This window comes from Novipirellula artificiosorum (assembly GCF_007860135.1).
GTDB lineage: Bacteria > Planctomycetota > Planctomycetia > Pirellulales > Pirellulaceae > Novipirellula_A > Novipirellula_A artificiosorum.
Genome location: NZ_SJPV01000010.1, coordinates 289,347 through 331,509, shown reverse-complemented (window position 1 = coordinate 331,509; position 42,163 = coordinate 289,347). Strand labels below are relative to the sequence as shown.

Annotated in this window: 30 protein-coding genes (1 of these 30 running past the window's edge); 15 read left to right on the top strand and 15 right to left on the bottom strand. The window is 54.3% G+C overall.

The genetic code is table 11. The features are described from left to right. Nucleotides 1–613: 613 nt before the first annotated feature. Entirely contained in the window at nt 614–1,996 is a 1,383-nt protein-coding gene (locus tag Poly41_RS24410; RefSeq protein ID WP_146529813.1) for an SGNH/GDSL hydrolase family protein, read from the bottom strand. Between the two features lie 234 nt (nt 1,997–2,230). Between Poly41_RS24410 and Poly41_RS24405 the strand changes: the two genes are divergently transcribed. The 3 genes from Poly41_RS24405 to Poly41_RS24395 all read left to right on the top strand — a co-directional run bounded on the left by Poly41_RS24405 (nt 2,231) and on the right by Poly41_RS24395 (nt 4,951). After that, nucleotides 2,231–3,517, top strand: a complete 1,287-nt coding sequence (locus tag Poly41_RS24405) for an MgtC/SapB family protein (protein WP_146529811.1) — start codon at nt 2,231–2,233, stop codon at nt 3,515–3,517. A 163-nt stretch (nt 3,518–3,680) separates the two neighbouring features. After that, nucleotides 3,681–4,580 carry a DMT family transporter gene (locus Poly41_RS24400; protein ID WP_146529810.1) on the top strand — a complete coding sequence of 300 codons (900 nt, stop codon included), beginning with the start codon at nt 3,681–3,683 and terminating at the stop codon, nt 4,578–4,580. Continuing rightward, a complete protein-coding gene (locus tag Poly41_RS24395) occupies nt 4,577–4,951 on the top strand; it encodes a (2Fe-2S) ferredoxin domain-containing protein (protein WP_146529808.1) in 375 nt (124 codons plus the stop codon). Before Poly41_RS24400 ends, Poly41_RS24395 begins: the two co-directional genes overlap by 4 nt. A 188-nt stretch (nt 4,952–5,139) precedes the next feature. On the opposite strand, the gene Poly41_RS34345 is transcribed toward Poly41_RS24395, so the two are convergent. Next, nucleotides 5,140–5,286, bottom strand: coding sequence for a hypothetical protein (locus Poly41_RS34345; protein WP_197231596.1), 147 nt, complete (start codon nt 5,284–5,286; stop codon nt 5,140–5,142). Between the two features lie 162 nt (nt 5,287–5,448). Between Poly41_RS34345 and Poly41_RS24390 the strand changes: the two genes are divergently transcribed. Then, a complete protein-coding gene (locus tag Poly41_RS24390; protein WP_146529806.1) occupies nt 5,449–6,732 on the top strand; it encodes a hypothetical protein in 1,284 nt (427 codons plus the stop codon). Here Poly41_RS24390 and Poly41_RS24385 read toward each other — a convergent pair. Next, on the bottom strand, nt 6,729–7,838 hold the full coding sequence (locus Poly41_RS24385; protein ID WP_146529804.1) for a DUF1207 domain-containing protein: 1,110 nt from the start codon (nt 7,836–7,838) through the stop codon (nt 6,729–6,731). The two genes, Poly41_RS24390 and Poly41_RS24385, sit on opposite strands and share 4 nt — an antisense overlap. A 517-nt stretch (nt 7,839–8,355) precedes the next feature. Here Poly41_RS24385 and mgtE point away from each other — a divergent pair. Next, the gene (gene mgtE, locus Poly41_RS24380) at nt 8,356–9,693 is read left to right on the top strand and encodes a magnesium transporter (RefSeq protein WP_146529802.1); all 1,338 of its coding nucleotides are present in this window, start codon (nt 8,356–8,358) and stop codon (nt 9,691–9,693) included. Here mgtE and Poly41_RS24375 read toward each other — a convergent pair. Beyond that, a complete protein-coding gene (locus Poly41_RS24375) occupies nt 9,674–11,014 on the bottom strand; it encodes a replication-associated recombination protein A (RefSeq protein WP_146529800.1) in 1,341 nt (446 codons plus the stop codon). The two genes, mgtE and Poly41_RS24375, sit on opposite strands and share 20 nt — an antisense overlap. A gap of 29 nt (nt 11,015–11,043) precedes the next feature. Here Poly41_RS24375 and Poly41_RS24370 point away from each other — a divergent pair, with 29 nt between their 5' ends. The 5 genes from Poly41_RS24370 to Poly41_RS24350 all read left to right on the top strand — a co-directional run bounded on the left by Poly41_RS24370 (nt 11,044) and on the right by Poly41_RS24350 (nt 17,199). Beyond that, entirely contained in the window at nt 11,044–11,514 is a 471-nt protein-coding gene (locus Poly41_RS24370) for a DUF1499 domain-containing protein (protein WP_231615892.1), read from the top strand. A gap of 39 nt (nt 11,515–11,553) precedes the next feature. After that, complete coding sequence (locus tag Poly41_RS24365) at nt 11,554–13,092, top strand: glycosyltransferase family protein (RefSeq protein ID WP_146529797.1); 1,539 nt, start codon at nt 11,554–11,556, stop codon at nt 13,090–13,092. Then, nucleotides 13,092–13,994, top strand: a complete 903-nt coding sequence (locus Poly41_RS24360; protein WP_146529796.1) for an HAD family hydrolase — start codon at nt 13,092–13,094, stop codon at nt 13,992–13,994. The genes Poly41_RS24365 and Poly41_RS24360 overlap by 1 nt, the downstream gene beginning before the upstream one ends. Before the next feature lie 189 nt (nt 13,995–14,183). Next, nucleotides 14,184–15,449 (top strand): glycosyltransferase family 4 protein, encoded by a 1,266-nt coding sequence (locus Poly41_RS24355; protein ID WP_146529789.1) that lies wholly within the window; start codon nt 14,184–14,186, stop codon nt 15,447–15,449. Nucleotides 15,450–15,453: 4 nt separating this feature from the next. Continuing rightward, nucleotides 15,454–17,199 (top strand): alpha-amylase family glycosyl hydrolase, encoded by a 1,746-nt coding sequence (locus Poly41_RS24350; protein ID WP_146529787.1) that lies wholly within the window; start codon nt 15,454–15,456, stop codon nt 17,197–17,199. An 8-nt stretch (nt 17,200–17,207) separates the two neighbouring features. On the opposite strand, the gene Poly41_RS24345 is transcribed toward Poly41_RS24350, so the two are convergent. Continuing rightward, on the bottom strand, nt 17,208–19,100 hold the full coding sequence (locus Poly41_RS24345) for an adenylate/guanylate cyclase domain-containing protein (RefSeq protein ID WP_146529785.1): 1,893 nt from the start codon (nt 19,098–19,100) through the stop codon (nt 17,208–17,210). A 153-nt stretch (nt 19,101–19,253) separates the two neighbouring features. On the opposite strand from Poly41_RS24345, the gene glgX reads away from it, so the two are divergent. Continuing rightward, the gene (glgX, locus tag Poly41_RS24340) at nt 19,254–21,332 is read left to right on the top strand and encodes a glycogen debranching protein GlgX (RefSeq protein WP_146529783.1); all 2,079 of its coding nucleotides are present in this window, start codon (nt 19,254–19,256) and stop codon (nt 21,330–21,332) included. 11 nt (nt 21,333–21,343) lie between these two features. On the opposite strand, the gene Poly41_RS24335 is transcribed toward glgX, so the two are convergent. Genes Poly41_RS24335 through ppc form a run of 4 tightly spaced genes read right to left on the bottom strand, consistent with a single transcriptional unit; the run spans nt 21,344 to nt 29,423 of the window. Beyond that, nucleotides 21,344–23,086, bottom strand: coding sequence for a TolC family protein (locus Poly41_RS24335; protein WP_146529781.1), 1,743 nt, complete (start codon nt 23,084–23,086; stop codon nt 21,344–21,346). Continuing rightward, nucleotides 23,086–24,435, bottom strand: coding sequence for an HlyD family secretion protein (locus tag Poly41_RS24330; RefSeq protein WP_146529779.1), 1,350 nt, complete (start codon nt 24,433–24,435; stop codon nt 23,086–23,088). The genes Poly41_RS24335 and Poly41_RS24330 overlap by 1 nt, the downstream gene beginning before the upstream one ends. Before the next feature lie 7 nt (nt 24,436–24,442). After that, nucleotides 24,443–26,575, bottom strand: a complete 2,133-nt coding sequence (locus Poly41_RS24325) for an ATP-binding cassette domain-containing protein (protein ID WP_146529777.1) — start codon at nt 26,573–26,575, stop codon at nt 24,443–24,445. Between the two features lie 46 nt (nt 26,576–26,621). Continuing rightward, on the bottom strand, nt 26,622–29,423 hold the full coding sequence (ppc, locus tag Poly41_RS24320) for a phosphoenolpyruvate carboxylase (protein ID WP_197231595.1): 2,802 nt from the start codon (nt 29,421–29,423) through the stop codon (nt 26,622–26,624). Nucleotides 29,424–29,807: 384 nt separating this feature from the next. On the opposite strand from ppc, the gene Poly41_RS24315 reads away from it, so the two are divergent. Next, nucleotides 29,808–30,233, top strand: a complete 426-nt coding sequence (locus Poly41_RS24315) for an FKBP-type peptidyl-prolyl cis-trans isomerase (protein WP_146529773.1) — start codon at nt 29,808–29,810, stop codon at nt 30,231–30,233. Nucleotides 30,234–30,692: 459 nt separating this feature from the next. On the opposite strand, the gene Poly41_RS24310 is transcribed toward Poly41_RS24315, so the two are convergent. From Poly41_RS24310 to Poly41_RS24300, 3 genes are all read right to left on the bottom strand, one after another. Continuing rightward, nucleotides 30,693–32,537 (bottom strand): DEAD/DEAH box helicase, encoded by a 1,845-nt coding sequence (locus Poly41_RS24310; RefSeq protein WP_146529771.1) that lies wholly within the window; start codon nt 32,535–32,537, stop codon nt 30,693–30,695. A 309-nt stretch (nt 32,538–32,846) separates the two neighbouring features. After that, nucleotides 32,847–33,770: a hypothetical protein gene (locus Poly41_RS35090; protein WP_231615891.1), complete on the bottom strand. Its 924-nt coding sequence runs from the start codon at nt 33,768–33,770 to the stop codon at nt 32,847–32,849. A 333-nt stretch (nt 33,771–34,103) separates the two neighbouring features. Further along, entirely contained in the window at nt 34,104–35,735 is a 1,632-nt protein-coding gene (locus tag Poly41_RS24300; RefSeq protein ID WP_146529769.1) for a glycosyltransferase family 4 protein, read from the bottom strand. A gap of 368 nt (nt 35,736–36,103) precedes the next feature. Between Poly41_RS24300 and Poly41_RS24295 the strand changes: the two genes are divergently transcribed. Together Poly41_RS24295 and Poly41_RS24290 are read left to right on the top strand one after the other, a co-directional pair. Then, nucleotides 36,104–37,168 (top strand): hypothetical protein, encoded by a 1,065-nt coding sequence (locus Poly41_RS24295; RefSeq protein WP_146529767.1) that lies wholly within the window; start codon nt 36,104–36,106, stop codon nt 37,166–37,168. 217 nt (nt 37,169–37,385) lie between these two features. Further along, nucleotides 37,386–38,648, top strand: a complete 1,263-nt coding sequence (locus Poly41_RS24290; RefSeq protein WP_231615900.1) for a polysaccharide biosynthesis/export family protein — start codon at nt 37,386–37,388, stop codon at nt 38,646–38,648. 74 nt (nt 38,649–38,722) lie between these two features. Here Poly41_RS24290 and Poly41_RS24285 read toward each other — a convergent pair whose 3' ends face one another. The 3 genes from Poly41_RS24285 to Poly41_RS24275 all read right to left on the bottom strand — a co-directional run bounded on the left by Poly41_RS24285 (nt 38,723) and on the right by Poly41_RS24275 (nt 41,805). Beyond that, the gene (locus Poly41_RS24285; RefSeq protein ID WP_146529763.1) at nt 38,723–39,976 is read right to left on the bottom strand and encodes an amidohydrolase family protein; all 1,254 of its coding nucleotides are present in this window, start codon (nt 39,974–39,976) and stop codon (nt 38,723–38,725) included. Between the two features lie 15 nt (nt 39,977–39,991). Then, nucleotides 39,992–40,891 (bottom strand): CHAD domain-containing protein, encoded by a 900-nt coding sequence (locus Poly41_RS24280; RefSeq protein ID WP_146529761.1) that lies wholly within the window; start codon nt 40,889–40,891, stop codon nt 39,992–39,994. A 101-nt stretch (nt 40,892–40,992) separates the two neighbouring features. Next, on the bottom strand, nt 40,993–41,805 hold the full coding sequence (locus Poly41_RS24275) for an MBL fold metallo-hydrolase (RefSeq protein WP_146529759.1): 813 nt from the start codon (nt 41,803–41,805) through the stop codon (nt 40,993–40,995). A 315-nt stretch (nt 41,806–42,120) separates the two neighbouring features. Here Poly41_RS24275 and Poly41_RS24270 point away from each other — a divergent pair, with 315 nt between their 5' ends. Continuing rightward, on the top strand, nt 42,121–42,163 hold the 5' end (the start) of the coding sequence (locus Poly41_RS24270; protein WP_146529757.1) for a TIM barrel protein. The gene runs 875 nt beyond the window's last position; the window shows 43 of its 918 coding nt (coding positions 1–43); the start codon lies at nt 42,121–42,123; its stop codon lies off the right edge, out of view.

Genomic DNA, 42,163 nt, shown 5'->3' with positions numbered 1-42,163 from the left:
GTAGCACCCTTGGCGCACCGTCGACCGGGATATCCCTTGTCAAGTTGCACCTCTGCAGAGCTCGACTCCGTTTCTACCGGCAACGGCACGATAACAAGTGAAAATAGCTCCTGCCAGCAATCATGGGACACCGGAGAGATGCCTCGAAAACCTCCTGCGCACGCTTCCGCCGGATGAGCCAAAAAACCTAGGTGCGCAAGAGCCTCAGCAAGCTTACACCTTCGCAAAAATCGGACAAGCGACGAGGACCTTGTGGATCGGAATGCAACGATGCCACGACCTGTCCAACGCATGGAACACATTCGGACCAGGAGCCAAAAAAATATCACCGGATTAGGATGTGGGGTACAACGAGCTCTGCGCGGGCAGGGGTGGTTGGATACCGAAACACTGTATTCGTCACAACTTAAAAACCGGACGACCTCGTAACGGGGGGGACGTTACTCGATTGCGGCATATCTGCCTGATCCCCTGGCTTGTTTGGTCACCCCCGGTGATCGGCTGACCCCGTTTCCTTGTGCGCGAGAACCTACGTCCTTCGTAAAAATGCTCTAGCGAATGCCGGAATGAAGCTGGCTTCGGCGTACCGTACGATCGATGCAATCACCGTGGATTAGCCCGCAATGCGGGTGATCTTGATCGTATGCGTGACGGGCACGACTGCGTCGGCGACGGCCTGGGCCAAGGGGGCTCGTTCGGCTTCGGTCTCCAAAACCGCTTTCTCGAAGTCGGCTTTGCCCGGGGCTCCATGGAAAATGGCTTTGACTTGCTTGGTTTCAAAGGCTTGTTTTTCGGCCACCGCACCGTCAACACGATCGAAGGCCTCGCAGAACGGATTCTCTGGAAACTCGACGGGCAAATGAATCCCCGCTGCCAACTCCTGGTCGGAGAACGTTTTGGATTGATCGCCCCATCGCACTTCGTATTGCCCTGGTTTCGCGCCAACCCCTTTCAAGACAAAGCGATTCAAGTCTTCGGTGAAGGGCACCAATGTCGTTCCCGAGCGGATACTCGCGTCGCTGTGAAGATCACCGCGGGCACAGAAAGGGTATCGTTGGCTCGTGATGGTCGCGACGCCCCCCAAATAGCTATCGATTTGATGGCCTTCACTCGCGGCTGCGGCTTGCTTGTCCAAATCAATCGTGATCGTACCGATGTCGCCATTGAGGCCGAGCGATCGCAACAGCGACCATGCCATGATGACATGACCGGCCCAATTAGGATGCACTCCATCGCTCCCCGCTACGTCGTAGGGCTTTTCGGACGTGGCGTTATGTTGCCCCGGTGCGAAGACTTGCGCCTGATACATGGGCCAAAAGATATCTGCGAAACGCACGTTCTCTTTTTCCGCCACGTCAATCGCAATGTCGCGTAGGGCGCAGAGATTCAAATTTTGTTCATCCAGCGTACCGCTTCGTGTCTTGACCCAGTGCGGAACCTTGCCCGTACAGCCAGGCGATCCTACAACAACGCGCACATCGGCTTGTTTGAAGCGGCGGACAATGGCGGTGTAGTGGTCCTCGTACCATTGACCATTGGTCACATCAAACGGGCGATAACGACAATCGTTCATCCCGTAGACCAACGTGGCCACGGTCGGTTGGAAGCTCAGGCAATCCTTGTCCATTCGGTTGTAAAAACCATCGGTTTTCTCGCCGCTCCATCCATATTGGCGGCAAGTGACCTTCAGCTGTGGAACACAAACGGTCAAGTAAGTCTCCATGATCCGTGAGTACCGTTTTTGCTCGGTAATCGAATCACCACAGATCGCAAGTCGGTCACCAGTCTTTAACAGCAAAGGCCCGATTTGCGGTGCACGGCGAGGATGGAATATCTCAAACGCCTCGTGATCGGGTTTCACCTCGTAATCATACGGACCGAAGGTTACGGGCTTGACGGATGGCGATACATCGTTCCGCTCCGAAACCGTTTGACCCATTGCAACCGACGCAGCCCAGGTGGCGGTGAAGAGGATCAAGAGTGCGCTGTATCTCATGGGGAATGTTCTTGGTGGGATGGAAAGGACGCGGTCCAAATGGACCGTTGTTTAAGGAGGTCGCATTGTAGCAAAAGTAAATCGCGATTGCTTGAGGCCACTTCGCTGTGTCGCCACCCCCATTTGTGACTATCATGGAGTGGTCTGGCTGGTAGCAGCGAGTTGCCTCACGGAGACGTGATTGCCGTCAGACAGCGAGAAGTGTCGATTTGCCCGATCCTTGATCTAGGACCCATGCCGAACTCCGAATCCTATCTGGCGATTGCGCTGTCGGTTGGCCTTGGGCTGCTGGTGGGCCTGCAACGACAATGGAAAGCATCCGAAGTCGCGGGGATTCGGACATTTCCGTTGATCACGATGCTTGGGGCAATCATGGCGTTGGTTTCGGGGGGACAGTCTCAATGGCCGATTGGCGCGGGTTTGCTCGGCGTCGCGTCGCTGTTGGTCATGGCGAATCTGATCAAAGTGAACGCCGGCAAGGTCGATCCAGGGATTACCACCGAATCGGCTGCTTTGTTGATGTTTGGGGTGGGTGTTGCATTGGGCTACGGCATGAATGGTCCCGCCATTGTCGTAACGGGCGTCGTTTCCGTGTTGCTTCAATGGAAGCGACTTTTGCACGACTGGGTTTCACGAATCGGTGAAAACGACCTGCGCGGGATCACCAACTTGGTTTTGATCTCGCTGGTGATTCTTCCCCTTTTACCCGATCAGACGTATGGCCCCTATCAAGTGCTGAATCCCTACAAGATCTGGCTGATGGTCGTCCTGATCGTCGGCATCAGCATGGTCGCGTATGTCTTGTACAAGGTCCTCGGGGCGGGGGTGGGTGCCATTCTGGGTGGCATCTTGGGCGGGCTCATTTCCAGCACCGCGACAACGGTCAGTTACGCAAGGCAGACCAAGAGCAATCCATCGATCAGTTCCATCGCAGCCCTTGTCATTGTGATTGCGTCGACCATCGTCAATGTTCGAGTGATAGGCGAGATCGCGTTGGTTGCGCCGAAGTTGCTGCAAGCGGCGCTGCCACCGATTGCAATCGTGTTGGCCGTCATGGTTCTCGAATGCATCGTGCTGCTCTTGTTGCTTCGTCGAACCGACACGCAATTGCCCGATCATGAAAATCCGTCGCAGCTGAAACCCGCGATCGTGTTCGGAGCACTTTATGCGGTCGTTCTTTTCATTGTTGCCGCCGCCAAACATCACTTTGGCAATGAAGCATTGTACGTCATTGCCATGATCTCAGGGTTGACCGACGTGGATGCGATCACGCTTTCGACGGCCAAGATGTTCCAAGATGGCAATCTCGACGAGACCATCGCCTGGCGGGTGATTTTGATCGCGACGATGTCGAACCTCGTTTTCAAAGCGGTCGCGGTCGCGATCCTGGGCAGTCGTCGTTTGTTTGTTTACGTGCTGATCCTTTTTGCGATCGCCTTCCTTGCCGCAACGGCACTGCTCGCTTATTGGCCCGACACGTTGCTGCCGTCAAGCTACGCCAGCGTATTTTCGAACCCTTGACCGGTTCAACGGCGGTTTGTCTCTGATTGATTTCCCGTCGATTTTCCGGTCAGACGCAAAGGATGAAAACCGAGTCGATGCAATCGCGTAGCATGTAATCCTAGCCAGTCGACCGCTACAATTGCGGCCTCCACGACGACTCGCTCTCCCGCTCGTTGCATCAATGAATCATCCTGACGCGTCGACCCGCGATTACCTGAAACTCCACTTCATCATCTTGATGTGGGGTTTTACTGGCGTGCTAGGCGAACTGATCGATCTGCCCGCGATCGAATTGGTTTGGTTTCGCTGTGTTCTCGCGGCGTGCACCCTGGCAATGATCCTGCGTTCTCAGATTCGAATCGAACGCCGCGATGCACTTCGTCTGGGGTGCGTTGGGGCGATGATTGGGTTGCACTGGGTTTTGTTTTTCCTGGCGGTCAAGATTTCCAATGTCTCCGTCTGCATGGTCGGCATGGCCACCACGTCGCTATGGACCGCGATCCTCGAACCCTTGATGTTACCCGCGGCCAAATTTCGACGAGGCGATCTTGTTTTTGGTTTCCTAATTATTTTGGCCGTCGCTGGGATTGTCCGCAGCGAGCTTGATCATTCTCTCGGCTTTGCGGTCGCGATCGCTTCGGCCATCGTTGCAGCGATCTTTTCGATCTTGAACAGCCCCTTTGCAAAACGACTGGACCATCGCGTGATTGCATTTTACGAGATGATCGGAGCGGCACTGTTTTGCGGCCTTTGTTTCCCCGTCTCTGCGTACTGGCTCAGCGAAGGACGCGGCCTCGACCTCCGTCCCGGCTTGTTCGACTCGATCTACTTGGTTGTGCTCGCAGTCGTTTGCACGGTTTACGCGTTCAGCCAGTATGTCGAGCTCTTGAAGCGAATGAGTGTTTTCACGATCAATTTCGCGAACAATTTGGAACCGGTTTATGGGATGTTGATGGGGGCACTTTTGTTTGCGGATTATCAATCCCTGGGCGTCGGTTTCTATGCGGGCGCGGTCGCGATTGCTATTCTTGTATTATTGCATACGAAGCTATCACGACGAAAACCCATGGCAGTCAATTGAGCACTCTAAAACCCGCACTCAAATCCGCTCAGCGGCAATGCGAGAAGCTTGGCCTTGGCGGTGACCAGAAGATGATCCTCGTTTGCATGGATCAAAGAACCGAAAAGTGCGCGAGTTCGAAGCAGATGGTCGAGTCGTGGAAGTATCTGAAGCGACGCCTGAAAGAACTCAAATTGGAGAAACGGGGTGGCGTCGTCCGAGTCAAAATCAGCTGTGTCGACATCTGTCGAGGCGGTCCGATCCTGGCCATCATGCCCGATGGAATCTGGTACGGTGGATGCACGCCCGCAGTCATCGATCGGATTTTGATGGAACATCTTGCCAATGGCAAACCGGTGGAAGAATATGTCATTGCTTCTAAAAGCCTCTGAAGAAGATAGATCATTAACGTCAGGACTCTCGTTTTTACCGTGTTGATGGCTCAATCCTCGATGGGCCATGCCCAGCAAATCGGCCATGCCCAACGATCCACCCGATACGGTTCGCATCGTCGCTGAACCGAAGACCACTGGCGTCGTGCCGTGGGCGATTCAGTTTTAGAAATTGACAAAGCCGGGGGTCACTCCACTTCATCTAGATCGAGCCGATACAGCACTTGGTTGTAATCGTGGCGAGGGGTGATGGGCGGATCGTTCGCGAAGGTGTGGGTGTAGGTCGCCTCAAACAGCAAAATGGAAGCGTCCGAATCAGTGAATGGTGGATGCAACAGCGGATTGTAAAACGTATAGTTTTGGTGAGTGACGACTTTGATCGCATCGCAATCCCCATCGCATTCGTAACTTTCTTACTACAAATATGGTACCATTGAACGCCATGCAGATCAGAAGCGTGGTAATGCATTCACAACGTATTCATTGGAACGCATAACATGAATCCCCACTCCACACGACGTCAAGCCATCAAGTCGATGGTGGCCGCGACTGCGATGCCTGCCATCACGGCAAACGCCTTTACGGACTCCAATAAATCCTTGCTGCCGGTTCGGACCATCACACAGGGACCACAACACCACTGGTTTGGGTACTACGACAAATTGCAGTTCGATCCTAGCAATCGATACGTCCTGTCCAATCAAGTGGCATTTGAACATCGAACTCCGAAAGCCGATGACGAAATTCGCGTCGGGATGGTGGACACGCACGAAAAAGATCAGTGGATTCCACTGGGCAAGAGTCACGCTTGGGGGTGGCAACAAGGATGCATGTTGCAGTGGCGACCGGGATCGACAACCGAAGTCGTTTGGAATGATCGTGAAGGCGATCGTTATGTTTGCCGTGTGATGGATGTCAAGACACGAAAGCAGCGCACGTTACCGCGGCCGATCTATGCACTCAGCGGCGATGGAAGCTATGCGATCACGGCAGATTTTTCGCGGATCCAAAGAATGCGTCCAGGATACGGGTACGTCGGGTTGGCTGATCCGTGTGCTCGGCAGCGTGCACCGGAGGATTCAGGAGTCTGGAAGATGAATATGGACTCGGGCGAATCCGAACTTGTCTTTTCGCTGGCCGATGCCGCGATGATTGAGTACAACGGAAACAGGCTGCTGGACAAGTGGAACTATTTTAATCACTTGTTAGTCAGCCCTGATAGCTCGCGATTCATTGTCTTGCATCGCTGGCGAGACAGTACGAGTGAGGGTGACGACGCAGAACCAACGGGTGGATTTGTGACACGGATGTTTACGGTCGCCGCAGATGGATCGGAGCGTTACGTGTTGGATCCTTCCGGATTTACCTCCCACTTCATCTGGCGAGATCCACAACATGTGTGTGCATGGACAAAGCCTGTCGGAAAACGGAGTGGGTTTTATCTATTTACGGACCAGACGGACAAAGTTGAAATCGTGGGCGAAGGGGTGATGGTGAAAAATGGCCATAACACCTACGTCCCCAACACCGAAAACCAGTGGATCTTGAACGACACCTATCCCGATGAATCGCGAAACCAAAACCCGTATTTGTATCACGTGCCAAGCGGCCGCAAAGTGGATTTGGGCCATTTTCATTCACCACTTCCGTACAGTGGCGAATGGCGCTGTGACACGCATCCACGGAACAGCAACGACGGCAAATCGGTCGTGATTGACTCACCCCACACGGGCGAGGGTCGGCAACTGCACCTCATCGACATCAGCAAGATCGTTGCCTAGTAGTCGTACCAGACGCCACCGCCAAGATAGTGCTCGTCTTCGTAGAAAAATTCAAACTGGCTGGTGGGACCGTTATGGTACTGCAATCCCGTTCGGAACTGGTTTCCAGATTTGCTGCCTTTCCATTGCCAGCCCGTTTGCAGAGTCCACGCGGGATCAAAATCGACCGCTTCACGGAGATCCAAATTCACTGCAAAAAATGGATTGCCTGATGTTCGGCTCACCGGGATACCGGTGTACTCGAAACCTGTTTGAAACTGCCACGGCTTTGCGCCCCCGGATCGCTTTACCGCCAAAGCGGATTCACCATAGATCCGAACGCGTTCGTTTGGATAAAGGCTGCCACCGAGTACCAGTGATTCGGTTACATAGTTGATTCGTTCGAACAGCGGGTTGCGAATCAAGTACTCGTCGCCAACATGGGAACTGATGTGAAAGTAGCCGAACTTTGCCCCCCAATTGCCCTGACGCGTCGTGATCAGTGTGCCAAATCGAAAGTCGACCGATTCAACGTCTTCCTGTTCCCGAATGTTGAGTCTTGTCATCGCGGCGCCTTCGACGTCCCACTGCCAGCCTTGTCCGCCTCGGGCATCACCGGTCCCGTATCGCAATAGTCCTACGCGGCCACCGAGAGTCGCATCCCAGTAAATGCCATGGTCGGTGTCTCCGAAAATGACCGTCGAAATCCTCGGTTCGTGTGGTGCCGCCAGATAGGAATGCCAAAGCAAGCCGTCTGGCAATGCCGTCCAAGTCCAAGGCTCCGCACAACTCGGCTCGCCGTAGGGATAGGAAGCATTCGGAACGAGGGATGCACCGGTATCGTCGAAATAGCTCTGGACGCTACGGTTGCTCGTGTTATCGTACAGCGGCACGACCTCGGAGCTCTGCTCGTAGTACTCGGCAGACTCCAAAGCCCAATTCGGTACGGGGCCCTCCTCATCGATGAATGCTGGACCGGGTTGAGGCATCTGCACGGTCTCGGCCTCAGTCATCAAGCCGCTTCCGAGCAATTCCAGCTCACCGTCCTGGGAGCCAATCGTGGGCATTTGCAGCGGCGCGTCATCGGCAGCGCGCGCGGAAAATCCGCTGCCCAGCCAGCTGCCCATCAGACAAACGCTCAGAATCCATCCAAGCGGTGATCTGCGACAATACGTTTGAATCAACTTCAAGACCCACCCGAGGTGTTGGACAGCAAAAACGAGCAAAAAATCCCTGAGCGGTGGGTTGAAGGAACAACGAGCCCCACCTGATACAACAAATCACACTTCTTTGGCAAGCAGCTCCTGGCAGCCTGGGTAAATCAAGAAGAATGGATAGAAAATACTTCGGCACTGCGCGGCGTGCAGGGCCTCCGCACCTGCAAACGTATCTACTAACACGTGTCTTATCGGCCATCAGGGCGTCGAAGATGACCCTTGTCCGTACCAAAGTTGTCTCGGCGATCGAGGCCAGCTAACCCTCTTCGGTTTGCTAGCAAGGAACCACCGATCGACAGTAGAACCCTGCTGGATTCAAACAATCTAGTGGACTCGGCACGTCGGTGGCTTCGCTCTACATTGCTGTTGGGAGCGATCATCGCTCTCGAGTCCCGCGCCCCGTCCGCCACTGATCGATTTCATCCCTATGCTTCCGGATCCTGAAACCCACACGATTGTGCCTGGCCCGACTTCGGTTGACGACCTCCGTGAACTGATCGAATCGGACGCGGTCAACGATGCCGCGCTTGTGTTGGACCGAATGTCCGAAGACGAGCGGTCGATCGCGGTGACCGGATTGCCGACCGAAGCGGCGGCGGACTTGATCGAGCATTTGGTGGAAGAGCAGGCCGCCGAGATTCTTGAGCAGCTTGCTCCGAACGTCGCTGCGTTGATCTTGGAGGAATTGACGAGCGATGTGCGGGCCGACTTGATTGCCGAGTTGGCCACCGATTCCGCGTCGCAAATTTTGGATGTCATGTCGCCCGAGGAGGCGGAAGAAACCAAGGAACTCAGCCGCTATGATCCGGAATCGGCCGGCGGTTTGATGGTGACGGAACTGTTGGCATTCGAGTCCAGTACGACGGTGCAAGGCGTCTTTGATGATCTGACGACAAACTCGGATTTGTACCGTGACATCGACGTCCAGTACAGCTTTGTCGTGGAAAACGATCGACTCGTCGGTGTCTTACCGATGAGAGACCTATTTCTGGCGAAACGATCGACTCCTCTTCGAGAGATGATGATCAAGGACCCGATTGCGGTCCGTGATGATACCGACATGGACACGTTGGAGGACGTTTTTGATAACCATCACTTCCTTGGCATTCCTGTGGTCAACCCTGCCGGAGAACTGGTTGGTGTGGTCCAGCGAACGGCGATGGAGCATGCGTTGGCGGCCCATGACCGTAGCGACTACTTGAAATCACAGGGGATCATCGGCGGTGAAGAAATTCGCAGTTTGCCAGTTGCGGAACGAGCCCGACGGCGTTTGTCGTGGCTGAGTGTCAACATCTTGCTAAACATCGTTGCCGCAAGTGTGATCGCCATGTTTCAAGACACGCTTTCGTCCGTCATTGCGTTGGCCGTTTTTCTACCGATCATTTCCGACATGAGTGGCTGCAGCGGCAATCAGGCGGTTGCGGTCAGTATGCGAGAATTGTCATTAGGGTTGATTCGACCCAGCGAACTGCTGCGAGTGTGGGGCAAAGAGATCTCGGTTGGAACGATCAACGGCATTTGCCTAGGGCTGCTGGTTGGAATGGCGGCATTTTTATGGAAAGGCGATCCGATGTTAGGATTCGTCGTCGGTTCAGCACTCTGTTTGAACACGATGGTCGCCGTATCGATTGGCGGGATGGTTCCGCTGTTGATGAAGCGGTTCGGTTTTGACCCTGCGATCGCATCCGGACCGATTCTCACCACCATCACCGACATGTTCGGATTTTTCTTGGTCTTGAGTATGGCTAGCGTGTTGTTGGTTTAGCTTTTCCGAGCTGTTCGTTGAGTTCGTTCAATCTTGCTTGAAGCTGCTTTTCGAATCCGCGATCCACCGGTTCGTAGTAGGTCCGATCGACTCCCAAATAGTCCTGTTCTGCGACGCCACCCTCGTTGTCGTGACTGTACTGATAACCGTCACCGTGCCCCAACGATTTTGCACCTGCGTAGTGGGTGCAGCGGAGGTGTTTCGGAACAGGAACGACCTGTTTTTCTCGGACGTCACGCCGTGCGGCGCCGATCGCTAGCGTCGCTGCATTGCTTTTGGGTGCTAACGCAAGGTAGGCGACCGTTTGGCTAAGGGTCAGTTGACACTCGGGCAATCCGACGAACTCGCACGCCTGCATCGCAGAGACGGCGATCGTCAAGGCGCGGGGATCCGCATTGCCCACATCTTCGCTTGCCAAAATCACCAAACGGCGACAGAGAAAGCGAACATCCTCGCCCCCTTCGAGCATCCGTGCGAGCCAATACATCCCGGCGTCGACATCGCTGCCACGGATGCTCTTGATCAGCGCGCTGATCAAATCATAGTGATCGTCACCGCTGCCGTCATAGCCGCTTAGCCGGCTACCGATCGACTCGGCCATGATGTCCCGTGTGATGGTTTCCCCACGATCGTTTGCGCTCAACACCGCGATCTCCAACGCCGACAGCGCCCGTCGAGCATCACCTTCACTTGCTTCGCAGAGGAATTCGATCGCCTCTTCTTCTAAATCGATCGTCTGATTTCCAAAACCTCGTTCGCGATCGGACAACGCATGATCGATCAGGACGCGAATCTCGGCGGGTGCCAGTGGTTGAAGTCCAAACAATTGGCTTCGTGACAACAAAGCACCATTAACGGCAAAATGGGGGTTGCTGGTAGTTGCACCGATCAGTGAAACGATTCCGTCTTCCACATCGGGCAGAAGAGCATCTTGTTGGCTCTTGCTGAAACGATGAATTTCATCAACGAACAAAATCGGTCGCGGTTCACCTACCGAAACGAGATCCCGGGCCCAAGACAGAACCTCGCGGAGCTCCTTGACGCCGCTGGTTACGGCGCTGACACCTTGCAGCCGGCAGCCGGTCTCGGACGCCAACAGTCGTGCCAAGGTGGTCTTGCCGGTTCCAGGAGGGCCGAACAAGATGATCGAACCGAGTCGACCGGAATCGATCATACGCCGCAACAGTTTCCCTTCCCCTAGAATCTGGTGTTGGCCGATAAATTCACTTAGAGTCCGCGGTCGCAAGCGGGCGGCCAACGGTTGAGCCGAGCGAAGGTTGTCTTCTTCGGTATCCGAAAACAAAGATTGGCTTTTAGGCATCGACAATGGCTCAAACAAGGGCAAGAAAAATGTTGACATGGATTGCTGTGGCAATCGGCGGCACATTCATCCTGGCCGTTTGGCTGGGAGTTGACAACTGGAGTCGCGATTTTACGACGAACTTTGCCGAACTCGACTCCGAGAATGCTGACGTCCATCTGCGTCCACGCTTGTTGGAGGCGTCCCCCGAATCGGTTGCCGAGTCGATTTCGCGATGGGCCAGCCGACATTCCGGCTGGGCCGTCGAATCGAAAACGCAGCTGGATGCTTCGATTCGACTTCACTTGACGCGAACCACGCCCTTGTTCCGTTTTGTTGACGATATTCACGTAACATTGGTGGGTATCGACGGCAAAACGAGACTCGACGCGGAGAGCCGCTCACGCGTCGGCATAGGGGATCTGGGGCAGAATCCTCGCAACCTGAAAGAGTTGTTGGCGGGATTGGAGGTGATGCAACTTGACGAGATCCAGTACGATCAGCGTGAGTCGAAAACATGATGAGGGCTGGTTGTCCCCCAGAATCGAAAGGAGCTGGAATTGAATATCGTGATTCTACACTGTCATATGCAGCGTGGAGGCGTAACGCAGGTCATCGAGAATCACGTGCAGGCGATCGTTCAGCTTGGCGGTGCCCACCGGGTTTTCTTGGTATCGGGGCCCCGAGTATCGGGAATTTCGAAAAAGACCGCCGATCGCATCACTCCGATTCTGCTGAAGGACTTTGATTACGATTCCGCAGAATCTGCCAATCAACCCGCGGAGCTTCGTGCGGAGTCAATGGCCACGGAGTTAGTGGACCAGTTTGCTGCCGCCGGAATCGATCGTGATGAAACCGTTTTGCACTGGCACAATCACGGTCTCGGCAAGAACACGGCCGCTCCGGGAGCGATCCGTCGTTTGGCTAAGCTTGGTTGGCGCCTTTTGCTTCAAATCCACGACTACGCGGAGGACAATCGGCCCGAGAATTACTTGCATCTTATCCGATCCATCGGCGCGACCACGCAGAGCGACATTGACGACTATCTGTATCCTTCAACGGATTCCATCCACTATGCGACTCTCAGTCATGCCGATCGGTCGGTGATCACAGGGCTGGGAATTGACGATGCCCGGGTTCATTGCCTCCCCAATTGTGTTCACTTTGCCGAAGGGGTGCCCGACAGCGCCACGTCAAGACAAAAAGTTGCTGCGGCATTCGGACTGGCTGACTCCGCCCAATGGTGGCTTTATCCGGTGCGTGGGATCCGGCGCAAGAACGTCGGTGAATTCCTCCTGTTGAGCCGTTTTCTACCTGGCGATGACATCGCTGGCATCACGTTGTGTCCTGAGACACCAATCGAGAAGCGGTCCTACGAACGTTGGCGCAGCGTCGGCCAAGCACTTGCACCGCGAGCGGTTTTCGATTGCGGCCATCATCGCGAAGTTTCTTTCATGGAGAATTTAGCGGCATCAAGCGGAGTCCTCTCCACCAGTGTTGCCGAGGGCTTTGGTATGGCGATGCTCGAGCCTTGGCTTGCTGATCGAGGCGTGGTCGCGAGAGATTTGCCGACCGTCACCCGCGATTTTGTTGCCTCCGGTGTTCAGTTGCCTGGGCAATACGCTTCGATTCCGATCCCGGCTGACGAACAATGGTTGCGTGAATCGATCGTCACATCCCGAGAAGCGTTTCATGCCGCCTGGAAATCGCTGCCGGAAGCCTTCCGTCCCGATTTTCCTAGCTTTGATCCTTCCAGCGGCGAGATTGATTTTGCCTCGTTAACGCCAGATCGCCAAACGGATGTCTTGCAGCGAATGGCATCGGACCCGGGATTCGAAACGGCCGTGAAAGAACGGTCATTCGGGATCGCCGATCGACTCAAGACCCCATTGGCACCGGAAACGATCCGACAAAATCGAGTGACGATCGAAAACCGCTACAGCACGGAAAAGCAATCCCGGCAATTGCAATCAATCTATTTTTCCCTGCTAAATGCCCGCGTCGACACTCTCGTCAAGCCACCCCGCTCTGCCGGTGTGGCACTCGATCTCGTCTCGGCCGCTCGTCCCTTTTTTCCTTGCCGTACGGAAGTGATTTGATGACCTCATTTGGCGATACGGATCGTGCGATGGATGCCATGATCTCGCAACGTCATCCCTTGCAACCGATTCCCACGTCCATCGCAGCCAAACTGCGACCAATGCCCGAAATCCGATCGGTCATTTTTGACGTTTATGGGACACTCGTGATCAGTGGCAGCGGTGACATCGGGACCTCGGTTGAGTCATCGCATCCTGCGATTCAAAATCAAAACGATCCAGCCTCTGCGTTTTCAGCGGTGGGCATGGCCCTGAACCGTCCGGCTGAAGAGATCATTGCCTGCATGCGGCGATTGATCCAAGAAACGAACCAGCAGCGGGAAAGCGAGTCGTGTGTGAAACCGGAAGTCGATATTTTGGACATTTGGCGGAGGACGCTACTGCGGTTTGGAGAGCCTGAAGAGACGCTGCAACCACGACGTGTGTTACGGTTCGCGGCCGAGTACGAGGCGCGAGCCAATCCGACTTGGCCCATGCCGGGCGCTGCGAAATTGCTGCCTGGACTCCACCAACGCGGCAAGAGGTTGGGAATCGTCTCGAACGCGCAAGTGTTCACACCCTGGTTGGTCGAAGATCTTTTGGGAATGTCGCTTGATGAAGCTGGATTCGACTTGAATCTGTGTCTATTCTCGAACCGGTTCTTGCGTGCGAAACCCGATCCGATGCTTTTCGACCATCTGGTCCAAAATCTCGATCGATGTGGAGTATCGCCGAATCAGGCCATCTACGTCGGCAATGACATGCTCAACGACGTTTACGCCGCGTCCGCCGCAGGTTTGAAAACGGCATGGTTTGTCGGTGACAAGCGAAGTTGTCGGACTCGAACCGACGACACGAGGTGTCAATCCCTTCAAGCAGACCTGGTGCTGACGGATCTGCAACAGTTGTTAGATTGTCTGTAGCTCAGGAGTCGCAGAGAGGTTTACATCCGTTGTCGCTGAAAAGGAATGTGATCACGACTCGATTCCAGCGACTCACGGGAGCGGGCGGACGTTTTTCGAGCGGTAGACCGCTTCGCTTTCGGTTGTACCGCACGACGGAAATTCAAAAGATACACATTTTGCCGGCTCACACAGGACTGATTGACATCGATGGGCGTTCAGATTGGATTTGTTGGGACACGCTTTTCCGGTACCGACGGCGTTTCGTTGGAGAGTGCGAAATGGGCCCAGGTGCTCTGGGACCATCGCCACGTCAGCCATTGGTACTCGGGACTAAGTGATCGCGACCCTGCTATTTCGATGGTCGTTCCCCATGCCTACTTTGGACACCCCGATATCGAATGGATCAACCGCCGCGCGTTTGGGATCCGAACCCGAACACCCGACGTGACGCAGCGGATTTACGCTCTAGCCGACTATCTGAAGGGGACGCTGTATGAGTTCACGCGTCGATTTGATATCGATCTGCTGATCGTGCAAAATGCACTCTGCATTCCGATGAACATTCCACTCGGTGTCGCCTTGACTTCATTCATCGCAGAAACGGGATTTCCCACAATCGCCCACCACCATGATTTTTATTGGGAACGGGACCGATTCAGCGTGTCGGCGGTAACCGATTTGTTGTCGATGGCCTTCCCACCCGCATTGCCACAAATCCAAAGTGTGACCATCAATTCGTTTGCCCAAGAAGATCTTGCTCATCGCCGTGGCGTTTCTTCAATCTTGGTCCCCAACGTCCTCGACTTTGAGACAGAACCGAGCGAGATCGATGACTACGCCAAGGGATTTCGCGCGGATATTGGCTTGGCGGACGATGACATCCTGTTCCTACAACCGACGCGGGTGGTGCCGCGAAAAGGAATTGAACACGCAATCTCTTTGGTTGCTTCGTTGAATGATGATCGTTGCAAACTCGTCATTTCCCATGCCAGCGGCGACGAAGGAAATGAGTATTTGGCGATGCTCAATGACATGGCCGAACACCAGGGCGTTGACCTCATCCTTTGTGACAAGATCGTGGACGATAAACGATGCACCAACGAAGATGGCAAACAGGTCTACACGCTCGCAGATGCCTATTCACAGGCTGACTTCATCACCTACCCCAGTTTGTACGAAGGGTTCGGCAACGCGCTACTTGAAGCGTTTTACTTTCGCAAACCCGTTCTGGTCAACCGTTACTCGATCTACGTTGCTGACATCGAACCCAAAGGCGCCAAGGTGATTGCCATGGATGGCTACCTAACGCGTGAAGTTGTCGCCAAGGTTCGCCGCATCATTGACGACCCGATCTATCGTGAAGAGATGGTGGATTTCAACTACGAGATTGGCAAAGCCTTCTTCAGCTACAGCGTTCTGAGACGAAAACTGCGAGCCTTGGTCACCAATTTTACAGGACAAGACAATCTATAGCCCCATGACGACTGAAACCATCAAAGATCTGCTCCGCGAGCTTTATGGTCACGTTCCTGGTGAACTGTTATCAGGCATCGAGGCGCTGATGCAAACTACGGCCGATTCGAACCCCTCCGAGACGATGAGTACGAACTCACTGTGGTCCGAGCAAGATGTCGTGTTGATCAGCTATGCGGATCAGATTCGCAGCGACGACGCATGCCCGCTTGAAACGTTACGGTCCTTCTTGATCGAAAATGAGCTTGACGACCAAATCCGCTGCGTTCATTTGCTGCCCTTCTTTCCATACACGAGTGACGATGGATTTTCCGTCGTCGATTATTTGGAGGTCGATCAAGACTCGGGTAACTGGGATGAGATTGCACGAATCGGTGAGTCGTTTGATTTGATGTTTGACCTCGTCTTGAACCACTGCTCGCAATCGCATGCTTGGTTTAGACGATATTTGAATGGCGATCCGGATTATGAGAGCTTCTTCATTGATCAAGATCCGTCGATGGATTTGTCCGCTGTGACTCGCCCGCGAAGCTTGCCGCTGCTGACACCGTTTGAATCCTCAACGGGCGAGAAGCACATTTGGACAACCTTTAGTGCCGACCAAGTGGATTTGAATTATGCCAATCCCCATGTGATGCTGCGAATGCTTGAAACCTTGGTCGAATATGGCCGTCGGGGCGCCCGAATCATTCGACTCGATGCAATTGCTTACCTTTGGAAAATCGTTGGCACGTCGTGCATCCATCTCCCCCAAACTCACGCCGCGGTTCGCTTGATGCGTGCAGTCCTGGATCAAGCTGTGCCCGGGACCTTGGTGCTGACTGAAACCAATGTGCCGCATGTTGAGAACATTCGCTACTTCGGCAGTGGCGACAACGAAGCCCACATGGTGTACCAGTTCAGTTTGCCGCCGTTGTTGCTCGACGCGATCCATAGCGGTGACACGAGCGCACTCCAACAATGGCTAAAAACACTCTCGCCTCCCTCGTCCACCACGACGTTCTTCAACTTCACTGCATCACACGATGGCATCGGAGTTCGTCCCCTCGAAGGCCTCGTTGCGCCAGAGCGAGTGAGAGCGTTGGCTGAAGTCGTTCGCAACGCAGGTGGTCGTGTCAACACGCGCCGCAATGCTGATGGAACGGATGCTCCCTATGAGTTGAACATCACCTATTTGGATGCGGTTGCAGACCGCCGCAGCGTCTCGCCAGCAGAGCATTCTCGCCGATTCTTGGCGACCCAAGCAATTATGTTAGCGATGCAAGGTGTCCCAGCCGTCTATTTCCACAGCCTGGTGGGGACACCGAACGATGAAGAAGGCGTTCGCCAATCTGGGCAAAACCGAAGCATCAACCGGCATAAGTACAGACGCGATGAGCTAGAGGGTGCTTTGGCAGACGTTGACTCGCTACAGCGGCGTGTTTTTGACGGGTACCGTCGGTTGCTCAACGTCCGTAAGACACTGGTTGCATTTCATCCCAATGCGAGTCAAACCGTGCTTGAACTGCCAGTGGATGGTTTGCTGGGATTTTTACGTAAATCGGCGTCAGGTGAAACGGTTGCCGTCATCGCAAATTTGTCGGATCAACCGAAGACGATCGACGCATCCGTGATTGGTTATACGGCTGCGTTCGACGTGCTGGCCGAAGAAACGCTCCGCACCCTCGGGGAAATCGCCTTACGTCCGTTTCAAGTACGCTGGATCGTCGATCCCAACCATGCACCTCGCATCGCCGGTCGCATCGCGTGAGTGCGGATTCATTTCTGGTGGAACACCATCACCGGATCGACGACCGACTTGTGCTGCGTCAGCGCTTCCACCACTCGACCGAGTAACAACACGCTCGGAGCGTCGTCAGGGTGATCATAGACCAGCGAGGCAAGTTCCTTGGCGGCACCGGTGAGGTCGCTCTCGTTGTAATGATGGAGGGCCTTTTCGTAACGTTCACACATTTGCGTCCAGACCGGAGCGGCATTGGGATGGAATTCGTAAAGTGTGATCACGCTTTTGATCCCCACGGGCCTGGCATCGGCAAGGCGTCGGGTATGGAAAACAGAATGATTGGCGGTTGACAGCCCTTTCTCAAGCGCGGTTTGAGTCGACGAGGCAATGATTGCGGTCACACCGAAGGCTTTCGTCATTCCCTGGATACGGCTGGCTATGTTGACGGTGTTTCCTAACGGTCCATACTTGAATTTGACCTTTGAACCGGTGTTGCCTACCTGGGCAATGCCAGTGTTGATGCCGATGCCCAAGCCAAATCCCTCCGGAGTCAGTTCATTCCATCTCTGACGTAAAGGATCGATGCGTAGGAGCATATCGGCGGCAGCCCGACATGCGCGGATCGCATGATCCGGTTGATCCGCAGGAGCCCCCCACATCGCCATGAGTTCATCGCCGATGTAGTCAACGAGTACGCCATCATGCTGGATCACGCACTGACTGAGTTCGGTCAACACATCGTTGATCCATTCGATCGTTCGGGCAGGACCGATTCGCTCCGAGACAGCACTGAATCCGCGGATATCACAGAACAGCACCGTCACTTCCGCATCGCGTCCCGCCAACAAATTCTCATCTTTGCGCAGAGATTCGGTTACCGCCGGAGAGAAGAATTGAGTCATCGCGGCACGAAGAGACTCTTCGCGTTGGCGTGCTAAGCCGGACGCGACAGCACTGGCCATCACTTCCAACAACGTTCCCTCCAATTCCCCGATCGGTTCGTTTGCATGTGTTGGATGAATCTTACGGTCGCCATAGACCACTCCGATCACATCGCCCGTATCGTCAAGCATGGGGGCAGCAACGGCACGGTCCAGGATCATCATCGAAGCACGCACGGCCTCGAAGGAACCATCGGGTTCAAAGATGACGGTCTTTTTGGAATAAAGCACATTTTCAAGGAGCCGGGAACTACCGACAGGTAACGGCTCGGCATGGCTATTGTTATCGAAATTGATCGCTGTATTGGTATCAGCACGGAACGTCGAACGTACCACCCAGCGGTTTTGACTTCGCAAGATCACGTAAGCACAATCAAGTTCGATCATTGTCGCGGTGGCGCGAACGGCGGCCTCAAAGAATTCGTTCGAACCAGCCGCTTTCTGAACGACTGTTAACGCTTGGCGAACCAGGCTGACCGCGACCTCACCTGCGTCCTGTTCACTCGTGTCGCTGCACAATTGACCGAGTCTGGCCGCGTCATGGCCCATGGCAAATGTAGAGCGATCTCCGTCGATCGTTCGCAAGGTCGTGTCACTCGCTGGCGAGAAATCGGTAGCACCTGGCTGATGAGGCTTGATCACCAGCATCAGTTCTTGGGGAAGTTTCAGCTTAACCGGTCCCGAAGTGGAGATCGATTCACGCGGCCGCAGGACAGCATTTTCTTCGCCAACATGGATAACCGATTGGTCATGGATGTTGACCACTCGCAGGCCACCTTCGTCATCTTCCTCTAATCGTAATGCATGACGTGGAATCCAGAGTAGACCGATCGGTGCGACGGGGATCCGGACCGTCTTGTCACCAAGTTCGTGTACGGTCAATAGCTCTTCGCCGGTGGCTTGTCGCCCCAGTTCGACCGGCAAGCTCACATCGCGGACCTGAGAGCTGAATTCATTGGATTGGACGGCAATGTCAATGGTTTTCACAAACGTGTCCTTTCACTCGATCGGATTCAGTTTGCCATTTGCAGTCGGAAAGGCATCGCCAGTATACCGCAACGCAAGGCTCCACGCCCCAGCAATGGGTGTTAGAATGGAATTGCGATGAACAATTCACCATGAGCCATCATGAGGAGATCCATGATGTCCCCGCTTGGAAATGGAACGTCTTATCCGCTCGGTGCCACGATTACGCCCAGCGGGGTCAACTTTAGCATTCACTCCAAGAGCTGCACATCCATGGAGTTGTTGCTGTTTGACTCAGTCGATGATGCCAAACCGACGCGTGTGATTCAACTCGATGAAGACCGCAATCATACGTTTCATTATTGGCACGTCCTGGTCGAAGGCGTCCGAGCGGGCCAAAAGTATGCCTATCGAGCTGACGGTCCTTTTCTTCCCTCGCATGGCTTGCGTTTTGACAAAACGAAGATTCTCTTAGACCCCTATGGTCGCGTGGTTGATGTGCCTGACGACTACCGACGCGAAGCAGCCATTGAACCAGGTGAGAACACGCCGTATGCCATGAAGAGCGTTGTTGCTGATCTGAGCACGTACGATTGGGAAGGTGATCTACCTCTGCGTCATCCCTTCAACAAGACGATCATCTATGAGATGCATGTGGGCGGGTTTACCAAACACCCGAGCGCAAACGTGTTGCCGGAGCTGCGGGGAACTTTCAGCGGGCTTGTGGAGAAGATCCCCTACTTACAGGATTTGGGAATTACGGCAGTCGAGTTGTTACCTGTCTTCCAGTTTGACCCCCAGGAAGCACCGGCAGGATTGACGAATTATTGGGGCTACAATCCGGTATCCTTCTTTGCCCCGCATTCGGGTTATGGGGCGAGCAAGTCGCCATTGCAGTTGCTTGATGAATTTCGTGACATGGTCAAGGCACTTCATCGTGCGAACATCGAAGTGCTCTTGGATGTTGTCTACAACCATACCGCCGAAGGCGGTGAGAATGGGCCGACCTTTTGCTTCAAAGGATTGGAAAACTCGGCCTACTATATTTTGGATCGGAATCCTGCAAGTCGTCACGATCGCAGTCGCTATGCCAACTTTAGTGGTTGTGGGAATACACTCAATGGCAATCACGCGATCGTGCGACGGATGATTCTTAGCAGCCTGCGCTATTGGGTCGAGGAGATGCATGTCGACGGATTCCGGTTCGATCTCGCCTCCGTTCTATCGCGAGACGAGAATGGCTGTCCTCAAGCAAGCCCGCCGATCTTGTGGGATATCGAAACCGATCCTGTGCTGAGCGGTACGAAGCTCATTGCCGAAGCCTGGGATGCATCGGGTTTGTATCAAGTAGGCAGCTTTTTTGGCGATCACTGGAAAGAGTGGAATGGTCGATTCCGTGACGATGTGCGATCCTTTGTCAAATCAGATGCTGGGTATGCGGGAGTCTTCTCAAAACGGCTGTTGGCAAGCCCCGATCTCTACGAGCATCAGGATCGTGAGCCCGAACAGAGCATTAACTTCGTGACCTCTCATGATGGTTTCACGCTCAATGATTTGGTTTCCTACAATGTTAAACACAACGAAGCCAACTTGGAGGACAACCGCGATGGCTGCAACGCCAACTACAGTTGGAACTGTGGTGTCGAGGGGCCGACCGAGGATCCTCAAATTGAAAAGCTTCGGGCGAAGCAGATCAAGAACTTCTTGACCATCAATCTGCTTGCCTTTGGTGTTCCGATGCTCGTGATGGGCGACGAAATGAGACGCAGTCAAAACGGCAATAACAATTCGTATTGCCAAGATACCGAATGGAATTGGTTGGATTGGTCGCTGCTAAAAAAACAGGCCGGGCTTCATCGCTTTGTCAAAGGTCTGATCAAGTATCGTAAGAATCTGCCCCTTCGATCGAAGCAGGACATCAGTCTGAACGATGTCTTGACGCGTTCCCGAGTTCGTTGGCACGGATCAGAATTGGGCAAGCCCGATTGGGGAAGCGAGTCACGCAGCGTCGCGCTGACGATCGAGAGACCGGAAAAATGGTTTTATTTGATCTTCAATGCCTTTTGGGAGCCGATGGAGTTTCAAATCCCCATCGTTCCAGATGCGTTTGAGCCATGGAATCGAGTCGTCGACACCGACTTGCCGTCACCGCATGATATTGGTCCTGGCGAGTCGCTTGCCGGATGTGATTTCTATCGAGTCCAAGACCGATCGACCGTCATTTTGACCTCCGTACAAAAAGAGGACACATGAATCCCAGTCAATTATTCCGCTGCTTTCGAGTGGAGTTCCCAATCCTTTTGAAGTTGCGTTTCTTCCAGGTTCTTTGGCTTGGGTAAATCGCCTGGGCCGGGCCGTGTGGAATCAGGCAGCGCGGAAACAGCCATGGCTTGATCGAGAGGATCGAGGCCTAACGCTGCTTGCATGTCAGCAAGCGCGGCAAACCAGAACTGTTGCGCTTCCACCAATTTGATCTCGGTTTCATTCGCCTTGGATTCCAGCAAGTTCAGATAGATCAGATCGATCTTCCCTCGATCGAACGCAAAACGGTAGCGATCAAGCGTTTCGAATGCTGCACGCAGAGAGATCTCGTTCTGTTCAACCATTTGCTTTGCCAACACCAATGCGTTGTAGGCTGTCATCAATTCAGCCCCGATTTTATCCCGCTGAAGCCGCAGTTTCTCATTGATCTGGACCATCTTTGCCGTCGTGGATTGAATCTTGCCACGGGCTTTACGACGTTGAATCGGCATTTCTCCCTGTAAACCAATCACCAATTCAAACTCGCTCTTATCGTCCGATTTGGTTGCTGCCTTGCCGATGTCCTGCGAAGCCTCCGCGATGAAATCCACCCTTGGCAGGAGGTCATTGCAAGCCACACGACGCTCCAGTTCAACGCCGCGCAGTTCCAATTGCAGCAGCTGTGGCTCAGGCCGTCGCATCAGTGCAGCGGCAAGGTCTTGGTCAAAATTTGATTCGGGCAATTGGGTTTCGGGAAAGTGATCAGGAAGCCAATTGTCGCTGGGGACCATCGGTTGCCCCATCTCATCGCGCAAGTACAGCGAGAGCTTGAAGGCGATTTGACGGTATTTCTGCTCCGTTTCTAGAACCTTTGCTCGTCGTTCCGCAATCAGTTGTTGGTTGAGAATGAGATCAATCTCGGCAAATTTGTCTGCCTCAAAGCCTGCCTCAAACTGTTTGCCGCGTTTTTCAGCGATTTGCAACAACTCGCGTTGGGCTTCCAGCACGGCACCGGCAGCAACCCATTGCCAGTAGATTCCCATGGCGTCGCGAGACGTGTCGAGTATCGCTTGTTGGATGATGGGGTCAGCAGCTTGCCGAGCCAACGAGGCTTGGAAGACCGCAAGCCGATTCGTGTCGATCGCTCGACCTTGAAGCAAGGGATGGACGAAAGCGAGTTTGAACTCACCCGCTTCATCGGTTTGGCGTTCTTTGTACCAAGGCTGGAAATGACCACGTCCAATTCGATATCCCGCTGCCAGATAACTGCCCCACCACGTTTGCCGAGCGACACCAATGCCATTTCGGTAGTTCTCGTAGTTCCCCAGAGGCTCAGAAATCGTATTCCCGTATAGCTTGGTATCGAAACTGCCATAGGCTTGCGTCAGTTCGCCCGTTGCGACAATAGGCTGTTGCCGAGCGCGAGCGATTTCGGGATAGGCGCGATACAAACTGGCCACGACATCGGCGAGGGTCAATCGGTCCCCGTTGGCAGAGTCGCGAGACGCTTCGTCTGACTCCGCCGGCGACTCTAACGGATCGGCTTCGACCATTTGGATCGTGACGCCATTCTGCATTGGGACGGACGGATCTCTCCTCTCGGCCGTTTCCGAAAGTTCCGACTCGCTTTGCAGCAAAACAAAAAACTCAGAAACCGTGACGTCGCGAGGAACTTCATCGAGCACCTGAGCCTGCACCACGGGCAGCGCGCCGCTGACGAAAACCCACACCAACGCAGCAACGCTGCTTAGACGCAGATGCGACATCAGAGCTTGGGCATCTTTACTGTGCCAGCCTTGTCCTTCGATTTTTCTGGTTCCTTGTCGGCAATTGTTGGAGGAAACCCGTTTAGCTGACGCCATATTTCGTAACCAAGCGGAACCTGTTTCAGTAGCACCCATCCATTAGCGCGCACGCCTTGTCGGAGGTATCGGTCATCCGGCCATCCTTTCTCCCCTTCTTCGCCCAAGTCAGGAGTCACAACAACTCGAAAATTTCCTTTGCCATCATCAGTTGGGAAAACTCGGTTGACTTTTCCGCCGAAAGTCCCGATCGCAACCGAAGGCCAACCCACAAACTGGACAGCCGGCCACCCCTCAAACTGTATTCTTACCCGGTCTCCCTCGTGAATGAGCGGCAAATCGTTGCCGCTAATTCGCATCTCGACTGCCAAATCCGTCGTATCGGGAACAATCACAAACAGCTGGTCTCCTTCCTTGATCGTGTCACTGCCTTCCAAGCCAAACCACTGCTGAATAAATCCGGCGCGAGGCGCTTGGACATCCAATCGGTCGTATTCTGCGCGTTTGTTTTCGAGATCGATGAGTTCTTTTTCAGTGGTTCGCAGTTTTTGGAGATTCTCCAACACCTTCTGATTGGCACTTCGGTTTTTGATATCGATATCGCGTTTCTTCGATTCAATCTCCTCTTCCTTTGACATCAAGGTCGCGTACGCTTCTTCGACAGCCCCTTCGGCCTTAAGAACTTTTGCCTGCTGAGCTTCGACCGTCTGCCGTTTCGAAAACAACTCTTCGCGTGATACCAGACCTCTCGACGCAACCTCTTCTGCGATCCTGAGTTGGTTGCGTTTATCGGTCAGCTCTGCCTGCAGCGCAATGACCTCGTTTTTGGCTTGGTCCCATTTTTTGTTGGCCGCCTGGTAATCTTGATTCAAAGATCGAGTCAGGCTTTCGCCGCTACTCTGTTGCAATTCTGTTGCCTGTTCCGCAACCGCCAGCATCGATTCCGCGGCGGAGATTTTCGATTCAATCATTGCGATTTGGGTATCGAGTTGCAGCACGGCGCCTTCTGCAAACGGCGTCAATCGGAGCAACAATTCACCCTTTTCAACATAACTGCCTTCGCGCAAACCGGGTTTGACGTAACTGACGACTCCCTTGGCTGGACTCAATACGGGTTGGGGTCGGTCTTGAGGATCCAACGCGACCACGGTGCCAACACCGCGAGCCGTTTGACGCCAGGGTGCAAAGACCATTGCAACGATCGCCACGACCAACATCACGAAGGTCAATCTCGCAAAAAAGCGAATGAAGCGTCCTGCTCGCACCAGTTGAAGTGCGGGAAAATCAGTCGAAAGTTCAGATGCGTTTTTCATGGTCCCTTTAACTCGATCTGACGAAAAGCTGTGAATCGCATCGCTTTGCAATGTCTTGTTGGTTGGTCACCAGCACAAGGGTCCACGGCGCATCGGGCGCGTTGAGCGCCGTCCAAGCGGACTCTCTCGCATCGGGATTCAAATCGTCAAGTAGGCCGTCAACCACCAGCAATCGAGGCTGGCCAACCATCGCGCGAGCGAGGATCAATTGGGCCACGTGATTCTTTGCCAAGGGGTAACCGTCGGTTTGCAGCATCGTTTGCAAGCCCTCCGGCAACCGGATCACGACGTTCCATAGACCCAATTGCTGCATTACCTCACGAATCCGATTGTGGCCGATTCCAAGACGCCCCAAATCCACATTCTGCTGCAAAGTCGAATGGAAGATTTCAGGGCGTCCAGCATAACCGACCCAACGGCCTTCGCCCGCAAGTGCTGCTTGTTTCGCCTCGAAGCCAGCGACTTGGACGAACCCCTGATGCGGCTCGGTTAATCCCGCAAGTGACCGAGCCAACCATGATTTCCTGGGCAAATCATCACCCATAATCGCAACACGGTTCCCCGCTTCAATTTCCGCAGCTGGGATGTGGAGCGAACTCGTTGCGTCCTTGAAGTGGAGCTCGTCCCAGCGAACCTCGACAGGCCCGTCGGGCGGCGAACTGAGTTCGTAACGCGGGTCGACGGGGAGATCAAGCAGATGGCCGACTTTATCGATCCCGGCCATCAAGTCGTAGTACTTCTCAAGCGATTTCCCTGCTTTCGCGAATGCACCTACCACCGTTGTGACGACCAATTCGCTGGCAACCAATTGGCCAAGCGTCAATTGCTCTTGAATGACCAACCATCCCCCAAGTCCCAGCAACACACTCGAGGCCACAATTTGCAATCCAATCGCAAAGATCACTTGTCGAATGACCACGCGAAATTGACTCTTGCGTGCATTGAGGTACTCCGTGGTCAAACGATTGGCTCGCTCAATTGCAAGTTCTTCCCCCCCGTTGACCTTAAACGCAGCCGGAGATGCGATCACGTCTTGCAACCAATGCACGACTTTATACTTGACGATTGACTCATCGATCGCGGTCCGAATCCCGCCGCGGCCAAGAACCCACGTGATTGAAATCATGCTAATCAGCAGCACAACATCAAATCCCAACAGAAACGGATGGTAAAACGCCAGAAGCAGCAGTCCGACGAAGGTGGTGAGCACGATCGAAATGCCATCGAGCAACAAGACGGCGGTCGCTTTCTGAATCGTCATGATGTCGAACAAGCGATTTGCCATCTCTCGAGGATACTCACCTTCCAAAGCCTGCTGATTCACGCGTGGAAAACGGTGCGACAAGTCGCCGACAATACGGACGAATTGCCGACACTGGATGATCTCCACAAGCAGGGTCTGCAAGATCCGCAAGACACCTGCTAAACCCAAACAACCAAGTAGCATCAGTGCCACGACGACCAACGGTTGTAGGTACGTCCCCCAGCTGACGATGTTGACCAGCGATTCGACGGCCAAAGGAATGGCAAGCCCCAGCACGCCTGCGACAAATGCAAAAAGCACCACCGTCCAGATGTCGCGAGCGTCGAGTTTCAACAACGAGAGGAAGCGGCTCAAAGGGGATAAATGACCATGACCATGACCATGATGGGATTCGCTGTGCGCATGCGGTAATCCAGGATCGGTCGCGTCAGAAAGCGAATCACACTCCAACTCGCTCTTCGCGACAAAAACTCTTCCTTGAACTTCGTTTGTCACAAGCGAGCGAATCTCCTGTCTCGCCAGCGTCGATGTCGTCACCTCTTGCCCAATATGGCTGACCTCAACGTTGCGGCCCGACAACCGCTCGAACACATCAAACGAACCATTCGGCCTGACGAGAAGCAGTGGATAGCCCTCGGCAATCAAACTGTACGCTTCCGCAGCTCGAGCTAATCGCACTTCCTTGAGTGAAACCCCCAAATGCTTTGCGCCACGAACCAACAAGTCCATCGTGTGAGCCTGCTGGTCGTCTGAAGCAATATCGCCGAGGTCAATCTTACTTCGTTCAATGGAAATGCCTAAGCAGGCTCCGACTCGCAATAAGGCCTGAAAGACGGTTTCTTCTTGCAGGTTCGTGAGATCGTTGGGTTCGGACATGGAGGTTACTTCGGGGAAGCAGCTTTAGGGGGCGGTAAATCGACAATTATCCACTGGTTCGCATTCCTGAGGCCAAACCATTGATGGTCAACCGTGTCAAATGCCGGATCTCCTCTGCGTCTTCCCCTGTGTCTTCTTCATCAAACTCACGCGACCGACGCAGCAACTCGACCTGAATCATGTTCAGCGGATCGATGTAACGGTTACGAACTCGAATGGACTCTTTTAACCAGGGTGTACTATCGAGCAATTCTTGCTTGCCTGTCAACATGTAGACGGCGTCTCGCGAGCGAACAAACTCGTCGGAAATTAACTCCGCAATTTCTCTCAAGGACTCCGTATCATCGGCCAACTTTTCATATTGGCGCGCGATACCAAGGTCTGTCTTTGCCAACGCCAATTCCGCATTGTCGATTGTCGCGCGGAAAAACGGCCAATCCTGGTACATCGATTTCAGCCATTCGGCAGCAGCCTGTTCTTGCGCCATCACTCCGACCGCCCAACCAAGTCCATACCATGCCGGAATCAATAACCGGCACTGTGTCCAGGAAAATACCCACGGGATCGCCCGCAAATCACTCAAGCTGTTCCCGCCGCGGCGACGTGAGGGACGCGAGCCAATCGGTAATTGCTCGATCCCCGAAACCGGAGTTGCTCGACGAAAGAAGGCGACGAAATCAGGTTGTTGAACCAATTCGCGATAGTGATTGAACGATGCCTCGGCTAGCTGTTCCATCGTGTCGCTCCATTGTTCGCGTTCATTCGCCACCGCTCGCCCGCTGGAAACAAGCGAGGACCAAAGTACCTGCTCGAGATGTCGGTGAGCAATCGCAGCGTCGTCGTACCGATCTGCCAGGACTTCCCCTTGCTCGGTCAACCGCAGCGATCCGCCAAACGTTCCCGATGGTAACGACAAGATACTGCGCGCGGTCGGTCCGCCACCCCGGCCAAGGGATCCCCCCCGGCCATGGAAGAATGTCAATTGAACTCCCTCGGCTTCGGCGATTTTAACCAGTTGCTGCTGCGCTTTCTGAAGCGACCAGCATGCGGACAGATAACCGCCGTCTTTGGTGCTATCCGAGTAGCCAAGCATGACCGTTTGGTGATCATTCTGTCGACGAACCTGGCTGCGATACGCATCGATACGAAGCATCCCTGAGAGAATCTCTGGAGCTCTCTGCAGATCATCGATCGTCTCGAACAGAGGAATGATCGGCAAACAGTACTCCCCCTCCGCCGGAACCATTTGGTCCGATTCGCCGGTATGCTCCCACAACCACAGCACGGTCAACACGTCACTCGGCCAACGCGTCATGCTAATCACGTGGCCTCCGAGAGCATCTGGACCGAAATCGTCGACAACCCGGTGCAATAGCCGAAACAATTCAAGCGTTTCGCAAGCTTGTGAGGACAACGCTTGCATCTCAAGAGGGACCTGTTGCTTCAATGAGTCTCGCAACACCTGTTGACGCTCACTCTCCTCAAGATGCTCGGCAGATTCACAAATGCCTGTGACCCGCAGAATCTCGTTCATGACTTCCGCATATTGACGGGAGTCTTGACGCACGTCGAGCTTTGCCAAATGGAAACCGAAGGTCGCGATACGGTCGTGCCACATTTGCACCTCATCCGCAACATACAAACCACTGGGGCAATGATGGATCGCATCAAGCAGAACGTCCAGATCGGCCGACAACGCCGCTGGCGAATCGTAGGAACCGAACTTCGCATCATCGGCACTCGTCGCAGAATCAGCGTCGTCGTGTTCATCGCAGGGGCTCTCGTCAAGCGTCAGCGCTTGGGTCTGCTGCAATCGCCATCGGATGACCGCCAGCCATCGGCGACACAGTTCGCCGGGGGGGATTGCGGCAAGCAACGTTTCGAAATGCGGCCACTTGTTGATTGCCGACTGAATCGCATCAGACAACGTTGCCGCAAATTTTACCTGTCGCTGGGAGAGGCTGAGCGAGTTAGAGAGCTCATCGCAAGCAGCTAAATGGAACTCAAACGCGGCATGCCGGAGCCATTCGAAGGTTTCCCGTGTTACCTCTGCCGTGACCCCCGGGTGCCCGTCGCGGTCGCCACCGATCCAAGAGCCAAACGTCAAGCAAGGTTCGTGCACCTTGACGGCTTCTCCATAGCTCAAAGTAAGCGACTTGCGGATCTCGTGCATGATCTGAGGGACTTCATTCCAAAGGACCGGTTTGAAGGACAACCCGCGACCAACCTCTTGCATGACCGATGGACGCCACGGTCGGATGAAGTCGGTTTGCCAAAGCTTGGCAATTTCCCCACGAATTTGGCGTTCTGTTCGCGCCCGCTCGGTTGGCAATTGGTCGCGATCATAGTCGGAGAGCAGTTCACGCATTCGCCGCAATTTTTCGCGAACGCTGCGTCGTTTTGCTTCGGTTGGGTGCGCCGTGAATACAAGCTCGACTCGCAGTTGATCGATTAACTGCTGTACCTCGGTCGGCGACTTTCCCAACGCCTTCCACTCGACGACTGCTTTGCGAATCGACTCACTTCGCGGTTCTGGAAAGCTGTCGCGAGCACGATTGCGGAGTACTCGAACTCGCTGTCGGTCTTCAGAAAGATTCAACAAGTCCAAGAAAACGCTGAACCCACGAATCACAACGCGGAGGGTATCCTGGTCAAGGGACGCAATCAACTCGGCCATCCGACGTTCCGCCTCGCTGGCCCCGGTGCGTCGTTCCCAGGACAGCTTCCGCAATCTTTCGAGTTGCTCAAAAGCGTGATCTCCCGCGATTTGGCGAATGGTGTCACCAAGCATCTCACCCAGAAAGGCGATTTCGTCTCTTAATCGGTCATCATGTCTTGAAGTCGGCACGATCGCCCCTCTCTTTTTTGCTTTGTCGGATAGCGGTATCAGGTCCGCTGGCATTTTAGCCGATCGGCCAGTGCTTCTCGTTAATCGAATCGAAATGCTGGGGCGAACAAGAATACGTAAACGGTCTTTTGGTTAAGGTTGTGCGGCTGTCCCTAAGCCGGCCGTCAGTGTGCATCGTGGATCCTTAGCTCGTTCCGGAGGAGGCTTCGAAGGCAATCGACCGATCTTGGTTTGTGAAACGACCTTCGCAGGCGGCTCGGCGCCGCGAAACCTCTCTTCTAGCACGGTATACTCGATACGCGTTCGATCAAATTGGTCGGATAGGCACTTGTCGCTTCCCTCTGTTGTCACAAAGGCAAAGAACACAACTTGTTCGAAAAAAACATGAAACGCTTCCTTATCTTCCTCCTGCTGCTCGTCTCTGGATGCGGCAGCAATGCAACCGGACCCAATCGAATCGATCCAGACGCGGCGACCGAATTCACAACAACCGAATCAGGACTGAAATACCGAATTCTTCGGAAATCGGATGGGCCAAAACCCAAAGCGACCGATCAGGTCGTCGTCGATTACGCTGGTTGGCTTGACGACGGTTCGGAATTCGACAGTTCTTACAGCCGACGGGAACCGGCCACGTTTCAACTCAATGGAGTCGTTGCGGGGTGGACCGAAGGGGTCCAATTGATCGGCGAAAAAGGAATGATCGAGTTGGAAATCCCGCCGGAACTCGGCTACGGAGACCAGGGTACAGGACGCATCCCACCTGGTGCCACGCTGCATTTTAAAATCGAACTATTGGATATTCGTTAGGTTAGTTTTCGGCCTCGTGTGTCTCAAATCGGATAAGGCGAGAGGCAAAAGAGTTCTTCCCGTACGACGGACTTCCAAGTCCGTTCAAAGCCGCGACGGACAAGCATGTCCGTGGTGCAACTGGTAACTTGACATCTGCCGCTCGCCTAAGAACTAAGAGGCTCATCCGGCGGAAGCGTGCGCAGGAGGTTTTCGAGGCATCTCTCCGGTGTCCCATCATTGCTGGCAGGAGCTATTTTCACTTGTTATCGTGCAGTTGCCGGTAGAAACGGAGTCGAGCTCTGCAGAGGTGCAACTTGACAAGGGATATCCCGGTCGACGGTGCGCCAAGGGTGCTACCGGTTCCCGGCGGACGACCGTCCGTCGGGGACTCTTTTCTAAGAGATCATTGGGCACCGGAGCCATACCTCCAAAAAACCTCGAGTCTGGGTTCCGCGCGCTTCCGTCGGATGAGCCGAACTAAGAGGCTGCGATGGCTGCGGCTTTGCGTTTCCCAGATTTTTTTCCCTTCTTCTTCCCCGGCTTGATTGCCACGGGACCACCTTGCGACTTCTTCCCAAATCGTTTCGAGCCGCCTTTTCCAGCAAACGGTTTCCGCTTGCCGCCATGTGACGACTTTTCGTCGAATCCGCGGATATTCAGCGGTTTGCCTACGACCCAGGTGCGGCGAAGCGTTTCGAAGACATCGTTCGGCATGCCCTCTGGAAGGTCGACCGTCGTATAGTGGTTTTGGATATCAATCGGGCCAATGCATTGGCCGGCGATGCCCGCTTCGTTCGCAATGGCACCAACCAAATTACCTGGCTTCAACCCATCGACGTGTCCCACCTCGACACGGAATCGTTGCATCCCTTCACGCACCGGACCGCTCCGTCGGTTGCCACCTCGGTGCCCGTCGCTAAACCGATCCTGCCGATCTGCAGAGAAATCACGGCGACTATCAAAGTCACGATCCTTTGATCGTTTGGTTTTTGGCGCGTCCTTGAGTAGAAGCGGTCGACCATTCTGACAAATGTCAGCCAATGCGGCGGCCACCATCTCGATGGGCTGTCCCGTTTCCGTCGCGTAATCGTTGATCAGTTCCTTGAAAAACGACACATCGCGCTGTCCAATCGTCTCCGTGATCTTTGCCTTGAATGCGTTGACGCGTTTCAGGTTGATCTGCTCGGTCGATGGAGGGCTGACGATTTCAATCGCTTGCCGCGTCAATCGCTCGATGGATCGCAAACGTCCGGTTTGTCCCCGCGACAACAACAAGATCGCTTCTCCACTTCGTCCAGCCCGACCCGTTCGACCGATTCGGTGGATGTACGATTCGTTATCGAAGGGGGCATCAAAATTGATCACATGACTGATTCGCGAGACATCGAGCCCGCGAGCCGCGACATCGGTTGCAACCAAGACGTCGAGATGACCAGACTTTAACTTCTCAACCGTTCGCTCGCGCAGTCCCTGAGGCATATCACCATTGAGGGCAGCCGCAGCGTATCCCCAGCGGGTCAACTGATCCGCCAATGTCGTTGTTGCTTCTTTTGTCTTGGTAAACACAATCACGCCGTCTGTTTCCTCCGCTTCGAGCAACCGCATCAGCAGTTCCGGTTTCTCGCGTGGCGTCACATACAGCGCTCGTTGACGGATGTTATCAGCCGTCATGGTCTTTTGTTGAATCTGAACGCACTCAGGCTGCTTCAAGTGTTTGTTCGCGATCCGCCGAATCGGTTCCGGAAGCGTGGCCGAGAACAGCGCAATCTGGGTGTCAGCCGGCGTCTCGTTCAGGACGAATTGCACATCTTCAAGGAACCCCATGTTCAACATCTCGTCGGCTTCATCGAGAACGAGACAATTCAGCGAGTTGACGACCAAAGAGCCCCGTTTGATGTGGTCAATCACCCGACCAGGTGTGCCAACGACGATCTGAACACCACGACGAAGTTGTTTCAGTTGAGGCTCATAATCTTGACCACCATAAATCGCGGCAACCGACAGTCGTTCCATAAAGGCGCCATAGGTAGAAAACGACTTTGCGACTTGGATTGCAAGCTCACGCGTCGGAGTCAGCACCAGTACTTGGACCGTGGTTTGGCTCGGATCAAGTCGCGACAGAATCGGCAAAGCGAAGGCGGCGGTCTTGCCGGTCCCGGTCTGGGCTTGGCCAATCACATCACGCCCATCCAACAGCAGCGGAATGACCGCCGATTGGATCGCTGAAGGGGTGTCGTACCCTGACTTCTCGACGGCTTGTTGAACGGCGTCCGCGAGTGGCAGGTCCGAAAACGAAGTGGGGCTGGGGTCCAGCTGATTCATAGAGAGCTTTGCATGTGAGAGACTCCGCGCGAAGAGAGGCAGCGGACGGTCAAAATGTATAAAAACACCGTGTTTCCCGCAACTCAGTGCTTGAGTCGATCGTTCCGGTTATAACGCGTCGGAGTCGTTTTGTGTCAAGGCTGCTGATGGTCGGAAGCCCTAGCGTGAATCAAGGCCCCCTTGCAGGAATTCAAATTTCTTTCGTTTTTTGCCCACGCCGCTTCGTGACTTCCTCTCGCCGCAATAAAAAAACGCGAGACCAAAATCTCGCGTTGAATGCTTCGTTAGGAAGATGAAAACGGTAGCGAACTAGCTGTCGGTGGCGTCGGTCGGTGATGCCGATTCGTCGCTGCTGTATTCGTCACCGTAATCGCTTTGGTAGGCATCTTTCTCTTTGGCAAGCCGCTCGGCTTCGACCACCAACATCATCGCTGTCTTCAGCTCGATTGGCGAGAACCAACGCTGGTTGCCTGTGTACTTGCTTTCGACACGATTCTTCGAAGCAAGCTCTTGCCACGACATTTTGTCCATCAAATGCCATGCTGCTGCTTGCGCCGAGTTTTGAGTCACGAGCGAGTTGCCAAGTGCTTCGCAAACCAAGCGGACACTTGCGTTTTTCGTAAATTGTTCGATGGGAACAATTTTGTAAGCCATCTGAGGATGTGGGTCGGGTTTTCCATGTTCCAAGCAAACGGTCGCAACGGAGATTTTCTTGACACGTTCCGGGGGGATTCTCATCATACCGCCCATGCCGCCGCCCATACCGCCCATGCCGCCGCCCATACCGCCCATGCCGCCGCCGCCCATGCCGCCGCCCATTCCTCCGCCCATGGCCTGACCACCACCGCCACCCATGCCGCCCATGCCGCCGCCCATACCACCCATGCCGCCGCCCATGCCACCCATGCCGCCGCCCATGCCACCCATTTGGGCAAGGATTGGAAGGCCAGCGAATGCCGAGGGCATTTGCAGGTGCATTGGCTTGTCGGTCAAGTTCTTGACAATCAAGTTTGCCTTTTCCGTGCCCAGCGGGATGAACTTCACATCCACTTGGCCGGCATCGATCGCTGCGAAAAGCTCTGCGGTAATCGATCCGTCCTTGGGCAGCAAGTCGGCAAGGCCTTCCTCGCATCGTCCGGTCACCGGAGCGAGCGACAACAGGCATACGCAGGTTGGGATCAGCAACATTGCCGAGCATCGAAAGAATTTAGTCACGCCGATTTTCCTCTTCATCGATTCGCCTCTTTGGTACGAAGGAGTATGGGATCCGTTGCCGAGCGACAAATGAGGCGAACCAGAACGCATTTCCAACAAGACCGATTTGTCGCGGCTACTAGCCATCAATCCGAACCGGTCCCGCTTCCCCAGCAAATGCGAACGATTTTTTTGTCAATCGACACGACTCTTATCATAGTCGCCCAGTGACGTCTTACCAAGCAGAATCCCGCTTACCAAGCAGAATCCCGCGTAGAACCACTGGCATTTCTTGTGAGTCCTCCGAGTGCCGTGTCGTTAAAACGGGGAATTTTGGAGCATTCGCACCAAACTCAAGCGGAGGAGGTCACGCTATTTCAGCTTGTACGAAGCCTCGGAGTCGCTTGAAAGCTTCGCCGACACCTTCGCCCATTCCGAGGAAGGTGCCGCACCGTTTGGTTTCTCTGCCAGTGTGACTTCGGCTTTTTGTCTTGGCCACGGAAAAGCGGCGGGTTTTCGTTTGGGTTGCTGCTCCAACTGCTCAATCACCCAATCGATCTGTGGATTCAATTCTGCCAGATGTTCCACAAACTCCGCGATTCTCGTGTAAATTTCAGGCGCACTTGCTGACGCGATGATGTCCAACTTTCCGATCGGCAACTCGCTGCCATCTACCGTCTGTCGAGTGAACAGCGGCACGCACATCGTTAACTGGTTGGCTTTCTCAGGAAGCCGAACGCTTTGCCATGAAGCATGGTAGCCTTCATGGATCCAGGCTAAATTCAAGTCGATTTTAATGCTGGCCAGCTCGTGAGAACGAGCGAACTCGACGAGCGGTTCCCAAATGGTTTCCCAAGCCCCCGTGCCCTGCAGCAGATGGCGACGCTGCAGTTTCTTCGTGTCACACTGAGCAACCGGCGTCGAAAAGGAACGGCTGAAGTTGTAAACACGACTGGCGACAAGCCGAAACTCGGCGTAGCCAAACGATCGTGTCACCACCAACAGTCCCAAGACGAAAAGTACTCCAATGGCTGCCAACCACGGCAAGTCATAGTAGGTCGATACGACAGACAACGCTGTTGTAATCAAACACAAGGCGGCGACCACGACCAGCATGCCCCGGCTGCCAAATTTAGACTGAAGCAGATGGTGCAAATGGGCACGATCCGTTGCATAGATGCTGCGTCCGGTAAGCCAGCGACGCAAGATTGCGGCACTCGAATCGAACAACGGAATCGCAAGGATCGCCACAGGTGCTGAAGCAAGAATCGTTGATTCCTTAACACTGCTCCAAATCGCCAGCACTCCGACAAAGAAGCCGATCATCATGCTGCCGGCATCGCCAAGGAAAATACTGGCGGGAGGCCGATTGTAGGCTAAGAAACCGAGCAGTGCTCCGGACAGGGCAAAGCAAATCACACCGTTAAGAGAAACCCCGCTGCGGCAACTCAAAATGCCAAGGCCAGCACAAATGATGCAACCGACGGTAGTTGCCATTCCATCGGCACCATCGATCAAATTGAGAGCATTGATGGCGACCAGCAGCCAAAGCATCGTAACAGGAAATTCCAAATGCCCAAGCTGAAACTCGTATCCCAGCACACTGAGTTGCGTGATCACGGTACCGCGGCCGACCACGATGGCAACAATCAAACACTGCAGCAGCAATTTCTGGCGACCCCGTAGGGCCCAGCGGTCATCAACCAATCCAACCACGAGGATCGCTGCTGCTGCAGCAAACAGCGTTTTCCATCGTCCCAGGAACGGCTCGAGGGTCGAGTGCGCAAAGTGGTGATCGATCAACATCGTCGTGCCGAATCCAACCAACAACGCGGCAAAAACCGCCAACCCGCCGCCGAGAGCAATCGGTTTGGTGTGTAGTTTTCGTTGCAAATCGGGCTTGTCGATCATCCCAATCCGAACCGCGATTTCACGCACGAGTGGAACGAGGATCAAAGCAGCAGCGGTTGAAATCACTAGACTCGCTAGCAGCAACCAACTCATAAGAATCGCCTGGGGAAAAGTCAAAGGTGTCGTTCATCGGCCGGAATGAAACAGCAGGCAGCCAGCAACCTAGTATAAAAATGGAGCAGCTGTTCCGAATGGGTGTAATGCAAAAAACGAGAATCTTTTTTGCTTAGAACCCGCATAAACCGTTCGCTTTAACGGGGGCGACAACGAAAAACACGCACAATCGAACGACTCGTTAATACCGATTCTGCCGTCACAAATGCTTTTTCCGAGATATTTGGTTAATCCTGAACCCCTGTTTCGGCGATAAATAGCCCTGAGCGGTGGTGCCTTACACGCACAACCCTCACAACCTGTAGGACTAGAACACGGAATGCCTTTGCTGCCAAAAGGGGGGCCAAATGGCGATTCGTTCAATGATTTTGCCGCAAACACGAATCAGCGCCGATCAAGGCGTCGCGGACCTGGAACATGTATTGAATGCGTCCCTGACGGATCGCACGGTTTTACCTAGCGGTGAAGCAGCGTCCTGGAGAGCGGGTTCAGACACTGCAAAACGAAAATCTCGTCGAAGCCGTCGCGTCGCTCGCGCCGTGATGCTCGCCGGATTGTCGCTCGTCATGTTGGGATCGACTGGATGCACCATGTTTAGTGGTCTGTGCAGTTCGATGAGCCAGCATGAAGCGTTAGACGACTTTATGATTGGCCATCGCAACAAAGTGATGGCCGCAAAGGCTTGGCATTGCCAGAAGCACACCTTCTGCAATCCGTCGAGTGCTTTCAAAGAGGGCTTTTACGAAGGCTATATGGATGTCGCAAATGGCGGCAACGGATGCATCCCTTCGGTTGCTCCGTCGAAGTACTGGGGATGGGCTTATCAATCTGCAAACGGCCAAACCGCCGTCAACGATTGGTTCGCAGGCTACCCGATGGGCGTGAAAGCGGCCGAACAGGATGGAGTCGGGCATTGGAGCCAAGTGCAGACCACTCAATCACCGATGTACGGACCGCCAATGGCTAATCCAGCTCTGATGCCTGCTGCCATGGCGCCTACGCTCATCGATCACGACGAAGATCTTGGCAGTCCCTTTGTTGATGACCAACCGGTCGACAGCAAAGCGGCTCCCGAGAACAGCAATGACGTCGAGACGAACCCGATCGATTCGGGGCTCGAAGATGCACTGGAGTTCCAAGACGAGGGTGATGCCGCGTTGTTTCATAACAACGGCGGGTTCTCTTTCTCGGATTCCGCCTCCGATGTTCCGGAACTGAAACGCAAATCTGCTGCACCCGCAGCAACCGAGCAGCTTGCAGCAAGGGACATCGATGATGTCATTGACAGTATCTTCGGAGTTGGCCCAGCGGAAGTGGAAGCTTCTTCGCAACGAGTGATCGAAGCGAGTAATCCGGCAGCGAAGTCGGCGAGAGAGTCGTCGGTGACGGAGCTACCGTTCAGCTTCCAGTAGTCTCGCTGATTCGAAACGATGGTCGCGATGCAAGGTGCCTCGCGACGACTTTGTAAGTCATCTGGCGACGCCCAACAGCGCCCCAATTACGCATACGCATTGTCCTTAGTTAGAGAGTTCAGGGATGAACAGGAAATCTTTGCCAGCCGGAAAACGGGCGTCACGCGTGCTTCGGTCCTTCACGACCGTAGTCGCTGCCGGTCTTCTTTCCACCGCGATGACAGGTTGCACTGCTTTGACGCAACCGATCAATGGTGTACCTGCGAACCGATTGCCCAATACGTTCTTTGCCGAGCCAAAGAATGATTTGGTCCCAGTCGACATTTCGCTACTTTCACTCGAACCGCCACGCGACTATCAAATCTCGGGCGGCGATATCCTCGGTGTTTACATCGAAGGCGTGTTGCCATTCAATCCACCGAATGCCCCGCCAGAACCACCGCCCGTGAATTTCCCGGATGCCGACAGCACACTTCCACCTTCGATTGGATACCCGATCGCGGTGCAAGATGATGGAACGTTAGCCCTGCCGCTGATCGAACCGCTGGACGTTGAAGGCTTGACACTTGAGCAGATCCGCGAAGCGATTCGCGACGCCTACATTGAAGAAGAAATCTTACGTCCAGAAAAGGCTCGCCCGATCGTCACGATCATCAAAGAGCGAACCTACGACGTGATCGTCGTTCGTGAGGATGGTGGGAATTTGCTTACCCAGAACATCGCAGCGGATTACATTCGCGGTACCAGCGACAAGAGTGCCAGTGGTGCGATGATCCAGTTGCCGGCGTATCAAAACGATGTGCTGCATGCTCTCGTCGAAACCGGTGGGCTTCCTGGTTTGAACGCCAAGAACGAAGTGAAAGTGCTGAGGGCCAGCGAAGCGGACCAACGCAAGCGTTCACAGTTCATGCAGCAGTTCTACGCTCAGCAGCGTGCCGCGATGCTCGACCCTTGTGCTTGCCCTCCGGAACTTCCAGATGATCCTACGATTTTGCGAATTCCTCTGCGACTCAAACCGGGTATCATTCCGAACATCACTCCGGATCAGGTCACTTTGCAAGACGGAGACATCGTCTACATTGAATCTCGCGAAACTGAAGTCTTCTATACCGGTGGCTTGCTGCCCGGTGGTGAATTCCCTCTGCCTCGTGACTATGACCTTGACGTGCTCGGAGCTATGGCGATTGCGGGTCAGGGCGTGGGGTCCACGACGAACAGTGGCGGTGCCGGAGGCATCCTCGGTCGCGGATCGTCAGCAATCCCACCAGGACGCGTGTACATCCTTCGCAAAACTCGCTGCAACGGACAGGTAGCAATCGAGGTGGACCTGACCAAGGCAATCAACGATCCGAAGAGCCGACCGCTGATCATGGCCGGGGACACGATCCTGCTGCAGTACCGCTGTGAAGAGGAATTGTTGAACTTCGGTATTGCAACCTTCTTCACCTACGGATTGACCGAACTGATTCGAAGCAACTAGTCCCGTCGAATCAAACGTCCTACAGAAAGTGGAACCGCACTGTGACCACAAGGCCGCAGTGCGGTTTTTCGTTTTCAGGGGTAAACCTGCTTGCCAGCTAGGTACGTTCGCTTGATCCAGCGATCGTCCCATGAAAACAAGAGCTTTGAGAGTGGATCGACAAGCGGGTTGGCGTTGATTGTTGCATGGGGCTCAACAAAGGGATCCAATGGCATGTTGGGTTCGATCACAAACAAATCGGCACGACCGTCTTCGCGGATTCGTCCAACATCGTCCCACTCGAGGGCATCGGCCGCCCCGGCAGTGATGTCGTACAAAGCCTGCGCTGCGGTTGGCACCCCCTTGCCGATGACCGAGGCCGCTTCAATCATCGACCGGGCAACCCTCGCCATGCTCGTTTCGTAGCCCGCTCCGATGTCACTTCCCAAGATCACGTCGACGCCCTGCTGAACCAATCGATGACGATTCATCGTGCCCGAGCCAAGAAACGTGTTTGCAACTGGACAATGAGCGACGCGTGACTGATGCTCGGCGAGCACCCGACAATCGTTGTCATCAAGATGGATGCCATGACCTAGGACCGTTCGAGGTGTCAATAGATTGGTGTCGCGATAGACGTCAACATAACGCTGCCCATCAAACAGCCGCGAAACCTGAGCACATTCGTCTTTCGTTTCGGCCAAGTGGGTCTGCACGATTGCGCCGACGCCATTGGCAAGTGCCCCCGCTCCGGCCAATAGCTCGCGCGAGCAACTGATTGCAAATCGCGGAGTGACCGCTGCAGCCATCGATGCCGATGGTGGGAACCGTTCAAGTGTTCGCGAAGCTTCATCAAGCAGTTGGTTGGGCTCACGACACAAGGTCGCCGGAGCATTCTGGTCCATAAGCACCTGGCCGATCACGCCACGAAATCCCATTTCGTCAGCGACACGTAGCGATTCGATCGTGGATAGGTGGTGGACCGATGCGTAAGCACAGAAACTGGTCGTGCCAACCGACAAACATTGACTCAGTGCTGAGCGGGTCATCTGCCTTGCAAACCGCGGGTCTTCCCATTTCTGCTCGGACGGAAAGGTGACACGATCTAGCCAATCGAGCAGATTCATGCCATGTGCGCCAATCATCGAAAATTGGGGGAGGTGCAGGTGTGCATCGATAAACCCAGGACAGATAATCGCATGGCGATTCGAGATGTCAGCTGTTGACGGCACGACACCCGTAACCACTTCTGCGATTCGGCCGTGTTGGAGCCGAACGAAGCCGCTTTCGAGCACGACCGTTCGACGGCGATCATCCGCCAACAGCAACTGACCAGCGAGGATTGTCATTCTTGAGCTAACCTCCTATTGCAGCCACGCAGCCAATCGTTTTGCTACGGAATCTCGATACGGCTTGGCGAGATACGTGTAGCAATCGACTCCCAACCAAATGGCGTCATGCTGCATCCCGAACCGCCGATGATCGATCGCGTGAATGGCTTCAAACAATCCAGAGGGGCTGCCGGTCCAATCGGGATGTTCCATAAGCAGCTTTCGCAGTACAGCGAGGTCGTGATCATCGCCGAGTAAATCAGACAACTCCTTCAAGCGCATGGCCCGTTTCCTAAACTTCTTTTCGTGAAGGTCTCGCAACAGACGAAGATGGTACCCGTGATACTTGACTCGTTTCCGCCATTCGTGAAAGTTTTCATCGGTCCGCAGTTTGCATGCGGCCGTCATCGCCAACTCACCGCGATGGTACGTGTTGTAGAAGCCCGCTTGAATCGCTTTTGCCCCTTTCTTCTGAAGCTTCCAGTGAGGAACACGTTCGAGAGCAACACGCATCTCAAACACAAATGCATCGATTCGAGGGTCGAGATCGAATCCTTCCTCCGCTACGGTTTCGCGATACTTCGTCAAGTTGTCGGTTACCGAATCAGTGACCGACGCGTTCATTTCACTCCCTCCGTATTCGCGGAAAGCATGCCACGCTTCGAGCATTGCATCGGCGTCTCTCAATCCAGATAGCTTTCTCGAAGCATCACGAAAATGAGCGTTCTCAAGGTCGTAGACATCCCGCATCGAGGGGCGAACCAGGCGAATCAATCCTCGTATCTGCTTACAACGTTTACGAGCTTGATGAATCGCCTCGACACGATCCGAGGCAGGGTCTGACAGATCAGCGATCGCACCCTTGATCTGCTCGGTTGCAATTCGTCGAACGTTCTTGGTTACCGATTCGTTGCATCGGAATCGAAAGGGCATGGAGGATAGCTTTGTGCAATGGCGTACTTAGGAACAACCAGGGGAGAACGTCTGATTGTCGCTAAACGGTCTCAAGAATGCAAAAGAAAACCGGGTAGGCTTTAGCAGTCGAGAAGTGCCACGACTCGCAATCCATCGTACGCCAACGCCACTCCCGTTGGCAGTTCCTTCGATGTTTCCTCATATTCCAAATCATGCGACAGATGGGTAAGGAATGTCTGCTGAGCTCCGACCGAGTGGGCAACCTCAATCGCTTGTTCGAGATTGAAGTGCGTCGGATGAGGCGTTTTCCGCAGGGCTCCCAAGACCAGCGTCTTCACGCCGCGAAGTCGCTCGAGTGACGAAGGAGGAATATGGTTGGTATCAGTACAGTAGGCGAAATCACCGAAACGAAAACCAAGAACATCAAAGTTCGGCCCATGTTTCATCGGAATCGGTGTCACAGGAATCCCTAACACCTCAAATGGATCGTCGTCGATTCTCGAAAACGTCAACTGTGGCACCGATCCCGCGTGTGTCGCTTTCCGTTCGACGAAGGCGTAATCAAACGATTTTCGGATCCGCTCCTCCACTCTCCGTTGGCAGTACAGCGGGACGGGATGCCCCAGCCGAAAGGGAAACAACCGCAGGTCGTCGAGCCCGAACAGATGGTCAGCGTGCTCGTGGGTGAACAATACGGCGTGTATCAACGGAATCCGCTCACGAAGCAGCTGGGTCCGCAAATCGGGCGGCGTGTCAACCAGCAGCCTCTCGGCGCCTCGCCTCAACACGATGGCACACCGCATCCGATGGTTCCGAGGGTTCACGCTCTGACAGACGTCACAGTCGCACCCCAACACCGGCACCCCTACACTGGTTCCCGTCCCCAAAAAGACCACCTCGGCATGATGATTCGGTTGAGACGGATGAGTCATGGATCGATTTGATCAGCCGCTGAGAATTTCTGGTTTGAAAAGGCGCCTGGCGGGGGTGGCACGAACAGTCGCTCCGATCGGAGTCGCTTAAGTGTAGCAACAATCGTCGGGGAGCGTTTCGACAATGCCCTCACATTTCTCGAGACGGCAGAAACTCGGATTAAGCCCCTTGGCTCAAACCGGGTCATTCTGCGATACTCTTGGGCCGCAAAGTGCTGCGGCGAGCTTGCGGGATGCCCCATTTGGCGAGCCCAGTGCTCCAGTCGGGCAGGCAACGAAACAATTAAGAAACGTCAAAAAACGCAGGAAGACTGAATGTTCAAGAATTTTTCTCCATGGCTGCTCGGTATCAACGGCC

Bases quoted from the DNA above. Each gene is read 5' to 3' on its own strand.
- Poly41_RS24325 (WP_146529777.1), bottom strand. From the start codon at position 26,575: ATGTCCGAACCCAACGATCTCACGAACCTGCAAGAAGAAACCGTCTTT.
- Poly41_RS24295 (WP_146529767.1), top strand. From the start codon at position 36,104: ATGGCGATTCGTTCAATGATTTTGCCGCAAACACGAATCAGCGCCGAT.
- Poly41_RS24400 (WP_146529810.1), top strand. From the start codon at position 3,681: ATGAATCATCCTGACGCGTCGACCCGCGATTACCTGAAACTCCACTTC.
- Poly41_RS24355 (WP_146529789.1), top strand. From the start codon at position 14,184: ATGGGCGTTCAGATTGGATTTGTTGGGACACGCTTTTCCGGTACCGAC.
- Poly41_RS24290 (WP_231615900.1), top strand. From the start codon at position 37,386: ATGACAGGTTGCACTGCTTTGACGCAACCGATCAATGGTGTACCTGCG.
- Poly41_RS24350 (WP_146529787.1), top strand. From the start codon at position 15,454: ATGACGACTGAAACCATCAAAGATCTGCTCCGCGAGCTTTATGGTCAC.
- Poly41_RS24370 (WP_231615892.1), top strand. From the start codon at position 11,044: ATGTTGACATGGATTGCTGTGGCAATCGGCGGCACATTCATCCTGGCC.
- Poly41_RS24285 (WP_146529763.1), bottom strand. From the start codon at position 39,976: ATGACAATCCTCGCTGGTCAGTTGCTGTTGGCGGATGATCGCCGTCGA.
- Poly41_RS24405 (WP_146529811.1), top strand. From the start codon at position 2,231: ATGCCGAACTCCGAATCCTATCTGGCGATTGCGCTGTCGGTTGGCCTT.
- Poly41_RS24275 (WP_146529759.1), bottom strand. From the start codon at position 41,805: ATGACTCATCCGTCTCAACCGAATCATCATGCCGAGGTGGTCTTTTTG.
- mgtE (WP_146529802.1), top strand. From the start codon at position 8,356: ATGCTTCCGGATCCTGAAACCCACACGATTGTGCCTGGCCCGACTTCG.
- Poly41_RS24390 (WP_146529806.1), top strand. From the start codon at position 5,449: ATGAATCCCCACTCCACACGACGTCAAGCCATCAAGTCGATGGTGGCC.
- Poly41_RS24330 (WP_146529779.1), bottom strand. From the start codon at position 24,435: ATGAAAAACGCATCTGAACTTTCGACTGATTTTCCCGCACTTCAACTG.
- Poly41_RS24300 (WP_146529769.1), bottom strand. From the start codon at position 35,735: ATGAGTTGGTTGCTGCTAGCGAGTCTAGTGATTTCAACCGCTGCTGCT.
- Poly41_RS24280 (WP_146529761.1), bottom strand. From the start codon at position 40,891: ATGCCCTTTCGATTCCGATGCAACGAATCGGTAACCAAGAACGTTCGA.
- Poly41_RS24335 (WP_146529781.1), bottom strand. From the start codon at position 23,086: ATGTCGCATCTGCGTCTAAGCAGCGTTGCTGCGTTGGTGTGGGTTTTC.
- Poly41_RS24410 (WP_146529813.1), bottom strand. From the start codon at position 1,996: ATGAGATACAGCGCACTCTTGATCCTCTTCACCGCCACCTGGGCTGCG.
- Poly41_RS24375 (WP_146529800.1), bottom strand. From the start codon at position 11,014: ATGCCTAAAAGCCAATCTTTGTTTTCGGATACCGAAGAAGACAACCTT.
- glgX (WP_146529783.1), top strand. From the start codon at position 19,254: ATGATGTCCCCGCTTGGAAATGGAACGTCTTATCCGCTCGGTGCCACG.
- Poly41_RS35090 (WP_231615891.1), bottom strand. From the start codon at position 33,770: ATGAAGAGGAAAATCGGCGTGACTAAATTCTTTCGATGCTCGGCAATG.
- Poly41_RS24385 (WP_146529804.1), bottom strand. From the start codon at position 7,838: ATGGGCAGCTGGCTGGGCAGCGGATTTTCCGCGCGCGCTGCCGATGAC.
- Poly41_RS24310 (WP_146529771.1), bottom strand. From the start codon at position 32,537: ATGAATCAGCTGGACCCCAGCCCCACTTCGTTTTCGGACCTGCCACTC.
- Poly41_RS24315 (WP_146529773.1), top strand. From the start codon at position 29,808: ATGAAACGCTTCCTTATCTTCCTCCTGCTGCTCGTCTCTGGATGCGGC.
- Poly41_RS24360 (WP_146529796.1), top strand. From the start codon at position 13,092: ATGACCTCATTTGGCGATACGGATCGTGCGATGGATGCCATGATCTCG.